The organism is Neisseria sp. HMSC067G12, assembly GCF_001812725.1.
Classification (GTDB): domain Bacteria; phylum Pseudomonadota; class Gammaproteobacteria; order Burkholderiales; family Neisseriaceae; genus Neisseria; species Neisseria perflava.
The window spans coordinates 1-57,479 of the sequence record NZ_KV810187.1 but is presented as its reverse complement, the minus strand read 5'-3'; the positions used below and the strand labels follow the sequence as shown (position 1 = coordinate 57,479).

General features: G+C 48.8%; 51 protein-coding genes and 2 tRNA genes (1 of these 53 running past the window's edge). 38 read left to right on the top strand and 15 right to left on the bottom strand.

What is annotated here, in order from left to right:
- From HMPREF2871_RS02810 to HMPREF2871_RS02790, 5 genes are all read left to right on the top strand, one after another.
- Positions 1–507: the 3' portion of a class I SAM-dependent methyltransferase gene (locus HMPREF2871_RS02810; RefSeq protein ID WP_049343987.1), read on the top strand. Its footprint begins 153 nt before the window's first position; only the last 507 of its 660 coding nucleotides appear in the window; its start codon lies off the left edge, out of view; its stop codon occupies positions 505–507.
- 44 nt (positions 508–551) lie between these two features.
- A complete protein-coding gene (mutM, locus tag HMPREF2871_RS02805) occupies positions 552–1,379 on the top strand; it encodes a bifunctional DNA-formamidopyrimidine glycosylase/DNA-(apurinic or apyrimidinic site) lyase (RefSeq protein ID WP_049344029.1) in 828 nt (275 codons plus the stop codon).
- Positions 1,380–1,443: 64 nt separating this feature from the next.
- Complete coding sequence (locus HMPREF2871_RS02800; RefSeq protein WP_070647845.1) at positions 1,444–2,229, top strand: 1-acylglycerol-3-phosphate O-acyltransferase; 786 nt, start codon at positions 1,444–1,446, stop codon at positions 2,227–2,229.
- 189 nt (positions 2,230–2,418) lie between these two features.
- Complete coding sequence (locus HMPREF2871_RS02795) at positions 2,419–3,156, top strand: redoxin family protein (RefSeq protein ID WP_003747251.1); 738 nt, start codon at positions 2,419–2,421, stop codon at positions 3,154–3,156.
- A 252-nt stretch (positions 3,157–3,408) separates the two neighbouring features.
- On the top strand, positions 3,409–4,815 hold the full coding sequence (locus HMPREF2871_RS02790) for a dihydrolipoyl dehydrogenase (RefSeq protein ID WP_049343984.1): 1,407 nt from the start codon (positions 3,409–3,411) through the stop codon (positions 4,813–4,815).
- A gap of 74 nt (positions 4,816–4,889) precedes the next feature.
- On the opposite strand, the gene HMPREF2871_RS02785 is transcribed toward HMPREF2871_RS02790, so the two are convergent.
- Positions 4,890–6,020, bottom strand: a complete 1,131-nt coding sequence (locus tag HMPREF2871_RS02785) for a PilT/PilU family type 4a pilus ATPase (protein WP_049343983.1) — start codon at positions 6,018–6,020, stop codon at positions 4,890–4,892.
- A 203-nt stretch (positions 6,021–6,223) separates the two neighbouring features.
- On the opposite strand from HMPREF2871_RS02785, the gene HMPREF2871_RS02780 reads away from it, so the two are divergent.
- From HMPREF2871_RS02780 to lepB, 3 genes are all read left to right on the top strand, one after another.
- Entirely contained in the window at positions 6,224–6,925 is a 702-nt protein-coding gene (locus tag HMPREF2871_RS02780; protein WP_070629661.1) for a 5'-methylthioadenosine/adenosylhomocysteine nucleosidase, read from the top strand.
- 132 nt (positions 6,926–7,057) lie between these two features.
- Positions 7,058–8,851, top strand: coding sequence for a translation elongation factor 4 (gene lepA / locus HMPREF2871_RS02775; RefSeq protein WP_049336500.1), 1,794 nt, complete (start codon positions 7,058–7,060; stop codon positions 8,849–8,851).
- Positions 8,851–9,870: a signal peptidase I gene (gene lepB, locus HMPREF2871_RS02770; RefSeq protein WP_049336502.1), complete on the top strand. Its 1,020-nt coding sequence runs from the start codon at positions 8,851–8,853 to the stop codon at positions 9,868–9,870. The genes lepA and lepB overlap by 1 nt, the downstream gene beginning before the upstream one ends.
- 53 nt (positions 9,871–9,923) lie before the next feature.
- Here the strand turns inward: lepB and HMPREF2871_RS02765 are convergent, their stop codons facing one another.
- The gene (locus HMPREF2871_RS02765; RefSeq protein ID WP_049336504.1) at positions 9,924–10,802 is read right to left on the bottom strand and encodes a DMT family transporter; all 879 of its coding nucleotides are present in this window, start codon (positions 10,800–10,802) and stop codon (positions 9,924–9,926) included.
- A 238-nt stretch (positions 10,803–11,040) separates the two neighbouring features.
- Between HMPREF2871_RS02765 and HMPREF2871_RS02760 the strand changes: the two genes are divergently transcribed.
- The 12 genes from HMPREF2871_RS02760 to greB all read left to right on the top strand — a co-directional run bounded on the left by HMPREF2871_RS02760 (position 11,041) and on the right by greB (position 20,274).
- Positions 11,041–11,580, top strand: coding sequence for a gamma carbonic anhydrase family protein (locus HMPREF2871_RS02760; RefSeq protein ID WP_049336505.1), 540 nt, complete (start codon positions 11,041–11,043; stop codon positions 11,578–11,580).
- Positions 11,581–11,594: 14 nt separating this feature from the next.
- Positions 11,595–12,194, top strand: coding sequence for a Maf family protein (locus HMPREF2871_RS02755; protein WP_049336507.1), 600 nt, complete (start codon positions 11,595–11,597; stop codon positions 12,192–12,194).
- 88 nt (positions 12,195–12,282) lie between these two features.
- A complete protein-coding gene (gene rsmA / locus HMPREF2871_RS02750; protein WP_004520146.1) occupies positions 12,283–13,062 on the top strand; it encodes a 16S rRNA (adenine(1518)-N(6)/adenine(1519)-N(6))-dimethyltransferase RsmA in 780 nt (259 codons plus the stop codon).
- A gap of 7 nt (positions 13,063–13,069) precedes the next feature.
- A complete protein-coding gene (locus HMPREF2871_RS02745) occupies positions 13,070–13,393 on the top strand; it encodes a hypothetical protein (protein ID WP_004520147.1) in 324 nt (107 codons plus the stop codon).
- Positions 13,393–14,121 carry an amino acid ABC transporter ATP-binding protein gene (locus tag HMPREF2871_RS02740; protein ID WP_003747231.1) on the top strand — a complete coding sequence of 243 codons (729 nt, stop codon included), beginning with the start codon at positions 13,393–13,395 and terminating at the stop codon, positions 14,119–14,121. Before HMPREF2871_RS02745 ends, HMPREF2871_RS02740 begins: the two co-directional genes overlap by 1 nt.
- A 63-nt stretch (positions 14,122–14,184) precedes the next feature.
- Positions 14,185–14,544 (top strand): hypothetical protein, encoded by a 360-nt coding sequence (locus tag HMPREF2871_RS02735; RefSeq protein WP_003747228.1) that lies wholly within the window; start codon positions 14,185–14,187, stop codon positions 14,542–14,544.
- Positions 14,545–14,548: 4 nt separating this feature from the next.
- Positions 14,549–15,001: a protein YgfX gene (locus HMPREF2871_RS02730; protein WP_039862251.1), complete on the top strand. Its 453-nt coding sequence runs from the start codon at positions 14,549–14,551 to the stop codon at positions 14,999–15,001.
- Between the two features lie 38 nt (positions 15,002–15,039).
- Entirely contained in the window at positions 15,040–16,323 is a 1,284-nt protein-coding gene (gene folC / locus HMPREF2871_RS02725) for a bifunctional tetrahydrofolate synthase/dihydrofolate synthase (protein WP_049336511.1), read from the top strand.
- Positions 16,324–16,336: 13 nt separating this feature from the next.
- Positions 16,337–17,482 (top strand): cell division protein FtsN, encoded by a 1,146-nt coding sequence (ftsN, locus tag HMPREF2871_RS02720; protein WP_049343978.1) that lies wholly within the window; start codon positions 16,337–16,339, stop codon positions 17,480–17,482.
- Positions 17,475–18,008 carry a CvpA family protein gene (locus tag HMPREF2871_RS02715; protein WP_049336514.1) on the top strand — a complete coding sequence of 178 codons (534 nt, stop codon included), beginning with the start codon at positions 17,475–17,477 and terminating at the stop codon, positions 18,006–18,008. Before ftsN ends, HMPREF2871_RS02715 begins: the two co-directional genes overlap by 8 nt.
- Positions 18,009–18,160: 152 nt before the next feature.
- Positions 18,161–19,708, top strand: coding sequence for an amidophosphoribosyltransferase (gene purF, locus HMPREF2871_RS02710; protein ID WP_049336516.1), 1,548 nt, complete (start codon positions 18,161–18,163; stop codon positions 19,706–19,708).
- A 74-nt stretch (positions 19,709–19,782) separates the two neighbouring features.
- Positions 19,783–20,274 carry a transcription elongation factor GreB gene (greB, locus tag HMPREF2871_RS02705; protein ID WP_049336518.1) on the top strand — a complete coding sequence of 164 codons (492 nt, stop codon included), beginning with the start codon at positions 19,783–19,785 and terminating at the stop codon, positions 20,272–20,274.
- 65 nt (positions 20,275–20,339) lie between these two features.
- On the opposite strand, the gene plsY is transcribed toward greB, so the two are convergent.
- Complete coding sequence (gene plsY, locus HMPREF2871_RS02700; RefSeq protein ID WP_004520155.1) at positions 20,340–20,951, bottom strand: glycerol-3-phosphate 1-O-acyltransferase PlsY; 612 nt, start codon at positions 20,949–20,951, stop codon at positions 20,340–20,342.
- Positions 20,952–21,008: 57 nt separating this feature from the next.
- Between plsY and folB the strand changes: the two genes are divergently transcribed.
- Together folB and HMPREF2871_RS02690 are read left to right on the top strand one after the other, a co-directional pair.
- The gene (gene folB, locus HMPREF2871_RS02695; protein WP_004520156.1) at positions 21,009–21,359 is read left to right on the top strand and encodes a dihydroneopterin aldolase; all 351 of its coding nucleotides are present in this window, start codon (positions 21,009–21,011) and stop codon (positions 21,357–21,359) included.
- Positions 21,360–21,433: 74 nt separating this feature from the next.
- Complete coding sequence (locus HMPREF2871_RS02690; RefSeq protein ID WP_004520157.1) at positions 21,434–21,970, top strand: NUDIX hydrolase; 537 nt, start codon at positions 21,434–21,436, stop codon at positions 21,968–21,970.
- Between the two features lie 129 nt (positions 21,971–22,099).
- Here HMPREF2871_RS02690 and HMPREF2871_RS02685 read toward each other — a convergent pair whose 3' ends face one another.
- Together HMPREF2871_RS02685 and HMPREF2871_RS02680 are read right to left on the bottom strand one after the other, a co-directional pair.
- Complete coding sequence (locus tag HMPREF2871_RS02685; protein WP_049336520.1) at positions 22,100–22,738, bottom strand: alpha/beta hydrolase; 639 nt, start codon at positions 22,736–22,738, stop codon at positions 22,100–22,102.
- 41 nt (positions 22,739–22,779) lie between these two features.
- A complete protein-coding gene (locus tag HMPREF2871_RS02680) occupies positions 22,780–23,574 on the bottom strand; it encodes a polyamine aminopropyltransferase (protein WP_049343975.1) in 795 nt (264 codons plus the stop codon).
- Positions 23,575–23,789: 215 nt separating this feature from the next.
- Here HMPREF2871_RS02680 and HMPREF2871_RS02675 point away from each other — a divergent pair.
- From HMPREF2871_RS02675 to HMPREF2871_RS02645, 7 genes are all read left to right on the top strand, one after another.
- Positions 23,790–23,865 (top strand) — tRNA-Thr (locus HMPREF2871_RS02675).
- A 36-nt stretch (positions 23,866–23,901) separates the two neighbouring features.
- Positions 23,902–23,977, top strand: a tRNA-Thr gene (locus tag HMPREF2871_RS02670).
- Positions 23,978–24,103: 126 nt separating this feature from the next.
- Positions 24,104–24,895: a 3-methyl-2-oxobutanoate hydroxymethyltransferase gene (gene panB, locus HMPREF2871_RS02665; RefSeq protein WP_004521070.1), complete on the top strand. Its 792-nt coding sequence runs from the start codon at positions 24,104–24,106 to the stop codon at positions 24,893–24,895.
- Positions 24,896–25,014: 119 nt separating this feature from the next.
- On the top strand, positions 25,015–25,851 hold the full coding sequence (panC, locus tag HMPREF2871_RS02660) for a pantoate--beta-alanine ligase (protein WP_049336306.1): 837 nt from the start codon (positions 25,015–25,017) through the stop codon (positions 25,849–25,851).
- A gap of 68 nt (positions 25,852–25,919) precedes the next feature.
- Positions 25,920–26,861: a DUF4424 family protein gene (locus tag HMPREF2871_RS02655; protein ID WP_049336308.1), complete on the top strand. Its 942-nt coding sequence runs from the start codon at positions 25,920–25,922 to the stop codon at positions 26,859–26,861.
- Positions 26,862–26,958: 97 nt separating this feature from the next.
- On the top strand, positions 26,959–29,559 hold the full coding sequence (mutS, locus tag HMPREF2871_RS02650) for a DNA mismatch repair protein MutS (protein WP_049343974.1): 2,601 nt from the start codon (positions 26,959–26,961) through the stop codon (positions 29,557–29,559).
- A gap of 37 nt (positions 29,560–29,596) precedes the next feature.
- Positions 29,597–30,448 (top strand): DUF5672 family protein, encoded by an 852-nt coding sequence (locus tag HMPREF2871_RS02645; protein WP_049343972.1) that lies wholly within the window; start codon positions 29,597–29,599, stop codon positions 30,446–30,448.
- Positions 30,449–30,491: 43 nt separating this feature from the next.
- On the opposite strand, the gene HMPREF2871_RS02640 is transcribed toward HMPREF2871_RS02645, so the two are convergent.
- A complete protein-coding gene (locus HMPREF2871_RS02640) occupies positions 30,492–31,325 on the bottom strand; it encodes a DUF4198 domain-containing protein (RefSeq protein ID WP_049343971.1) in 834 nt (277 codons plus the stop codon).
- Positions 31,326–31,577: 252 nt separating this feature from the next.
- On the opposite strand from HMPREF2871_RS02640, the gene HMPREF2871_RS02635 reads away from it, so the two are divergent.
- From HMPREF2871_RS02635 to HMPREF2871_RS02625, 3 genes are all read left to right on the top strand, one after another.
- Positions 31,578–32,621 carry a sulfate ABC transporter substrate-binding protein gene (locus HMPREF2871_RS02635; protein ID WP_191620581.1) on the top strand — a complete coding sequence of 348 codons (1,044 nt, stop codon included), beginning with the start codon at positions 31,578–31,580 and terminating at the stop codon, positions 32,619–32,621.
- A gap of 77 nt (positions 32,622–32,698) precedes the next feature.
- On the top strand, positions 32,699–33,757 hold the full coding sequence (gene dinB / locus HMPREF2871_RS02630) for a DNA polymerase IV (protein ID WP_004521080.1): 1,059 nt from the start codon (positions 32,699–32,701) through the stop codon (positions 33,755–33,757).
- 115 nt (positions 33,758–33,872) lie between these two features.
- Positions 33,873–34,604 (top strand): phosphoadenylyl-sulfate reductase, encoded by a 732-nt coding sequence (locus HMPREF2871_RS02625; RefSeq protein WP_004521081.1) that lies wholly within the window; start codon positions 33,873–33,875, stop codon positions 34,602–34,604.
- A 59-nt stretch (positions 34,605–34,663) separates the two neighbouring features.
- Here HMPREF2871_RS02625 and recB read toward each other — a convergent pair whose 3' ends face one another.
- The 4 genes from recB to HMPREF2871_RS02605 all read right to left on the bottom strand — a co-directional run bounded on the left by recB (position 34,664) and on the right by HMPREF2871_RS02605 (position 45,266).
- Positions 34,664–38,320, bottom strand: a complete 3,657-nt coding sequence (gene recB, locus HMPREF2871_RS02620) for an exodeoxyribonuclease V subunit beta (RefSeq protein WP_049343968.1) — start codon at positions 38,318–38,320, stop codon at positions 34,664–34,666.
- Positions 38,321–38,464: 144 nt separating this feature from the next.
- A complete protein-coding gene (locus HMPREF2871_RS02615) occupies positions 38,465–42,223 on the bottom strand; it encodes a hemagglutinin repeat-containing protein (RefSeq protein ID WP_049343967.1) in 3,759 nt (1,252 codons plus the stop codon).
- A gap of 255 nt (positions 42,224–42,478) precedes the next feature.
- Complete coding sequence (locus tag HMPREF2871_RS02610; RefSeq protein WP_049343965.1) at positions 42,479–44,146, bottom strand: ShlB/FhaC/HecB family hemolysin secretion/activation protein; 1,668 nt, start codon at positions 44,144–44,146, stop codon at positions 42,479–42,481.
- A gap of 211 nt (positions 44,147–44,357) precedes the next feature.
- A complete protein-coding gene (locus HMPREF2871_RS02605; protein WP_049343964.1) occupies positions 44,358–45,266 on the bottom strand; it encodes a Dyp-type peroxidase in 909 nt (302 codons plus the stop codon).
- A gap of 105 nt (positions 45,267–45,371) precedes the next feature.
- Between HMPREF2871_RS02605 and HMPREF2871_RS02600 the strand changes: the two genes are divergently transcribed.
- Positions 45,372–46,460: a metallophosphoesterase gene (locus tag HMPREF2871_RS02600; RefSeq protein ID WP_049343963.1), complete on the top strand. Its 1,089-nt coding sequence runs from the start codon at positions 45,372–45,374 to the stop codon at positions 46,458–46,460.
- 142 nt (positions 46,461–46,602) lie between these two features.
- A complete protein-coding gene (locus HMPREF2871_RS02595; RefSeq protein ID WP_039862166.1) occupies positions 46,603–47,193 on the top strand; it encodes a LemA family protein in 591 nt (196 codons plus the stop codon).
- A 108-nt stretch (positions 47,194–47,301) separates the two neighbouring features.
- Here the strand turns inward: HMPREF2871_RS02595 and HMPREF2871_RS02590 are convergent, their stop codons facing one another.
- From HMPREF2871_RS02590 to HMPREF2871_RS02575, 4 genes are read right to left on the bottom strand one after another with little or no spacing between them, the layout of a single operon-like run.
- Positions 47,302–48,414 carry an SGNH/GDSL hydrolase family protein gene (locus tag HMPREF2871_RS02590; RefSeq protein ID WP_004519876.1) on the bottom strand — a complete coding sequence of 371 codons (1,113 nt, stop codon included), beginning with the start codon at positions 48,412–48,414 and terminating at the stop codon, positions 47,302–47,304.
- Positions 48,411–49,439 carry a peptidoglycan O-acetyltransferase PatB gene (gene patB / locus HMPREF2871_RS02585; protein WP_004519875.1) on the bottom strand — a complete coding sequence of 343 codons (1,029 nt, stop codon included), beginning with the start codon at positions 49,437–49,439 and terminating at the stop codon, positions 48,411–48,413. Before patB ends, HMPREF2871_RS02590 begins: the two co-directional genes overlap by 4 nt.
- A gap of 10 nt (positions 49,440–49,449) precedes the next feature.
- Complete coding sequence (locus tag HMPREF2871_RS02580; protein WP_049336334.1) at positions 49,450–50,886, bottom strand: MBOAT family O-acyltransferase; 1,437 nt, start codon at positions 50,884–50,886, stop codon at positions 49,450–49,452.
- Positions 50,887–50,932: 46 nt separating this feature from the next.
- A complete protein-coding gene (locus HMPREF2871_RS02575) occupies positions 50,933–51,571 on the bottom strand; it encodes a DedA family protein (RefSeq protein ID WP_004519872.1) in 639 nt (212 codons plus the stop codon).
- 230 nt (positions 51,572–51,801) lie between these two features.
- On the opposite strand from HMPREF2871_RS02575, the gene hda reads away from it, so the two are divergent.
- From hda to HMPREF2871_RS02555, 4 genes are all read left to right on the top strand, one after another.
- Positions 51,802–52,470 (top strand): DnaA regulatory inactivator Hda, encoded by a 669-nt coding sequence (gene hda, locus HMPREF2871_RS02570; protein WP_004519871.1) that lies wholly within the window; start codon positions 51,802–51,804, stop codon positions 52,468–52,470.
- Positions 52,467–53,135 carry a histidinol-phosphatase gene (locus HMPREF2871_RS02565; RefSeq protein ID WP_004519869.1) on the top strand — a complete coding sequence of 223 codons (669 nt, stop codon included), beginning with the start codon at positions 52,467–52,469 and terminating at the stop codon, positions 53,133–53,135. The genes hda and HMPREF2871_RS02565 overlap by 4 nt, the downstream gene beginning before the upstream one ends.
- A 59-nt stretch (positions 53,136–53,194) precedes the next feature.
- Positions 53,195–53,509: a TonB family protein gene (locus HMPREF2871_RS02560; RefSeq protein ID WP_004519868.1), complete on the top strand. Its 315-nt coding sequence runs from the start codon at positions 53,195–53,197 to the stop codon at positions 53,507–53,509.
- A 157-nt stretch (positions 53,510–53,666) separates the two neighbouring features.
- Complete coding sequence (locus tag HMPREF2871_RS02555) at positions 53,667–54,452, top strand: endonuclease/exonuclease/phosphatase family protein (RefSeq protein ID WP_039862165.1); 786 nt, start codon at positions 53,667–53,669, stop codon at positions 54,450–54,452.
- Between the two features lie 1,309 nt (positions 54,453–55,761).
- On the opposite strand, the gene HMPREF2871_RS02545 is transcribed toward HMPREF2871_RS02555, so the two are convergent.
- Positions 55,762–57,479, bottom strand: a 1,718-nt coding sequence (locus tag HMPREF2871_RS02545) for a DUF927 domain-containing protein (RefSeq protein ID WP_283116862.1), incomplete at its 5' end; no start/stop codon positions are given.

The following is a 57,479-nucleotide window of genomic DNA, read 5'->3' as shown; positions in this document are numbered from 1 at the left end:
CCTCGCGATGTGCGGATGGATGCTGAAATGTTGGCATTTGAAACGCATTCCGTGGATGTGGTATTGATGCCTCATCTTTTGGAAGTTTCATCCGCAGATTTGGTGTTGCAAGAAGCGTTTAGGATATTAAAACCTGAAGGCAGGTTGATTTTGACGGGGTTCAACCCTAAATCTTTGTGGGGATTGAGCTCTTGGTTTGATGGGGAAAAGCTGCCTTTGAAATCTCAATGTTTGGCTCTAGCTGAGTTGAAACGAAAAATTGCGGATATTGGTTTTGAAATAGAATATGGGCAGTTTATGGATTATCTGCCTGCTGTGAATTCGCCTTCTGCTTTGAAGTTTTGGCGGTTTATGGAAAAGGCGGGGGATAGGTGGTGGCCGCAGTGTGCAGCGGTTTATGGGATGGTGTTAACGAAACATTTGATTGGTGTCCATCCTTTGCCTGAATTGGAATCTGCATTCGATGGCAATACGGTTGCTTTAAGTACGGCACGTTTGGCCGAATAGTTTTCAGACGGCCTGTATATTAATGATGAATTTGGAGAATAATGATGCCTGAATTACCTGAGGTGGAAACGACTTTACGCGGGATAGAGCCGCATATTGATGGCAAAAAGATAGAAAAAGTCACTATCCGCCAGTTTAAATTGAGATGGCCTATTCATCCAAACTTGGCGCAAATTTTGGCCGGCCGCAAAGTTTTGGCATGCAACCGGCGTGCGAAGTATTTGATTATTACTTTTGAAACGGGTATTTTACTTATTCATTTGGGCATGTCCGGTAGTTTGCGGATTTTTACTGCCGATGATGAACGTATTGCCACGCCGGATAAACACGATCATTTGGATTTTGTATTTGATGACGGTACCGTATTGCGTTATCACGACCCGCGTAAATTTGGTGCGGTATTGTGGTATGAAGGTATTGCCGAGCATCATCCGCTGTTGGAAAAGCTGGGGCCGGAGCCGCTCTCGGAGGTGTTTGATGCAAATTATCTGTATCAGAAATTGAAAACGCAGAAGCGTGCGGTCAAATTGGCACTGATGGATAATGCGGTGGTGGTTGGCGTTGGCAATATTTATGCGAATGAAAGTCTGTTTAAGGCGGGTATTTCGCCATTGCGTCCGGCGAATAAGCTGACCAAGAAAGAATGCGCATCATTGGTGGAAACCATTAAAGCGATTTTGCTGAGGGCGATTGAAACGGGCGGCAGTACGCTGCGGGACTTTGTCAATAGCGATGGTAAAAGCGGCTATTTCCAGCAGGAATATACGGTCTATGGCCGCCACAATGAGCCTTGTGTCCAATGTGGCGGGTTGATTTTTAAAGAAACTTTGGGGCAGCGTGGAACATTTTATTGTCCAAATTGCCAGAAATAGTTTCAGACGGCATTAAATGTCAGAGGCCGTCTGAAAATAATGAATACCATACAGAAGAAATTTTATGTCTAAACAAAAAGCTCCTTTTTTTAAACGACTGGGCAGACTTTGCCGTTTGGCGGCTTGGTTGTTCCGAACCGGCCGGAATTTGCGTGCCATCGATGGTAATAATGCAGAGGAACGCAATCATGCTGTGGTTGTTTTGGGAAAAGGCGCATTGGATGCTTTGGATATTGAATTGGAAATCGGCGTACCGCCTCAAGGAAATGTGAGCGGTACATTGGTGGTGGCCAACCATGTGTCTTGGTTGGATATTTTTGCCATGAGCGCCGTTTATCCGAGCAGTTTTATTGCCAAACAGGAAATCAGCGGTTGGCCGGTTTTGGGGAAAATGGGTAAAAATGCCGGCACGGTGTTTATCAACCGCAATCCCCGCCGAGATATCGAGCCGATTAACCAGGCGATTTGCGCGGCATTGAAAGCAGGACAGAATGTCAGCTTCTTCCCTGAGGCGCGCACTTCTTCCGGCTTGGGTATTTTGCCGTTTAAAGCAGCCCTGTTTCAATCGGCAATTGATGCGAAAGCACCGATTCAGGCAGTAACTTTGCGCTATTATGATGGCGAAGGACAACGGACGGACTTGCCGTCTTATGCGGAAGTAAACCTGTTTCAGTCTTTGTGGCGTATTGTTTCTATGAAGAAAATCCGTATCCGTTTGGATTTCTCGCCTCAGTACAAACCGACAGATATGCCGGATAAAGACCGCTATGCTTTGAAAGATATTGCGGAAAAATCCATCGGCGAGATTGTGGCTTCGGATTCTCCCGTTCAACCTTTACCTAAAAAATAATTTCGGTCAGGTACTTGTTTTCTTTCAGATAGCCTTTATTTAGTGATTTAGCTGTTTTCGGTTGGATTAAATTGATAGTTTAATATAATTAATATTATTTGAACTATAAATTATACAAATCGATAGGCCTGCATTACAATACAAGCATTGATTCATTTCTCTAACCCGAATTTTTAAAGGAGCTTAAAAATGGCTTTGCAAGATCGTACCGGTCAAAAAGTACCTTCCGTAGTATTCCGCACTCGTGTCGGCGACACTTGGAAAGATGTTTCTACTGATGATTTGTTCAAAGGCAAAAAAGTAGTCGTGTTCTCTCTGCCTGGCGCATTTACTCCGACTTGCTCTTCTTCCCACCTGCCACGCTACAACGAATTGTTCGGCGCGTTCAAAGAAAACGGTGTTGACGCTATCTACTGCGTATCTGTAAACGACACTTTCGTTATGAATGCTTGGGCTGCTGAAGAAGAAGCCGACAACATCTACATGATCCCTGATGGCAACGGTGAATTCACTGAAGGCATGGGCATGTTGGTTGGCAAAGAAGACTTGGGCTTTGGCAAACGCTCTTGGCGTTACTCCATGCTGGTTAACGACGGCGTGGTTGAAAAAATGTTTATCGAACCTGAAGAACCAGGCGATCCTTTCAAAGTGTCTGACGCTGACACTATGTTGAAATACATTGCTCCTGACTGGAAAGCTCAAGAGTCTGTTGCCATCTTCACCAAACCTGGCTGCCAATTCTGCGCTAAAGCTAAAAAAGCGCTGCAAGACAAAGGCTTGTCTTACGAAGAAATCGTATTGGGCAAAGATGCAACTGTTACTTCCGTTCGTGCTATTACCGGCAAGATGACTGCTCCTCAAGTATTCATCGGCGGCAAATACATCGGCGGCAGCGAAGACTTGGAAGCTTACTTGGCTAAAAACTAATTGCCTGTATGCTTGAGACGGTTTGAAAAGGCCGTCTGAAAGATAAAATATAGAGTTATTCAGACGGCGTTTACAATTCGGCGTTCTGAATAACTCTATATTCGCAAGTAGAATTTGAGATTATTGTTTTAAATCGATATTTAGTTATTGACTATTAATTTTAATTTTTCGATAGTTAATAATAATTTTGCCGTCTAAAACTGAATAAGCTGATGGCAATATCGGTTTAGATAGAGACAGTAAGGATAAAATATGAAAAAGATTCAAGCAGATGTGGTAGTACTGGGCGGCGGTACAGCCGGTATGGGCGCATTTCGCAATGCTCGCCTTCATACAGACAATGTTTACCTGATTGAAAACAATGTATTCGGAACAACTTGTGCGCGTGTCGGCTGTATGCCGTCCAAATTGCTGATTGCGGCTGCGGAAGCGCGCCATCATGCTCTGCATACCGATCCGTTTGGCGTACATTTGGATAAAGACAGCGTAACGGTAAACGGTGAAGAAGTCATGCACCGCGTGAAGTCCGAACGCGACCGTTTTGTCGGTTTTGTAGTCAGCGATGTAGAAGAGTGGCCTGCCGACAAGCGTATTATGGGTACGGCAAAATTTGTTGACGAACACACCGTCCAAATCGATGACCACACTCAAATCACTGCAAAAAGTTTTGTGATTGCCACCGGTTCGCGTCCTGTGATTTTCCCTCAGTGGGAAGCTTTGGGCGATCGCTTGGTTGTAAACGATGATGTTTTCTCTTGGGATACTTTGCCTAAAAGCGTGGCCGTGTTCGGCCCCGGCGTTATCGGCTTAGAGTTGGGTCAGGCTTTGCACCGTTTGGGCGTGAAAGTTGAGATTTTCGGCGTGGGCGGAGCCATCGGCGGCATTTCCGACCCTGTTGTCGCTGAAGAAGCCAAAGCTGTTTTTGGCGAAGAGTTGGCTTTACATCTGGATGCTAAAACCGAAGTCAAACTGGATGCGGAAGGCAATGTTGAAGTTCATTGGGAACAAGACGGCGAAAAAGGTGTGTTCGTTGCCGAATATATGCTGGCAGCCGTAGGCCGCCGTCCGAACGTGGACAATATCGGTTTGGAAAATCTGACTATCGAAAAAGATGCGCGTGGTGTGCCTATTGCCGATCCGCTGACCATGCAAACCAGCATTCCGCATATCTTTATCGCAGGCGATGCGTCCAATCAATTGCCTCTGCTGCATGAAGCTGCCGACCAAGGCAAAATTGCCGGCGACAATGCGGGCCGCTATCCGAATATCGGCGGTGGTTTGCGCCGCAGTGTAATTGGCGTGGTGTTCACCAATCCGCAAATTGCCTCTGTCGGCTTGAAATACGCGCAAGTTGCGGCGAAATATCAACCTGACGAGTTTGTAATCGGCGAAGTTTCCTTCCGAAACCAAGGCCGCAGCCGTGTTATGTTGGTAAACAAAGGCCATATGCGTTTGTATGCTGAGAAAGCGACCGGCCGTTTCATTGGTGCGGAAGTTGTCGGCCCTGCTGCCGAACATTTGGCACACTTGATGGCTTGGGCGCATCAAATGAAGATGACGATTCCGCAAATGCTGGATATGCCGTTCTACCATCCGGTTATCGAGGAAGGTCTGCGCACTGCATTGCGTGATGCCGATGCAAAATTGAAACAGGCTTGATTATTTGATGGGATAAAGGCCGTCTGAAACTCGTAGTGAGGTTTCAGACGGCCTTTTTTTATGCTTTGAAGCTGTTAAATCAATTCTAAATCCGGACCGGCATTTTGCGCACGACGGCTTCGTAATTGAATGTCTAAGCGCAAGTCATGAGCGGAGTCGGCATTTTTAATGGCATCTTGATAGCTGATATCGCCGTTTTCATACAAGTCATACAAGGCTTGGTCAAAAGTGATCATGCCCATGCCGGTTGATTTTTTCATCATTTCTTTGATGTTGTGGACTTCGCCTTTTTGAATCAAGTCGGCAATAATCGGCGAATTGAGCAAAACTTCGACCGCCGCCACACGACCCCGGCCGCTTTCACGGGGAATCAGACGTTGTGAAATAAAGGCTTGCAGGTTGAGCGACAAGTCGGTCAGCAACTGGGTACGGCGCTCTTCGGGGAAGAAGTTGATGATGCGGTCGAGCGCTTGGTTGGTACTGTTGGCGTGCAGTGTCGCCATACACAAATGGCCGGTTTCCGCGAAGGAAATGGCGTAGTCCATGGTCTCGCGGTCGCGGATTTCACCAATCAGAATAACATCTGGCGCTTGGCGTAGAGTATTTTTCAATGCAATCGGCCAATTTTCGGTATCTACACCGATTTCGCGTTGGGTAATGATGCAGTTTTTGTGTTGGTGGATAAACTCAATCGGGTCTTCGATGGTAATAATGTGGTCGAAGCTGTTTTCGTTTCGATAGTCGATAAGGGAGGCGAGGGAAGTGGACTTGCCCGAACCTGTACCGCCGACAAAAATAACCAAACCGCGTTTTCTGAGGGCGATGTCTTTCAGAATAGGAGGCAGATTGAGCGTTTCAAATTTAGGGATATTACTGGTAATGGAACGGAATACCAAAGCAGTTGCACCGCGTTGAACCATTGCATTGACACGGAAGCGGCTGGTATCGGGCAGGCTGATGGCGAAGTTGCATTCGTTGGTGGAAGAAAATTCTTCGATCTGTTTGGAAGACATAATCGAAAAAGCGATTTCCATACATTTTTCAGCACTCAGCGGCTCATCGCTCAGTCGCGTAATTTTACCGTCCACTTTCATGGCCGGCGGGAAATTGGTGGTAATGAAAAGGTCGGAGCCTTTGTATTTGTTCATATGGCGTAGCCAAGCGAACAATTCTTCTTTTGCGCCCGGAGTATTTTCGTTAAACATAAGAATTTAGGTATTTAAAATAGAGTTATTTTATCTATAGTAATTATAACAGAGGCAATCATTATTTGCTGATTGCTAGCTAGAGCATCAATCTGTTTTAAATTGGGTGTCGTTCTGGGAATATAGCAGATTTTTCAGTATCCCTGTGATTTTAAATTCTGCTGTTATAATGTTGCCCGATTAGTGAATGGAAAGGTAACGAGATGTCAGTACAAACAATTGCCGTGGTCGGCGCAATGGAACAGGAAATCGAGCTTTTGCGTGAAAGCATGACCAATGTCAAGCATGTGTCCTTCGGTAAATTCTCGGCGTATGAAGGTGAATTGGCCGGAAAACGTATGGTATTGGTTTTGAGCGGTATCGGTAAAGTCAATGCGGCGGTTTCGACTTCTTGGGTCATTCATCAGTTTGCACCGGATTGCGTCATCAATACCGGCAGTGCAGGCGGTTTGGGTAAAGGTCTGAAGGTTGGCGATGTGGTTATCGGCGAAACTGTGGCGCATCATGATGTTGACGTAACGGCTTTTGGTTATGTTTGGGGACAAGTACCGCAACTTCCTGCTGTGTTTGTATCGGATTCAAACCTGATTCGTCAAGCAGAAAAGGCAGCGCAAGTGTTTGAAGGTGCGGCCGTAACGCAAGGCCTGATTGTCAGTGGCGACCGTTTTGTACACAGCAGCGAAGGTGTTGCGGAAATTCGCAGTCATTTTCCTGACGTAAAAGCAGTTGAAATGGAAGCTGCGGCGATTGCGCAAACCTGTCACCAGTTGGAAGTGCCGTTTGTGATTATTCGTGCCGTATCCGATTCGGCAGATGAGAAAGCGGACATTAGCTTTGAAGAGTTTTTGAAAACGGCTGCCGTCAGCTCGGCGAAGATGGTGACCGAGATTGTCAAATCGCTATAAAATCATGCAAAAGCGTTGAATTTCCGTTAGAATACGGAACGATTCAACCTTATTCTAAGGCCGTCTGAAAACCGAATCCCTGTTTTTTCAGACGGCCTTTCAGCCTTTAATTGCATTTATCTTAATAACAATATGAAAAACATACGGAATTTCTCCATTATTGCCCACATCGACCACGGCAAATCTACGCTTGCTGACCGTTTTATCCAATACTGTGGCGGTTTGGATTTGCGCGAAATGAGTACGCAGGTGCTCGATTCCATGGACATCGAAAAAGAGCGCGGCATTACCATTAAAGCGCAAACCGCCGCGCTCAACTATAAAGCACGCGATGGGCAGGTGTATCAGCTCAACCTGATTGATACTCCGGGACACGTCGACTTCTCTTACGAAGTATCCCGTTCGCTGTCGGCTTGCGAAGGTGCGCTTTTGGTGGTCGATGCGTCTCAAGGTGTAGAAGCGCAAACCGTGGCGAACTGCTATACCGCGATTGATTTGGGCGTGGAAGTTGTGCCTGTTTTGAACAAAATCGACTTACCTGCAGCAGAACCCGATCGCGTGGAGCAGGAAATTGAAGACATCATCGGCATTGATGCCGTTGGTGCGGTGCAATGTTCTGCAAAAAGCGGCATTGGTGTGGAAGATGTTTTGGAAGAGATCGTTGCCAAAATCCCTGCGCCGACTGGTGATGAAAATGCGCCGTTGCAAGCGGTTATTGTCGATTCGTGGTTTGACAACTATGTCGGCGTAGTCATGCTGATTCGTGTGAAAAACGGTACCATCAAGCTGAAAGACAAAGTGCGCTTTATGAGTACTAAGGCGGAAACACAGGTTGAGCAGCTGGGCGTATTCACACCAAAATCAGTTCAAAAACAAGAACTCAAAGCCGGTGAAGTAGGCTTTTTAATTACCGGCGTGAAAGAATTGGGTCAGGCGAAAGTCGGCGATACGGTTACGTTGGTTGCCAACCCCGCTTCTGAGCCGCTGCCCGGCTTCCAAGAAGTACAAAGCCAAGTATTCGCAGGCCTTTATCCGGTGGAAAGCCATGACTACGAAGCCTTGCGTGACGCTTTGGAAAAATTGCAGCTGAACGATGCTTCGTTGAAATTTGAGCCTGAGGTTTCCCAAGCATTGGGCTTCGGCTTCCGTTGCGGCTTCTTGGGTCTGTTGCATTTGGAAATCGTGCAGGAACGTTTGGAGCGCGAGTTCGACATGGACTTGATTACCACTGCGCCAACGGTGGTTTATGAAGTCGTGTTGAAAAACGGCGAGAAAATCGAAGTTGAAAACCCGTCCAAACTGCCTGAAATCAGCACCATCGAAACTATTCTTGAGCCGATTATCACTGCGACCATTCTTGTGCCGCAGGAGTATGTCGGCAACGTCATGACTTTGTGTAACCAAAAGCGTGGTGTTCAGGTCAATATGCAATACATGGGCCGTCAAGTCATGCTGACTTATGATTTGCCGATGAACGAAGTCGTAATGGATTTCTTTGACAAGCTTAAATCGACTTCGCGCGGTTATGCTTCGTTGGACTACCATTTCAAAGAGTTCCAACCGTCTGATTTGATTAAGCTCGACATTATGGTCAACGGCGAAAAAGTCGATGCCTTGAGCCTGATTGTGCACCGTCAAAGCGCCGTTCACCGCGGTCGAGAGCTGGCATCAAAAATGCGCGAACTGATTCCGCGCCAAATGTTCGACATCGCCGTCCAAGCCGCCATCGGCAGCCAGATTATCGCCCGCGAAAACGTCAAAGCCCTGCGTAAAAACGTTTTGGCGAAATGTTACGGCGGCGATATTACGCGTAAGAAAAAACTTCTTGAAAAACAAAAAGCAGGTAAGCGCCGCATGAAACAAGTGGGCAATGTGGAAATCCCGCAAAGCGCATTCTTGGCGATTCTGCAAGTGAGTGATAAATAATGAGTATAAATCTGACTTTAGGCGCAATCGTTGTACTGCTGGCCGGCTTGGTCCTCAACTTCAAAAGCAGCAAAGAGCGTCAGGAAAACGGCGAATGGAGCTCCGGCTTGCAATGGAGTTATCTCTTGTGCATGGTCGGCGTATTCGGAATTTTGTCCGAATTTATGAGCTTTACCGCCGTATTGCTGGTGTTTGTCGTGTTCACCGGTATTGTTTGGGCAATCCATAAAGGCCGTCTGAAAAAAAGCGAAACCGGCGAAGACAATGCACATTTTACCGACTACATGGGCGGCTTTTTTCCTATCATCTTGGTTATCTTTGTATTGCGTAGCTTTATTGCTGAGCCGTTCCAAATTCCGTCCAGTTCCATGCGTCCGGGCTTGGTCAAAGGCGATTTTATCTTGGTAAACAAATTTTCTTACGGTATCCGCCTGCCGATTTTGAATAAGGTCATTATCCCTGTCGGCAATATTGCCCGAGGCGATGTCGTGGTGTTCAATTACCCACTTCAGCCTGAGATGAATTACATCAAACGTATCGTCGGTATTCCGGGTGATGTTGTGGAATATCGTGATAAGGTTTTGACTGTTAACGGTGAAATTATTCCCGAAAAACCAAACGGCAATTATCAATACGCAGATGATACCGATCCGTCTATGATTCATACGCTTGAGCGTTTTCAGACGGCCTTGAACGGCAAAAACTTTGATGTGGTCAAAGAAGCCGGTCAGCCTTCCGTATCCATTGCCGTATTGAACAAATACACCTCCGAAGTAATGCCTGAAAGCAATTACTCGCTTGAAACGAGCGGTTTGGAAAATTGTGAGTACGCAGAAGACGGCAATGGCTTTATTTGTAAAGTTCCCGAAGGCCGTTATTTCGCGATGGGCGACAACCGCGACAACAGCGCCGATTCTCGTTACTGGGGATTTGTCGATGACAAGTTGATTGTCGGTAAAGCCTTCTTTGTTTGGATGAACTTTGGCGAACTCAGCCGTATCGGTACCAGTATTAAATAAGCAATAACAGATGAAAAGGCCGTCTGAAATTTTTCAGACGGCCTTTTTGGTATCTATTTTTTGTCTTTTAACGAACCTAAATAAATCGCCAATAAAGTCAAAGTAGCGCCGCTCCATTGGACGGCGTTAATCGGTTTATCTAGCCAGAAATAATCGATCAACATGGCGGCAACTGGTTCGGAGAGCAGTAGTAGGCCGGTCAGTGACAAGGATAAAAGCGGGATGGCGTAAGCAATCAATGCCCAAGCAAAGCATTGCATAACGATGCCGTAGATGGAGACTAGAATCACATCGTTTAAAGTTTTGGGGTAAAGATGGGCGGCATCGAATAGCAGAGATGGGATGACCAGCGCCATTGCGCCGCCAAAGCTTAAAATCATCATCAGTGGAAACAAACCGACTTTTTCCTGTTCATGGGTTTTGCGTACGAAAACCATAGACAGGGCCAGCATAGCACCGGACACTACGCCGCTGACAAATCCCCATGCGGCATTGTTGTTATGACCGAATTCTGGGCTGCCGATTAAGGCTACGCCTATGGTAGCCAATATCAAACTTAAAATTTGCAGGGCGCTTAGACGTTCCGAATAAAAGAAGAAGCCGATGGCGGCTAAAAAGAAAATCTGCAGGCTGTTGAGCAAGGTGGAAATGCCGGGGCCTACGGCGTGAATGCTTTCATGCCACAGAGCGAGGTCGAATGCGAGGAAAACGCCGGATAAGACTGCGTAGCCAACTGTTTTTCTTTTCGTGGGCATTTTTTGTCTGAAAAAACGCCCGAGCAGGAAGAATATAGGGGCGGCGATCAGCAAGCGCCAGAATGCGATGGCGTAAGAGCCGACATCGACAAATTTGACGATCAAACTGCCCAAGCCGAAGACGACGCAGCCGACGACTAGCAGGGGCGCTGCATAATTTCCTGAACGTGTGTTCATCGGCTTCTCCAAGAATTAAATGAAGACGATTATTCCATAAAAGACAGATGAGGCGTTAATGATAAATAGTGGTAAGCCAAGATAAAGGGTTTATGATGAAAGGCCGTCTGAAAACTGTTTCAGACGGCCTTTTGATGATTTTCTGGCTTGATTTCGTATTGTTGTAGTATAAAATCGTTTTACGCCGTGTTTTCAGACGGCCTGATCAGTTTTGGTTTTGAGAAAAGGATTATTGGAAATGGCAAACCCTATTCGTGCGTTTTTGGATTATGTGCCGTCGGTTGATGAGTCTTGTTTTGTAGATGAGACTTCGGTAGTGATTGGCGAAGTGTCGCTGGCGGAAGATGTATCGATTTGGCCTTATGCTGTATTGCGCGGCGATGTGAACAGTATCTCTATCGGTAAGCGCAGCAATGTGCAGGATGGCAGCGTTTTGCATGTGTCGCATAAGAATGCGGCGAAGCCTGACGGTTCGCCCCTGATTATCGGCGATGATGTGACGATTGGGCATAAGGTCATGCTGCATGGCTGCCGAATTGGAAATCGTGTTTTGGTGGGCATGGGTTCAATTATTTTGGACGATACGGTTGTCGAAGATGATGTGATGATAGGCGCGGGCAGTTTGGTGCCGCCGCGCAAGCGATTGGAAAGCGGTTTTTTATACGTCGGCTCGCCTGTGAGACAAGTGCGTCCGCTGACGGATGAGGAAAAGGCATTTTTGACGTATTCGGCTGCGCATTATGTCCGCCTGTTCGGACAGCATAAAATTTCAAAATAAGGAAGTTCAATACAATGAACGCAATTTATCTGGCCTCGGGCAGTCCGCGCCGTCGTGAGATTTTGGAGAATTTAGGTTTCACGGTACGCCGCCTTCCTGCGGATATTGATGAAACCCCCAAAGAAGGCGAAGCCGCAGTAGAGTATGTGCGCCGTATGGCCTGCGAGAAAAATCAGGTAGCGGTAGCGCAATGGTTTACTGCTCATGATCAAGAGCCTGAGTTTGCTGTATTAACGGCGGATACGACGGTGGCGGATGGTGCGGCTATTTTGGGTAAACCGGAATCCGAGGCGGATGCGGTCGATATGCTGGAACGCTTGTCCGGACGGACGCATCAAGTGCTGACGGCTGTATGCGTTTACTGGCGAGGCGTGCGCCATGATGTGGTGCAGACGAGCGAAGTGCGCTTTAAAACGTTGACGGCTGAGGAGATTGCAGCCTATGTTGCCAGCGGCGAGCCGATGGACAAAGCCGGTGCGTATGGGATTCAGGGCTTGGGCGGCGTATTTGTCGAGCATTTGCAGGGCAGTTTTACCGGCGTGATGGGTTTGCCGGTTTATGAGACCGCGCAACTACTGAAATCTTTGGGTTTGGAAGCGCCGCCGTTTGCTTAAAATTAGGCAAATGCCGTCTGAAAGCGTGCCGACAAAAACGCCTGTTTCAGTTACAATACTGCCTTAAACAGCTTGCTTGAAGAAAGATATGAAAGAACATAAGGCCCGGAAACGCTTCGGGCAGAATTTTTTGCAGGATACGCGGATTATTAGCGATATTGTCAATGCGGTCAGACCGCAGCCCGATGATATCGTGATTGAAATCGGCCCGGGCTTGGCAGCCATTACCGAGCCTTTGGCGAAAAAACTCAACCGCCTGCATGTTTGCGAAATCGACCGCGACATCGTACGCCGTCTGAAAACCTTGCCGTTTGCAGACAAATTGGTGATACACGAAGGCGATGTATTACAGTTTGATTTTAACAGCATTGAAGGCAAGAAAAAAATTGTCGGCAACCTGCCGTACAATATTTCCACGCCGCTTTTGTTCCGATTGAGCGAAGTGGCAGACGATGTGATCGATATGCACTTTATGCTGCAAAAAGAAGTGGTCGAACGCATGGTGGCGCAGCCGAAAACCAACGACTATGGCCGTCTGGGCGTAATGCTGCAATATTTCTTCGATATGGAAATGTTGATTGAAGTACCGCCTGAATCCTTTGATCCTGCGCCGAAAGTAGATTCGGCCGTCGTGCGCATGATTCCGGTGAAACACCGCATTGGTAAAGCGGAAGATTTTGAACATTTTGCCAAACTGGTGAAACTGGCTTTCCATCAACGCCGCAAAACCATACGCAATAATTTGAAGGAACTTGCCGGCGATGATGATTTGCAGGCAGTCGGCATCAATCCGCAGGACAGGGCAGAACACATTGCCGCTGAAAAATATGTGGCATTGAGCAATTATCTGGTTCAAAAGGCCGTCTGAAACAGTGATGGCAATTTTTAAGCAACCTCCTATTCAATGGGGGTTTCTAGGTAATTCATATTTGTGGCGCAAGTTGGCGCAGTATTTTTCCGGTAAGGATATGCCGCCTGAGCGGCACCGTTTTGAAGCGGCAATTATCGGCGCAGTTTGGGTATTGACCGGGCATCGTCTCGATAGGGAAGAGCAATTTAAAGTCAATCGGTACAATCAAGGTGGAACCTCCGACGGCATAGTCAGCTGCCGTTTTTGGCTTGAAACGGCCATTCCTTTGCTTTGGCAGCGGCAAGCGAAACTTAAGCCCCGAAAATTTTGGCAGTTTGGAAAGAAATAATGATTAAATTCAAAAATGTACACAAACATTTTAAAGATTTGCACGTTATCAACGGCGTGAATCTGGAAGTCAAACAAGGCGAAGTGGTCGTTGTATGCGGTCCTTCGGGCAGTGGCAAATCGACGCTGATTCGTACGGTAAACCAACTCGAGCGCATTGAAAGCGGCGAGATTTGGGTGGACGGCATCAATGTTGCCGATCCGAAAACCGATTTGAACAAAGTGCGCGAAGAAGTGGGCTTTGTGTTCCAAGGGTTCAATCTGTATCCGCATTTGACTGTCTTGGAAAATATTATTCTTTCTCCGATGAAAGTGAAAAACCAAAGCCGTGAAGAGGCGGAAAAGAAAGCGATGGAGCTTTTGGAACGTGTCGGCTTGGCGCATAAAAAAGACGCGCTGCCCGGCCAGCTTTCCGGCGGTCAGCAACAGCGTGTGGCGATTGCACGCGGTTTGGCGATGGAGCCGCGCGTGATGTTGTTTGACGAGCCGACTTCCGCACTTGATCCTGAAATGGTCGGCGAAGTATTGAAAGTGATGAAAGACTTGGCGGAAAGCGGCATGACCATGATGTGTGTGACCCATGAGATGGGTTTTGCGCGCGAAGTCGCCGACCGTGTGATTTTTGTCGATAAAGGCCAGATTCTGGAAGATGAAACGCCGGAAGAATTTTTTACCAATCCGAAACACGAGCGTGCCAAACAATTCCTGCAACAGGTGATGACACATTAAACTCGGGCCGTCTGAAATTTCAGACGGCATGATCGGTTTGAATGATTTTGAAAGTTGAAAATAATGTATTTTGTTGACCGTACTGCTGTTGTGCTGAAGCCGACCGCCCGTTTTTTGGAATGGCTGAAATCCGCCGATGAAAATATGCCCGACCTGACCGTCGAGCAACTGCGCACCAACTGCTCAGTATTCCTTGTGCCGCAATTTGACGAACCCGAATCCGTCATTTCCTATTTTGACGAACGCTACCAGCAGATTTTTGAAGCCGAATTGGCAGGCTGGGACATTGATAAAAGCAAATGGCCGCAAGACATGAGCTTGAAGGCTTTTTGGGAATTTTTCGATACCGAAATCCACGATATGGTTTTGGATATGGAAGAGGCGGAATTGAACATTACGCCTGTTTTCGACAATATGATGTAAAGCCGTGAGAAGTTTTCAGACGGCCTTAAAGCCCTCGCGTTCTTTGAAAATTCTGATTGTTTCCTTACACCTTTCGGCGTTGGCCTTATGCCTTGTCGAGTTTTACGGCTGGATGATGTGGCTGGGTTTGGCGGCATTGGCCGGCAGTTTTGCCTATGCTTGGCGCAGCGTTAATTTTCAGACTCAAAATGCGGTCAGAAAAATCATCATCGACCGCCAATACCGTGCGACGGTTTATTTGAATAACGAGGCAGAGGGAAGAAGTGCGGTTTTGCAAGACAGCAGTATGTTGACGGTTTATGCTTTGTTTTTGCAATGGAATGTTGACGGGAAAATAGTCAAACACTGCATCTTGCCCGATATGGCCGACCGCGATGCCTACCGCCGTCTGAAAGTGTGGGCGCGCTGGTGCCGTGAAAAAGAAGACAAAGCAGAACTTGCGGCAGATATAGATTAAACGGCCGTTTCAGACGGCCTTTTGAAGCGATAAATACAATGAAAACATTACAAGACTGGCTTTCTCATTTGGAGACTGCCCATAGTTCCGGCCTTATCGATATGGGTTTGGAACGCGTGGGAGAAGTGAAAAAACGCATGAATTTGGTGCCGCAATGTCCTGTCGTCGTGGTGGCGGGTACAAATGGCAAAGGCTCTGTATGCGCCTATTTGTCGCATATTTATAAAGAAGCCGGTTTTAAAGTCGGTACGCTGACCAGTCCGCACCTTCTGCTTTACAACGAACGAATCGCCATCAATACTCAGCCGGTTTCAGATGAATTGATTATTTCCTCATTTGAGCGTATCGAAGCGGCACGCGGCGAAATTTCGCTGACGTATTTTGAGTTTAATGCTTTGGCTGCCGTCGATATTTTCATGCGTGAAAATGTGGACGTAATGATTTTGGAAGTCGGTTTGGGCGGACGATTGGATGCTGTGAATGTATTTGACGGCGACTGCTCGGTCGTTACCAGCGTGGATTTGGACCATCAGGCATTTTTGGGCGATACCGTTGAGCAGGTCGGTTTTGAAAAAGCCGGAGTGTTCCGTGGTGGCAAACCAGCTGTGTGCGGTCAGAATCCTGCGCCTGAATCATTGGTCAAACACGCAGAAGAAATTGGCGCAAAACTGTTGATGGTTCAGCGAGATTTTGATTTTGCATCAATGGAAAGCGTACAGTGGAACTACCGCTTCCATCCGCAATCTTCAGACGGCCAAAGCCGTAACCGCAATTCCTTGCCGTTTCCTGCTTTGCGCGGTGCCTATCAGTTGTCCAATGCCGCGTGTGCATTGACGGTGTTGGAGTGTTTGAACGAACAATTGCCGGTTGATATCGGCGCGATTAAACGCGGTTTGCTGTTGGTTGAGAATCCTGGACGTTTCCAAGTTTTGCCCGGCCGTCCGCTGGTGGTTTTGGATGTCGGCCACAATCCGCACGCAGCCCGTGCTTTGCGCCGCAGTCTGATTAACCTTGCCTTTGCCCAAAAACGTACTGCTGTATTCAGTATGTTGTCCGACAAAGATATTGATGGCGTGCTGGAAATCGTTAAAGATCAGTTTGACGAGTGGAACATCGCGCCTTTAGATGTACCGCGCGGCATGACGATAGAGGCTTTGCAGGCCAAACTGGCTGAACACGGCATCGACAATGTAAATGTTTTTGAAACTGTCGCTGCTGCCTACCGCGCTGCTTTGGCTAAAGCAACCGAAAATGATAGAATCGTTGTTTTCGGCTCATTCCATACTGTTGCCGATGTAATGGCTGTTTTGAAAGAACACTAACGAGGAAATTATCATGTCCGACAATAAACAAAAAGAAACTCCAAACGGATACGATTTAGACGGTTACGAACAACTCAAACGTCGCAACCGCCGTCGCTTGGTCTTAGCCTCCGGCTTGGTGGTGGCATCGGGTATGCTGTTCGGTCTGGCACTGACTTCCGGCGACGATAAAAATTCACCGTTTAAAGAAGCACCTGTCGGTCAGAGCCAAGTCAAAACGGCTGATGAGCCGAGCAAGGCCGTTGTTTTAGAGCCGAGTAAAGAGGATGTTGCGATGGCTGAAGAAGCAGCCCGCCATGCGGATGCCGAAGCGCAAAGCAAACCTCAAAATGCCGGCGACGAAGAAGACAATGCGCCGGTTGAAGTATTGAAGCCAAACCGTGAGTCTGCTCCCGAAGATGTCGGCGAGCCGTTGGTTTTGATTAATGATACTTTGGATGACGGCAATATTAAAGGTTTGGAAGAGTCTGAGCGTATTCAACGAGCTGAGGCCGCCAAACGCGAAGCTGCGGAGCGCCGAGCCGAAGAACGCCGCCAACGCCAGGCAGAACAACGTGCTGCGGCACGCAAGGCACAAGCCCAACAGGAAGCGGATGAAAAAGAAAACGCATTGGCTGCTAAAAAACGTGCACTTCAAGCGCGTGCTGAAAAAGCAGAGCGTGAAGCTGCTGCTGAACGCAATAAATTAGCACAATTGGAAAAAGCAGAGAAAGCCATTGCCGAGCGTAAATCTGCCAAAAACAGCAAAGACAGCGTAAAAGACAAGGCCGAACCTACTAAGAAAGCAGAAGCCAAAGTTGAAAAACCAAAAAATGAGAAGGCTAAACCAGAAACGGCCAAAGCAGAAAAAGCCGATAAGGTAAAAACTGCCGAGAAGCCGTCTGAAAAAGCCAAACCTAAAGCTGAAAAAGAAAAAGCAGAAGCCAAGCCTGCTAAAAAAGCCGCTATTCAGGCTGGTTATGCTGAAAAAGAACGCGCGCAGAGCCTGCAACGTAAAATGAAAGCCGCAGGTATCGATTCGACCATTACTGAAGTGATGACCGATAAAGGTAAGGTGTATCGCGTGAAATCAGCCAGTTATAAAAATGCACGCGATGCAGAGCGCGATTTGAACAAATTGCGTGTACATGGCATTGCCGGTCAGGTGACCAGTGAGTAATTTGCCTGTTGCCGATTTATTGGCGGCCGCCGTCATCGTCATCTGCATCATTATTTCGTTGACACGGGGTATTATTGCCGAAGCAGGAGCGATGGTGGCCTGGGTGGTATCGTTTATTGCAGCCAGAACGCTCGCCGTGCCGTTTGCCGATGTGGTCTTTAAATCGGTTGAGCCGCATTCCTTGGCGGTTGCCATGGGTTTTGCCGCTGTGTTTTTTCTGGCATGGCTGTTGCAGAAACTGGCACGATCGCTGTTGAGCAGTTTGATGTCTGCCGTTGGTTTAGGAAGCATCAACCGTTTGCTTGGCGGCGTATTCGGTGCTGTGAAAGGTGTGATTTTGGTGACACTGGCAGTGATGGTTTTTTCACACACTGATTTGCCGAAAACGGAAGAGTGGCAAAGTTCGCACACAATTCCGTATTTTGAATCACTTGCAGATGCTGCGATGCCTTATCTGCCTGGAAAAGATGCCGCAATGCCGCATCTTTCGGGTAAAGCAGCTGAAGTTGAAGAATTGGATGATTGAGTTTGACGGATTCAGACGGTCTATGGGCCGTCTGAATCCGTTTTTATTTGCGTAAATTTAGCATCATATTGTTAACAATTTGAGCAAACTCATCTAAATTATTTTATAATGACAGCTTACCCATTTAATCTTCAAACTCGGAGAAGCACGATATGTGTGGTGTATTAGGTTTGGTTAGTCATGAGCCGGTCAATCAGATGTTGTATGATGGTTTGCAGATGTTGCAACACCGTGGTCAGGACGCAGCAGGTATTGTTACTGCCGAAGGCAATATATTTCATATGCACAAGGGCAAAGGCATGGTGCGCGAAGTGTTCCGCACCCGCAATATGCGCGACTTGGTCGGTAATGCAGGCATTGCACATGTCCGCTATCCGACTGCAGGCAATGCGGGCAGCAGCGCAGAAGCCCAGCCGTTTTATGTCAGCTCCCCATTCGGCATTGTTTTGGCACACAATGGTAATCTGACCAATACCGAAGAGCTCTATGAAAACGTATGCAACAAACACCTGCGCCACGTTAATACCAGCTCCGATTCTGAAGTCCTACTCAATGTATTCGCGCACGAATTACGCCGCGAAGTCTCTAAAAATACAGCCCCTTATCAACTTACCATCGACAATATTTTCAACGCCGTTTCCGAAGTACACCGTTTGGTGCGTGGCGCATACGGTGTCGTAGCCATGATTGCCGGATATGGCATGCTGGCTTTCCGGGATCCTTTCGGTATCCGTCCGTTGGTTTTGGGTTCGCAAATTGACGAATCCGGCAAAAAATCTTATGCCATTGCCTCCGAATCCGTTGCCTTTAATGCACTTGCCTATGATTTGGAACGCGATATCCAGCCGGGAGAAGCCGTATTTATTGGTTTTGATGGCACGATTATTTCCCGTCAATGCAGCGATAAAGCCAAATTAAGCCCTTGTCTTTTTGAATATGTTTATTTTGCCCGCCCGGACTCCGTCATCGATGGCGTTTCCGTTTATCAGTCCCGTATGGATATGGGCGTATCTTTGGCAGAAAAAATCAAACGCGAGTTGCCTGTCGATGATATCGATGTCGTGATGCCGATTCCTGATACCAGCCGACCCAGCGCGATGGAACTTGCCGTCCATCTCGAAAAACCATATCGCGAAGGTCTGATTAAAAACCGCTATATCGGCCGCACTTTCATCATGCCCGGACAAGCAACGCGTAAAAAATCAGTACGCCAAAAACTCAGTCCGATGGAAACCGAGTTTAACGGCAAAAGCGTTTTGTTGGTGGATGATTCCATTGTGCGCGGTACGACCAGCCGTGAAATCGTTGAAATGGTACGCGCGGCAGGTGCACGCAAAGTCTACATTGCTTCCGCTGCTCCCGAAGTGCGTTATCCGAATGTGTACGGTATCGATATGCCGACCCGTGAAGAACTGATTGCAAACGGCCGCAGCGCGGCAGAAATCGCAGCCGAGATTGGCGCGGATGGCATCGTCTTCCAAAACTTAGAAGACTTGGAAGCAGTAGTCAAAGCACTCAATCCAAAAATCGAATCCTTTGATTCTTCATGCTTTAATGGTGTTTATCAAACCGGCGATATCGACGAAGCGTATCTAAACCGTCTCTCTACCGAAAAATCAGGTTGTGGCGGTTTGAAAATTCATCCAAGCAAAATGGAACACAGCATCAGTATCAGCGATAGTGATGATGATGAAGAATAAAGTAAATTGACTTACAATAAAGGCCGTCTGAAAATTAATGTTCAGACGGCCTTTAATTATGTTATAGACACATTATGAGTACCGAAACCAAAAATTACATCACACCTACCGGTTGGCAGGCATTGAAAGACGAACTTTATCATCTGGTCAACAAAGAACGCCCAGAAATCGTCCAAATCGTTAACTGGGCGGCAAGCAATGGCGACCGCAGCGAAAATGGCGACTATCTTTACGGCAAACGCCGTATGCGCGAAATCGACCGCCGTATCCGCTTCCTAACCAAACGCTTGGAAGCCGCCGTTGTCGTTGATCCAGAAGCGCGCGAAGCCACGGACCAGATTTTTTTCAGCGCCACCGTTGGTTTATTGCGCGGAGACGGTCGTGAACAAACCGTCAAAATCGTCGGCGTAGATGAAATCGATACTGCTAAAAACAAAATCTCATGGATTTCCCCTTTGGCGCGCAGCCTGATTAAAGCACGCGAAGGCGATGAAGTTGTCTTGAATACACCGGAAGGGCGTGAGGTTATAGAGATTCTGTCGGTGGAATATATTAAGATTGACTGATTATGCGTGAATAAAAACTATAAAGGCCGTCTGAAAAATATATTTTCAGACGGCCATCTACACTTTTAAGATTTTCCGGCTTTATCCCCGATTTTGCTTTCTTTGCCTTGAATCAGGTTTTGAATATTGCTTTTATGGCGGTACAACACCAATGCTGCAATGAATACGGTTGCCCATGCCCAAGAGGCGTGTGGCATCATGAAGAAGGCGAAGATTGGGGCACAGACGGTGGCGACCAGTGCAGCGAGGGAGGATACTTTGAAACCGAATGCCATGACCAGCCAAATTAAGGCACAGAGCAGGGCGGTTGCAGGGGAGAGGGCGAGCAAGACACCCAATGCGGTGGCTACGCCTTTGCCGCCTTTAAAATTGAAAAATATTGGCCACATATGACCGACCAATGCGGCAATGGCGACCAGGGCTATCGTTGCATCCGATAAATCTAAAGCATCTTGCAGACAGCGTGCCAAGATGACGGCAACCAAGCCTTTTACTGCATCGCCGAGCAAGGTCAGTGCGGCCGCTTTTTTCTTACCGCTGCGCAAGACGTTGGTGGCACCGGGGTTGCCGGAGCCGTAAGTGCGCGGATCGTCCATGCCGTAATATTTTGATACGATGACGGCAAAAGACAGGGAGCCGATAAGATAGGCGGCAATAATGGCGAGTACATTGAACATTTTGGGTGCTTTACTTAAAATGGGAACGGTTATTCTATCAAAAAAACGGACAGGCAAATGGATAAAATCTTTTTGTACGGCATGAAGGCCGATACTTTAATCGGCGTATATGATTGGGAACGCGAGCGTAAACAGACTTTGATTTTGGATTTGGAAATCAGTGTTCCCGAGCGTACCGGCACGAGCGACGATATCGGCGATACCATCCATTATGGCGAAGTATGCGAAGTCGTACGCCGCAGCCTTGCCGAACAGGATTTTTTACTGCTGGAAGCTTTGGCGGAATATATCGCCCAATTGATTTTAAATGATTTTGGTGCGGCCAAAGTGCGCGTCCGTATTGTGAAACCGGGTATCTTGCCCGATGTGGCGCAGGTCGGTATTGAAATTGAACGCGCTCGGGAATAAGGCTTATCTATGCCGTCTGAAAAAGGATTTCAGACGGCCTTTAATATTTTAATAATTTGGAAATGAGGTAAAAAATGGATTTGAAAGAAACTAAATTAAGCAGTGAGCCAATCTACGAAGGTTCTTTTGTTACCATCAGCCGCGATCGGGTGCGCCTGCCCAACGGCAACGAAAGCCAACGGGTTGTGATCCGCCATCCGGGTGCTGCGTGTGTATTGGCGGAAACGGAAGACGGCAAAGTTGTTTTGGTGCGCCAATGGCGTTATGCAGCCGATCAGGCGACGTTGGAATTGCCTGCGGGTAAATTGGATATTGCAGGCGAAGATCCTGCCGAATGCGCTTTGCGTGAGTTGGCGGAAGAAACGCCATATGTCGCCGACAGTGTCAAACTGTTGTACTCCTTTTATACCGCAGTCGGTTTTTGTGATGAAAAAATGTATCTTTACCAAGCGCAAGGCGTGCGTTTGGGCAGCGAGTTGAGCAACGATGAGGATGAAATTACAGAAACTGTCCTGATGAGCAAGGACGAGGTGCGTAATGCATTGGTAAACGATGAAATCAAAGATGGTAAGACTTTGATTGGTTTGCAGTATTGGTTGACTCAGAATTGAGATGTTAAGTAGAAAATCCTTGATGGATTTCTGAATACTTGAGCCTGATATTTGATAATAAGGTTTTCATACAAACAAGGCCGTCTGAAAAAGCTTTCAGACGGCCTTGTTTTATTTTGTAGCTGTATTTTAGCCTAATAAAGCCGGTGCAAACCGTGTGATCGTATCGCGTAAAACGATGAGTTTGCCGTGGAAGAAATGGGACGAGCCGGCAATGGTTACAACCGGCAGGCCTTGTGGTTCTGCCCATGTCAGGGCTTTGTTGATTTCAACGACTTCGTCTTCCGCGCCATGAATCATCAATGTTTTGGCGACGTTGGGAACGTCTGATGGTTCCGGGCGGTCGGTGTAGTGATGGACGGCGGCGCCCATCAGCAACAGCAAATCAGGCGTGCGTTCTTGGGCGGCAAAGGTGGAAACGTAGCCGCCGAATGAGAAGCCGGCCAGGGCGAATTGCGGTGCGTCTGGATGTTGCGCGCGGGCGTAGTCGATAACGGCAATACAGTCTTGCGTTTCGCCGCGGCCGTAATCGTGTTCGCCTTCGCTATTGCCTACGCCGCGCAAATTGGGCAGATAGCAATGGAAGCCGAGTTGGCTGAGGGCTTTGGCGGCGGTTTGGATGACTTTGTTGGTGTTGGTGCCGCCTTGCAGGGGATTGGGGTGGTTGATGACGGCAACGCCGCGGGCGGATTCTTGTGTGCTTGGCAGGTAGATGGTTTCCAGCAAACCGGCCGGGCCGGGGATTTGAATGATGTCGGGTTTGAGCATGAGTGTGTCCTTGTTTGTTTTTTCAGACGGCCTGAAACGGTTTACAGATAAAAATTCTTGCCGTTGTTTTGATTGTTGGCTTTCAAATCAGCAAGCATCCGTTTGAAGTCCAAGCCGTATTTTTCGCTCAATTTTTCGGCGCGTTTTTTCAGGTTGTCGAGATTTTGTTCTTTGGGGCTGCTTTGGAAGGCCATAACCGCTACGTTGCCGTGGCTTTCGGCCGGCAGCTCGAGTACGCGGCCGTCAAAGACGTTGAGCAGGCGTTCGACAAAACGTTGATAACGCTGGTCGCCGCTCCACCAGTTGGTCACAAATACGCCGTCGGGAGAGAGGGCGTTGCGGCAGTCTTGGAAGAAGGGTTCTTCCACCAAAGCATCGATAATCTGTTCGCCGTCAAAACCATCTACCAAAATTACATCGGTATTGTGGCGGAACACTTTAATATATTCCGCGCCATCTGCCTCTATAATTTCAAAATGTTCGCCTTCGTGCGGCAATTCAAACAGGCTGCGCGCCACGGCGATGACTTGCGGATTGATGTCAATGGCGGTTTGCTTGGTATCGGGCAGGTAGCTGTCTATCCAACGGGCAAACGAGCCGCCGCCCAAGCCGATTTGGGTGATGTGTTTGGGCGGGGTTTCTGCAAACAGCAGCCAACCCATCATGGCGCGGCTGTACGACAACACCAGCTCGGACGGATGATCGACATTCATAGAGCTTTGGATGGTGTCGCTGCCCAAGTGCAGGGAACGGATATCGCCTTCTTCGGAAATGCCGACTTCGGGCAGATGGGATTTGGCTGGGCGCAGGCGGCGGTAAGGATGGCGGGGTGGCATGGGTGCAGACGAAAGATATAAAAGGCGTTATTTTAACAGAAACCATGATGTTTTGCGCTGGGGCGGTTTTCAGACGGCCTTTGTGTGTGTCGGATGGAAAGATAAGGTGTGTATTTAATTTTCTTTAAAATCATTGGTTTTTATAATTTCGTGAGTAACTTTGTTTTAAAATGCTTGCCAAGATGGGAATTTATCGGCATAATGCCGACTTCCTTGCCGGTATAGCTCAGTTGGTAGAGCACCTGACTTGTAATCAGGGGGTCCCGAGTTCGACTCTTGGTGCCGGCACCAGTTAAAGACTGACGGTGCCGCAAGGCATTTCAGTAAGCCGGTATAGCTCAGTTGGTAGAGCACCTGACTTGTAATCAGGGGGTCCCGAGTTCGACTCTTGGTGCCGGCACCAATTAAAAGCCCGATTGTGAAAGCAGTCGGGCTTTTTGCTTATGCTTTGATATTTTAAAAGCAGACCTTATAATACCGCGTTTCCATTACAACAAAGGGCTGCCCGTCGGGCAGAACACACAACACCATGATTACCGTAAACACTTTGCAAAAAATGAAAGCAGAGGGCGAGAAAATCGCCATGCTGACCGCTTATGAATCCAGCTTTGCCGCGCTGATGGACAATGCCGGCGTAGATGTACTGCTGGTCGGCGATTCTTTGGGTATGGCGGTGCAAGGTCGTCAGTCCACTTTGCCGGTAAGCTTGCAGGATATGTGCTACCACACTGAATGCGTGGCTCGCGGCACTCAAAATGCCATGATTGTCAGCGACTTGCCGTTTGGTGCGTATCAGCAGAGCAAAGAGCAGGCATTTGCGGCGGCGGCCGAATTGATGGCGGCCGGCGCGCATATGGTCAAGCTCGAAGGCGGTGTCTGGATGGCGGAGACCACTGAATTTCTGCAAATGCGCGGTATCCCTGTTTGCGCCCACATCGGCCTGACCCCGCAATCCGTGTTTGCATTCGGCGGCTATAAAGTCCAAGGCCGCGGCGACAAGGCGGAAGCGTTGCTCAACGACGCCAAAGCGCATGATGCTGCAGGTGCGGCAATCGTATTGATGGAGTGCGTTCCTGCGGAATTGGCGAAAAAAGTGACCGAGACCGTTTCTTGCCCGACCATCGGTATTGGCGCAGGCGTGGATTGCGACGGTCAGGTTTTGGTGATGCATGATATGCTCGGCATTTTCCCCGGCAAAACCGCCAAATTCGTGAAGAACTTTATGCAGGGTAAAGACAGCGTTCAAGCTGCGGTCAAAGCCTATGTGGACGAAGTCAAAGCAAAAACGTTCCCATCTGTCGAACATACGTTTGCCGGATAAAATAAACTCCAGGCCGTCTGAAACTTATTTCAGACGGCCTTTTTAATGAATAAAAGCGTATAATCGGCGCGTGATTTCCGTTGATGAAACGGCGGAAAAGATAAAGGATTTTTCAAACCATGCAAATCATTCATACGATAAAAGAATTGCGCGAGTGGCGCAAAACTGCCGGAAAAGTGGCATTTGTGCCGACCATGGGCAATCTACACGAAGGCCATCTTGCACTGGTGCGCGAAGCGAAAAAACGTGCCGATAACGTTGTGGTCAGCATTTTTGTCAATCGCCTGCAATTCGGACAAGGCGAAGATTTCGACAAATATCCGCGCACTTTGCAACAAGATGCCGACAAATTGGCAGGCGAGGGCGTTGCCGTCGTGTTTGCGCCTGATGAAAAAGAGCTGTATCCGAATGTGGAACAGCGTTTCAATGTCGAGCCTCCGCATTTGCAAAACGAATTGTGCGGCAAATTCCGTCTGGGCCATTTCCGCGGCGTGGCGACCGTTGTGACTAAGTTGTTCAACATTGTTCAACCCGATACCGCCTGTTTCGGCAAAAAAGACTATCAGCAGCTGGTGATTATCAAAGGCTTTGTCGAAGACTTGAATTTCAATATCGAAATCGTCCCGGTCGACACCGGCCGCACTTCAGACGGCCTGGCACTTTCCAGCCGCAACCAATATTTGAGTGAAGCAGAACGCGCAGAAGCGCCCCGCCTCTATCAAGAGTTGCAAAACATTGCCGCCGCCTTGAAGAACGGCAATCTGGATTACGCCCAACTTGAAGCCGAATGTATCCGTCGTTTGACCGATGCCGGATGGGTGGTCGATTACGTTGAAATCCGCCATGCACACAGCTTGGCAGTGGCTCATGTCGGCGATAAAGAATTGGTGGTGCTTGCCGCTGCACGTTTGGGTACCACGCGCCTGATTGATAATTTGGAAGTGGCTTTGGCTTAAAACCAAGCTGCTGTTAAAGGCCGTCTGAAACCTGTTTTTCAGACGGCATGTTTCAAAGGGGTTAAATCATGAAACAAAAAGCTTTAATCTTGCTCCTTCTGCTGGCCGGGGCCGCTCATGCCAACGACAGTATGGGTACAGTCAGCACAAGCGGCATCAAATATCTGAAAAATCCGCATATCGATATGCAGAGCGAAGATTTGTACATCAGCGAAAAGCAAATCCGCGTGCATTACAAGTTTAAAAACACCTCCTCGCAAGACATTACTGAAACTGTTCTTTTTCCTTTGCCCATCGTTCCTGCGGCTACAGTTTCCGACTTTGCCGACACCAAGGGCTTGGTTGACAGCTTCCGCATTTACGCCGACGGCAAACCTGTCCGCCCGCAAGCCTACGTCCGTGCCTATTTTGAACGTAGTAACGGAACGTTGGTGGATGTAACCGCCGACTTGAAAAAATGCGGTTTGAGCGATCAGGAACTGATGCACCCATGGACGAAAAAGCAAGACGGTGAAAAAATCGGCAGCAAAATCGGAGCCTGCCGCTCCGCCAAAGTCCAATCCATGCTGCCCAAACAGACGGATGAACTGCCCGATTGGTCGTCGCAGATTATTTACAGCTGGAAGCAAACCTTTAAAGCCAACTCTGTAACCGAAATCAAACACCAATACACCCCGCTGGTCGGCGGCAGCTTCCTGCCTTCGCTTAAAGCCAAAGACAGCAAAGCATTCATAGATGAGTACTGCATGGATGAAAACTTCCTTAAAAACTTTAAAAATGTGAAAGGAGGTTCAAAGGTCTATCACCATTTGGGCTATGTCCTGACCACAGGTGCCAACTGGGCAAAACCTATCGGTAAATTCACTTTGACCATAGACCGCGAGCCCAATACTGTGTTGTCACTCTGCTGGGACAAATCCTTGCGCAAAGTAGGGCAGAACCGCTTCCAAGCAGTCAAAGAAAATTTCCTGCCGAAGAAAGACTTGGACATTATTTTCGTTTATGATTAATCTTATTTGGCATACATAAAAGGCCGTCTGAAAGCTTATTTAGGTTTTCAGACGGCCTTTTGTTACAATAACACTTTTGCGTTTTTAAGGCTTTCCCATGTCCAAACCCACCGTCTCTCCGATGATGCAGCAGTATCTCGCCATCAAATCGCAACACGCCGACAAGCTGGTGTTTTACCGCATGGGCGATTTTTACGAGTTGTTTTTGGATGACGCAGTGGAGGCGGCAAAGCTGTTGGACATTACCCTGACCACGCGCGGGCAGATGGACGGCGTGCCGATTAAGATGGCGGGTGTGCCGTTTCATGCGGCGGAGCAGTATCTGGCGCGACTGGTTAAAATGGGCAAAAGCGTGGCGGTGTGCGAGCAGGTGGGTGAAGTCGGCGCGGGTAAAGGGCCGGTGGAGCGCAAAGTCGTGCGCATTGTGACGCCCGGCACGCTGACCGACGCGGCGTTTTTGGAAGACAAGGAAACCAACCGCATCGCGGCGGTGAACGCGGATAAAAAACACGTCGCCATTGCGTGGGCATCTTTACAAAGCGGTGAATTCAAAACCAAGCTGACGACGGCGGACAAACTAGCCGACGAGCTGGCACGTTTGCAGGCGGCGGAAATCCTGTTGCCCGAAGGCAAAAGCCTGCCTGACGGTTTTCAGGTAGCCTCCGCCAACATTACGCGCCTGAACTCATGGCAGTTTGCCGCTGACGCCGGCGCGAAATTGTTGACCGAATACTTCGGCTGCCAAGACCTGCACGGCTTCGGTTTGGACGGCAAAGAACACGAAGCTGCCGTCGGCGCGGCGGGCGCGTTGTTGAACTACATCCGCCTGACGCAAAACCTGATGCCACAACACCTCGACGGCATTTCGCTCGAAACCGATAGCCAATATATCGGCATGGACGCCGCCACACGCCGCAATCTCGAAATCACGCAAACCCTCTCCGGCAAAAAATCGCCGACCCTGTTTTCCATACTCGACGGCTGCGCCACCCACATGGGCAGCCGCCTCTTAGCACTTTGGCTGCACCACCCCTTACGTAGCCGCGCCCACATCCGCGCCCGCCAAGAAGCCGTTGCCGCGTTGGGTTCGCAATACGAAACTTTGCAAGGCCGTCTGAAAAACATTGCGGACATCGAACGCATCGCCGCCCGCATCGCCGTCGGCAACGCCCGTCCGCGCGACCTCGCTGCCCTGCGCGACAGCCTGTTTGCCCTGTCCGAAATCGAATTGTCCTCCGAGGGCAGCAGTCTCTTAGAAACCCTCAAAGCCGTTTTCCCCGAAACCCTGCCCGTCGCCGAAATCCTCAAAGCCGCCGTGATGCCCGAACCCGCCGTCTGGCTCAAAGACGGCGGCGTCATCAACCAAGGCTATTCGGCAGAACTCGACGAGTTGCGCCACATCCAAAACCACGGCGACGAATTCCTGCTCGACCTCGAAGCGCGCGAACGCGAACGCACCGGCCTCTCCACCCTCAAAGTCGAGTTCAACCGCGTCCACGGCTTCTACATCGAGCTATCCAAAGTTCAAGCCGAACAAGCCCCCGCCGACTACCAACGCCGCCAGACCCTGAAAAACGCCGAACGCTTCATCACTCCTGAACTCAAAACCTTCGAAGACAAAGTCCTGACCGCGCAAGAGCAGGCATTGGCACTGGAAAAACGCCTGTTTGAAGCCCTGCTGAAAGAAGTTCAGACGGCCTTGTCGCAGCTTCAAAAAGCAGCCAAAGCCGCGGCCGCCCTTGACGTACTTTCTACGTTTGCCGCGATTGCGGCCGAACGCGGCTTCGTTTGTCCTGAGTTCGCAGACTACCCCGTCATCCATATCGAAAACGGCCGCCATCCTGTCGTCGAGCAACAAGTGCGCCACTTCACCGCCAACCACACCCGCCTCGACCACAAACACCGCCTCATGCTCCTGACCGGCCCCAACATGGGCGGTAAATCCACCTACATGCGCCAAGTCGCCCACATCGTCCTCATGGCGCACACCGGCAGCTTCGTGCCTGCCGATGCCGCCCAAATCGGCCCCATCGATCAAATCTTCACCCGCATCGGTGCCTCCGACGACCTCGCCTCCAACCGCTCCACCTTCATGGTAGAAATGAGCGAAACCGCCTACATCCTTCACCACGCCACCGACCAATCCCTCGTCCTCATGGACGAAGTCGGACGCGGCACCTCCACCTTCGACGGCCTCGCCCTCGCACACGCCATCGCCGAACACCTGCTGCAAAAAAACAAATCCTTCAGCCTCTTCGCCACCCACTATTTCGAGCTGACCAAACTGCCTGAAGCCCATGCAACCGCAGTCAATATGCACCTCTCCGCGCTTGAGCAAGGACAGGATATCGTCTTCCTCCACCACATCGAACCCGGCCCCGCCAGCAAAAGCTACGGTATCGCCGTTGCCAAACTCGCCGGCCTGCCCAACCGCGCTTTGAAAGCGGCTCAAAAGCATTTAAACGATTTGGAAAACCAAGCTGCCACCAACCGTCCACAGTTGGATATTTTCAGCGCGATGCCGTCTGAAAATGGGGTAGATGAGGAAGGGAAAGAACAAGAAGTTGAGCCTGTTGATAATTTGCAGACCAATGAATTGGCTGAAGCTTTGGCGCAAATTCAGCCCGACAACCTCACGCCGCGCGAAGCCTTGGATGCCTTGTACCGTTTGAAAGAAATCTGCAACAAGGTGTCGTAAACAAAGCAAAGGCCGTCTGAAACAGGAGAAACATATAATGAGTTTTGCTGACATTACCGTGGTTGGTATTACCGGCGCAGATTCTTATACCGAGGGCACGATGTATGCCATTATCCGCAGCTGTGCCGAATTGCCCGGAAGCTGTGGATTGCTGATCAGCCCGAGTTGTCCGCAAGGTTTGCCGAAAAATATCCGACATCAGCTTTGCCGGCCATTCGGTTATCTGGAATACAATCTGTTTGTTTTGTACCAACTGATGTATTACATCGATACTGATTATTGTTTGATTGTTCAAAATGACGGCTGGGTGTTAAACGGTCAAAACTGGCAGGATGCCTATCGGGAATATGATTATATCGGCGCACCTTTGCCGATTTTGTTGGAAACCGAAGCAGACGGGCAGTTTTTCCTGAAGGGAACCGACCAATATTTGGCTAAACAACATCTGATTCAGACTTCTCCGAATTTGGACGAGCCGCAGAACGGCGGTTTCAGCCTGCGCAGCAAGCGGCTTTTAGCCATGCCACGACAGCTGGGCTTAAATGTAGAAATCCGACCGCCTTTGCCGCCGAAAGACGAAAAAATTGCCAATATGGAATGGCTGGTGCGGCTGCACCACGAAGATATGTTTTTGACGGCGCAACACCGTTATAGATTGCAGGACTTAGGTTTGAAATTCGCGCCTCCGAATATTGCTACGCAATTTTCTTCAGAAGTACCGTTTATCAATCGAATGAGGAATGTCCCTTTAGAGCGCGTCTTTGGGGCGCACTGGATGGGAAGTGTGGTCTTGACCGGCTGCAACCGTATCCGTTTTACCCAATTAAATGGTGATGAGTTGGAAACATTCTCCCGTTTTTTTAGAAATTTGGGTTATGAATTAGAATAAATGAAGGCCGTCTGAAAGTTCAGACGGCCTTTTTTAATGGTTGTTAATGATGATGGTGGGCATGGCGTGCGGCTGCGCGTTTGGTGCCGACAGGCACAATCAGCGTTGCGTAAGTATTATCTTTCTGACATACGCTTTTATCGCCGTAATCGGTCTCGTTCACGACTTTGATTTTCCACAAACCGTCAATCAGCGTAATCACATTGACCACGCCGTTTTTATCGGTTTTGCCGGAGAAGCCTTGAGGCTCGCGGTGGTCATGGGTTGATTCCAAGTCCATTTCCGCCAAAGTGTCCGAGCTGGCGGTAACGGTGGCTTTAACCAAAGGCTCGCCTTTGTACAGGACTTTGACCGGCAAAATACCGCCGGCTTTGACTTCGTTCGGATTTTTCAGCGGAACCAGTTCCAGCTCTTGGCCGATAGGGCGGGTCAATACAGCTTCATCAACTGCGCCGTTGCCCACTTGGACAAAGCTCTTGCCGAACATTTGCGATTGTTCGCAATAGGTGGCACCGGCCAGCTGTTTCAAGGTTTGCTGTTTCCAGCCGTCTTGGTTTTTCGACCAGAAAGTCGGTTGGTAGGTCGCGCTGACCCAGTAGGAGCCTGCGGGCAGGGCGGCTTTGGAAACGTATTGATAGTTTTCGCCCTTATTCACCAAATCAACGGTTTTCTTTGAGCTGTCGGTCAATTGCAGCGGTTTGAAAATATGCACGCGGTCGTCGGCGATTTTTTCGACATTGGGGAAGTCATGGCTGTAACCCAAATCCGCATGCAGGATTTGGCCGGCAGGCTGATGTGTCGGTGCGGCCACCCAAACATCGTGTGCCTGTGCCACTGCGCCCAATCCCAGCAATCCTAAAAGCATCCATTGTTTCATAGTTTCTACACTCCATCTTTCGGTTATTGAATAAAACGCCTAATGATTCGGCGAATACGAACGGTACTCTTTTTTATTAACTTTGTAAATAATATGGTTTAGATTTTATAGTTATAAATAATTATTTTTTGATTTCAGACGGCCTCGGTTTATATAACCAAAACTGATAAACCCAAAAGCAAACATTATTTCCCGTTTGCCTCCGATCCCGATAAAGTATCGCCATACTTTTAATAGGAGCCGACCATGAATATCCGTACCCTTTCTTTTGCCGCATTGACCGCCGCGCTGGCGTTGAGTGCCTGCTCTCCCAAAAACGAACAATCTGCCGACAATGCCGCTTCCGCAGGCAAGGGCGGTAATGTGAAGCTGTTGAACGTCTCTTATGATGTCGCACGAGATTTTTATAAAGAATACAATCCTTTGTTTGTTAAAGAATATGCTGCGAAAAACGGCGGTGCAACGGTTGAAGTCCAACAGTCGCACGGCGGCTCCAGCAAGCAGGCTTTGGCTGTCGCCAATGGTTTGGCTGCCGATGTGGTGACCATGAACCAGACTTCCGATATCGAGCTTTTGGTGAAAAAAGGTTTGGTCAAAGCCGATTGGAACACCCGTCTGCCGGACAATGCCGTGCCTTATACCAGTAACGTCGTTTTCTTGGTACGCAAAGGCAATCCAAAACACATCCAAGACTGGGGCGATTTGGCCAAAGACGGCGTGCAAATCGTTTTGGCGAACCCGAAAACCACCGGCAACGGCCGCTACGCCTTTTTGGGTGCGTACGGTTATGGTTTGAAAGTGAATAACGGCGATGAAGGCAAAACCAAAGATTTTGTGGCCGCATTGCTGAAAAACACGCCTGTATTTGAAAACGGCGGTCGCGCGGCAACGACGACCTTCAGTCAACGCAATATCGGCGATGTCTTGGTTACCTTTGAAAATGAGGCCAACTACGTCAGCAAAAAGCTGACCCAAGACCAGTTTGAAATCGTTTATCCGAGCTACACCATTCTTTCCGAAGCACCGGTTGCCGTCGTGGACAGCGTAGTCGACAAAAAAGGCACACGCTCCGCTGCCGAAGCCTATCTGCAAAACCTCTGGAGCGAACCGGCTCAAGAGTTGGCCGCCAATCTTTATCTGCGTCCGCGCAATGCCGAAGTATTGGCGAAACACAAAGCCGATTTCCCTGAGATTGAGACGTTTAATCCGAATGAGAAATTTGGCCCGTGGGAAGAAATCATGAAAAAATTCTTTGCCGACGGCGGATTGTTTGACCAGCTTTCCAGTAAAAAATAAGGCTTAAACATAGAGGCCGTCTGAAACTTCAGACGGCCTTTTGTTACAATAAGCCTTTTTCTTATCCACCTTTTCCCATGTCCCAACGCAAAATCATCCATATCGATATGGACGCATTCTACGCTTCGGTAGAACTACACGAGCAGCCGCACCTGAAAGGGCTGCCTGTCGTTGTGGCGTGGGACGGTACGCGGTCGGTCATTTGTGCCGCTTCTTATGAGGCGCGCAAATTCGGTTTGCACTCAGCCATGTCGGTGGCAACGGCGAAAAGGCTGTGTCCGCAGGCGGTGTTTGTGCAGCCTCATTTCGATTTGTACCGTCAAGTGTCGGCGCAGATTCATGCCGTGTTTCGGCGTTATACCGATTTGATCGAGCCTTTGTCTTTGGACGAAGCCTATTTGGATGTTACCCAAAATTTTGAAAATATCCCGTACGCCAGCGAAGTGGCCAAACGTATTCGTGCTGAAATTTTTGAAGAAACCGGTTTGACAGCCTCCGCGGGTATCGCGCCCAATAAGTTTTTGGCCAAAATCGCTTCTGACTGGCGCAAACCGAACGGGCAGTTTGTGCTGCCGCCGCAAAAAATCATGGCGTTTTTGGAGAGCCTGCCGTTGGGTAAGATTCCCGGTGTCGGCAAAGTTACACTGAAAAAGATGAATGCCCTCGGTATGCAAACCGCCGGCGATTTGCGCCGTTTTGAGCGCGGCGAACTTTTAAACCATTTCGGCCGCTACGGCTACCGCCTTTACGATTTGGCACGCGGTATCGACGAGCGGCCGGTCAAAGCCGAACGCGAACGCCTGCAAATCTCAACCGAAATCACCTTACCCGAAGATTTGTCTTTGGCGCAGGCTTCAAGCCATTTGCCGCACCTCGCCGAAGACCTCTGGCGGCAAATCGAACGCAAAAACGTCGAAGCCAAAGGCGTTACCCTCAAACTCAAAACCCACGATTTCCGCATTATCACGCGTTCGCTGACGTATTCTTCCGTCCTTCCCGATAGCGCCTCGCTGCTTCAGGCAGCGCATACTTTGCTGCAACGCATACCTCCGCAACGTGAAGACGCCTTCCGCCTGATCGGTATCGGCGTGAGCCATTTGCTGCCGAAAAACCAGCAGCAGACGCTTTGGTTATAAAGAAATAGAAAAGCATTCTTTCCGTTTGAAGATAGGGCGCTGGACAATATTGTTCCATAACCATATCGGCAGCCGTTTCAACAGGCCGTCTGAAAATTATTAGGAACAACCAGCCATGTCTTTATTCCGCCCACAACTCTGGAAAATCCCCGAAATCAGCGATGCCGAACGCCGCCAACTGCCTGAGTTGGCAGCCGCTTTGGAGCACCGTTTGCAAGACATTGCCGCACGCTATCCGCAAGCCGTCTTCGCATCCAGCCTTGCGGTTGAGGATATGGTCATTACCGATGCCGTGTGCCGTCTGAAACTGCCCATCCGCATCATCACGCTAAATACGGGCAAACTCAATCCCGAAACCGCCTCGCTGATTGCCGAAACCAATGCGCGTTATCAAACCGAATTGGAAGTGTTTTATCCCAATCGACAAACCGCCGCCGAATTTGAAGCGGAGTTTGGTACGACCGCGATGTACGACAGTGTCGAGTTGCGCCGCCGTTGCTGCCATATCCGCAAAATTGAACCGCTCAACCGCGCTTTGCACAACGCGCCTGCATGGCTGACCGGACAACGCCGCAGCCAGTCCGAAACGCGCAGCGAATTGAATTTTGAAGAGCTGGATACAGGCCGCAACATCGCCAAATTCAATCCTATTTTCGATTGGGAAGAGCAGGATGTTTGGGCATATGCGCACGAGCACCAAGTTCCGCTTAATGCGCTGTATCATCAAGGCTATCCCAGCATTGGGTGCGAACCCTGCACGCGTCCAGTCAAGCTGGGCGAAAATATCCGCGCCGGGCGATGGTGGTGGGAAAGCAAAGACAGTAAGGAATGCGGTTTGCACAAATAATCAAAGGCCGTCTGAAAACGTTTCAGACGGCCTTTTTGACGGTTTAACAAGATGATTTATCAAGTATTTGCTTTTCGTTCAACAAAAGTGGAAAGCAGGGCGGTATCGATGTCCCATTTCCAGATGCCTTGATCCGAGCCGTCCATGCCGCGCAGGAAGAGGTAGCGGATGGCGATTTGGGGCAAGGGCTTGCCGCGCAGGGCATAGTAGCGCGCGATGGCAACGGCGTAGATCAGGGCTTGCAGGTAGTAGTGATGATGCGCCACAGCTTCGTTCATCGCCTGTTGCGTGTAGGCGCTTGCATCGTTGCCCAAATGGTTGGATTTGTAGTCGATTAAAACGACATTGCTGTCTGAATCTTGGCAAACCATATCAATAAAGCCGTTTAAATAGCCTTGCAAATCATGGAAATCAAGCAGTTGCGCGGCTTGGACGCATTCTGGCGGCAGGTTTGCTTCGCTTGAGGCAAACCAACGGCGCAAGTCGTCCAGTTTGAAATCGTCCATGTACAGGGTGAACCCCATTTCGGGCAGGCGTCGGGTCGTCGGAATCTGTGACAGGCTCTCGTTGATTAAAGGCGTAAGGCGGCAGGTATCGAGCATGGTGATTACCGTCGGCAGCCATTTGTCTTCAAAGCTATGGCGTTGCAAAACTTCGGCAATCATTTCGGATTGGCTCTCGGCAGAGGCGGCGAAATCGAGTTTTTCCAGCATTTCATGCAAACATACGCCGGCATTGGTGCCGCGGGGGAAATGGTGGATATCGAGGCCGTCTGAAAGTGGGGGCGGCAGGTTTTCAGACGGCATGGCACGGTCTGCGCTTTCTGCCGGATCGATGGCAGGTTGCAAAGGCTCGTGTTGTTCGTCGGTTGACTTGGTGTGCCGGCTCAAACCGGTAAAGCTGGTGTGGCGGATAAAGTCAAAATCGCGGCGTTTATTGCTATGTGCGCTAAAAGCTTGGTCTTGCTGGCGGCTGTATTGATAGACGGTTTCCGGCGGGGCTTCTTCCGTGAAGGCAAACTCCGTATTTTCAGGCGCGTTTTTGATAAAGCGTTGCCAGTTGGTTTTAAGCATTTCTACAACGTCTGTCGCGCTTTTATAGCTTTGGCTGACGCTCTCGCGGCCGGCATCCGACAAACCTTCGAGCAGATAGGCAAAAGGATTGTTTGGCGTACAGTTTTTGTTGGCGGCGGCGTAGATATTGAGCTGTTCTTCGGCGCGGGTAAGGGCGACATAAAGTAGGCGTAAATCTTCTGCCGTCTTTTCGTCGGCAAGATGGCTTAGTTCTGCTTCCGAGGTTTGCGATTTTGCCAGTAGCTCGGTTTCGTGGCTTTCAGTATGCAGGATTTTCCAGTTTTCTTTGGAATTGTCTTTGGTATCCCACGCGAAGGGGCAGTACACCAAAGGATATTGCAAACCTTTCGACGCGTGCATGGTAACGATTTTGACCAGTTTTTCGTCGCTTTCAAGACGGATGGTTTGCGCGTCTGATGGGAAATGGCCGCTGCGTGCACGGCTGATTTGTTCGTTCAGCCATTTATGCAGGGCGGCAGGGTTGCGGCTTTGACTGTCTTCTTCGGCCAAAAGCTCCAGAATTTGGTAGTAGTTGGTCAGGCTGCGCTCGTTGCCGCCTTTGAGCAGGCGTGTTTCGATGTCATGTAGGGCGGCAAACTGCTGCACGGCGGCAAAAATGCCGCCTTTCCGCCATTTTTCCATGGCTTGGGCAGATGACTCTAGCCATTTCAGCAGCTGGTGTTCGTTATGGTTGAGTTCGTAAATCTCTTTGGCGGTATAGCCGAATAAAACGCCGGTCAAGACAAAGCGCAGCCAGTCGGTTTGCCTTGGGTTGAGCCAAAAGCCGATCAGCGCGGACAGCGAATCTGCCTCGGCGGAATCGAAAACGGACTGGCGCGACAGCAACACGCTTTGGATACGGCGCTGTTTCAGTTTACCGGCAATCATCGCCGCTTCGTTGTTGGTGCGCACCAAAACCGCAATATCGCCGGACTCCAGCGCGCGGCCTTTGAAGTTCAGACGGCCTTCGGCTGCTTCATTGAGCGCAAAGGCAATTTCATCGGCGCAATATTCGGCGGCACGGCCACGCAAAATCTCTTTGTTGGTCTGATCGTCCGTGTTGAGCCAGCGTACTTGGATGGCGGGACGGTGTGGCGACAGCCGGCTTTCGGCGCGGCTGGCGGAGACATCGCTGTAATCGATATTTTCCAAGACGAAGGGGTGTTTTTTTTGTTTGAACAAGGCGCTGATGCCGTTAATCAGCTTGGCATGGCTGCGGTAGTTGACGGCGAGGGTGTAATGCCTGTCCGCATCTTGCGCAGCTTGCAGATAGGCGTAAATGTCCGCACCGCGAAAGCTGTAAATCGCCTGCTTGGGGTCGCCAACGAGAAACAGCGGGCAGCCTTGTTCGATAAAAATTTGGCGGAAAATTTCGTATTGCAGCGGGTCGGTATCTTGGAATTCGTCAATCAGCGCGATTTCCCAGTTTGCCGCCGCCGCTTTTGCCAACGCGTTGCCGTGTTCATTGGTGGTCAATGCCTGATGGACGTCCAGCAGCAAATCGTCAAACACGCGCTCGCGGCGTGATTTTTTTTGTTCGGCAATGGACTGATTGATGTGGGAAAGGAGGTCGAGTTGCAGGCGGATGAAGACCGCTTCTTCCGCGCTTTCCATTGCCTGCAAATCACGACCGAGATTGGCCAAGGCTTGCAGCTGAATAATTTCCGGCATATCGGCATCGGTTTTATATTCTTTTTTCAGTTTGCTGTTGAGCGTGTCGATACTGAAGAGGCTTAATTTTTCTAGCGTTTGTTTGCTCAGGCGGGGCAGACGGTTGGATTCGGCGTTTGTTTTTAAATCGGTAAAAACATTTTCAAAGGTTTTTCTTTTGTAGGTTTGGCCGTTAAGTTTGGGAAAAATTGCCCAAAATGCTTTTTCCAAGTCTTCCAACTGAGCGCAAACTTTTTGCCATGTTTCTTGAAGGTTGGCTTGGGCTTCTTTCAAATCGCCTTCAGACCGTCTGAATTTCAGATAGGGGCGGCCGGTATAGCTTTTGATTTCGGCAAGCATTTCTTCGGGCGTGCATTTCCGGTCAAAAACCAATTGTGCCAATGTGGCATCGGTTGCCACTTTCTGCCGCCAAAAGTCTTGTGCAGGAATCAGCAGCCTCTCGCGCGAGTCGTCCGACAGCTCGACATCCAAAGGTGCGCCGCACAAAAACGCGTAATCGCGCAAGACGCGCTGACAGAAGCCGTGGATGGTGTAAATAGAGGAGTTGTCAAACTGGCTCAGCGCGGCTTTGAGGCGGAGAATCAGGCGATGGCAGCTTTCTTGTCCGTCTTGCTCGCCTAAAGCCAAAGGAATCAAGCGATTGAGAAAGTCATCGGGGGATTTTTTCTCTTTTTCGTAATATTTGTTCAGGCCGTCTGAAATATGTTCCGGCTCGCCGCCCAAAGTTTGGATTTCGTTCAAAACCTGCAACACTTCGTCCAAACGTGCGCGCAAACGGGTTTTCAGTTCTGCCGTCGCCGCTTTGGTAAAGGTAACGACCAGAATTTTCTCGATGTCTTTTTTTTCTAAAACAATCAGTCGGGTAAAGAGCGCGGCAATGCCGTAGGTTTTACCCGTACCGGCAGAAGCTTCGATAAGGTTGGTGCCGTCGATGGAAAGTGTGAGCGCGTCAAAAGGAAGGGCGGAAGACATGGTAGGAACGGAATAATATTAGCGAGGCATTATCATAACAGAGATAGTGTGTTGTTTTGCATTGATGATAAAAATGCCGTCTGAAAACTTTCTGTTTTCAGACGGCATGTCTTAATGGCTATTAAATGACTTCAATAGCGCATCTTAGTAGCGCAAACGGCGTTTGGCGTAGCTTGGTTGGCGAGGACGATAGGTATAACGGTTCGCCGCAGGAGCTTTACTGTCGTCATAGTAGTACGCAACATTATTACCGTTGATGGTCGTATTGTTGACGCTCAAACCGGTTGGAGAGCCGGTAGTAATAACAACATTGTCGCTTTGGATGGTGTTTGCCGTATTGGTTACGTTGGCTTCGTTTTTACCTTTGGCGTTGATGCCGCCGTTTGATTTGCCTGAAGCGTAGCTGCCGTTGACATTGATGGTCAGATTTTTTTCGTTAACGCTGCTGATCGCGCCGGAAGTATTGACTTTGTTGCCTTCTACTTCAACGGAGTTGTTGGATACCAAGTTGGTACCGTGCAGGTTGACGTCGCCGTTGTTGGCATTGATTTTAATCTCATTGCCGGCCGCTACATTCGCGCCTGCGGCGGTAGAAGAAGCGTTATCGGTTTTGTTGACGCCGACAGAGCCGTTGACGTGAGGAACGGCAACACCGGTTTCAACATTGATTGTCGCGCCAGCGCCGATACCGACATTAACAGCTGTACCTTGGTTGGAGGCAGTATTGGCTGACTCGGTGAAGGTTACGCCGTTGCCTGCGGTAATGTTGACGTTGTTGTTGGCGGTAATGTTGGATGCGATTTCAGCAGAGTCTTTGGCGTTGATGACAACATTGGTCGCATTCATATCGCCTTTGACGGCGGTAGATTCTTTTTTGTTTTCATCAGCGTAGTTGACGTTCAGGTTGGCATTCACATCAACGTTTGAACCATCTTTGGTGTATGCGCCGACAGTCAAAGAAGCGCCGCCTTGTTTACTGCTGCTGTTGCTGGTGTTGTGGGCGGCAGTGTTGTGGTATGAACCTGCACCAATGTTAATCGCACCGGTCACATCGTATTTTGTACCTTCATCAGACACTTTGTCATTTGCCAAAACGATGGCATTGCCTGCGTTGATGGTGGTTACGGTTGCAGTGGATTCATTGTGGGTCGAGGAGTTGCCTTGACCTTGTGCAGTGATTTCACCGCCGATGCCTTTGTTGGTACTGATGCCGGCAGAAACGACCAAACCGCCGCCGTTTTGTTTCACATCGGATTTTGCACCGCTGTGTGCCGCTGCATGGGTAACGTTTTTGGCAGCTTCAACCACATTGCCGGTCGCATTAATCACTGTACCTTCTTGATTAATATTGCCGTTTGCAGTGATGGTGGCGTTGCCGCCGGTGTTGATGTTGGATACATGAGATGTATTCGTTACGGTAGTTGCATCTGTTTTGGTGCTGGTAATGCCGACAGATACGCCGACGCCTGCAACGTTATTTTTTTCGTATGCAGTAGCAGATACGCCCAAATCAGTTACGCGTCCGGATTCGGTCACAGTGTTGCTGCCTTTGGATGCAACAACATTGACGTCATTGGCTGCGGAAATGTTGACAGATTCTTCGCCGTTGACTTGGCTACCGCTGACGGTAACGTTTGAGTTGGAAGACAACTGGGTGTTTTTACCGGTCAAAATGCTGCCGTTCAGGCCGACAGAGTGGGTGTCGGTGTGGGTATCGGTGAATTTAATACCGGCTTTGGCAGTCACGCTGCCGTTTTCTTTATTGGTTTCGGTGCCAGAGTAGCCTTTGATGGAATACTCGTTGACCTGTTTGTTTTCTACCGCTTTGGCAGCATCAATGGTCAAATCGCCTGCGGAAGAAAGTTGCAGTTTTTGTGCCGCAAACAATGCAGAACCGATCACATTGATGTCTTTGTTGGAAACAACGGTCAGGTCGGCATTGGAAACCAAGGTAGAACCGGTTACTTTTTCAATGCTGCTGTTGCTGCTGGTTTTAGAGGTAGTGATATTGAAAATCGTACCTTTACGCGCGCTTTGTGCGGAAGTATCGGTGCTGGTGGCGTTTTTAATATCGACATTGCCTGCTTTGGAGCTGACGAATGTACCGGCTTGGCCTTCAACGGTACTGCCGTAAACGTTGACGCCGTTTTTTGCACCCAAAACTATGTTTGAGTTGGCAGTAATGCTGCTGCCGTGCAGGTTTTCGGTACGGTTGTTTTGAACTTGGCTTTCACCGCCGAACAGGCCGCCCCAGTATTTTTTCTGGTCGTCGAGGCTGTTGGTGTTGATGGTGGTTTGAGTACCCAAGTTGATGTTGTTGACATCGGTAACGACATTGCCGTTTGCCGCAATGCTTGCGCCGTAAGTGCTCAAATCGCCTTCGGAAATCAAACCGATATCACCGGCTGCGGAGATTTTGGTTTGATGGGCGGTAGAGTTTTTGGAAGATTTTGTAGCGATACCGGTTTTCAGGGCAGCAGTTTCATTTTTGAAGCTGACATAAGTCGAGCTGCTGTCGGTTTCGCTGTTGCTGCTTAATACGATTCCTTGTTGGGCGGCAATGCGTGCATCAGCAGCCGAGTTCAGTTCGGTCGCATCCAATTGAACTTTGCCGGTGGTGGCAATATTGACAGAACCGGCATTGATTTTGGTTTGATGCAGGCTTTCGTCAGCAGAGGAGCTCAGGTTGTTGTTGTACCAAAGGCCTTTGCTTTGAGTGTGGTCGGATTCTGTACGGTTGGTGGTTTTTACCGCGTTAGAATTGATATTGCCTGTGGCAGAAGCAGTCAGCGCGCCGGCATTGATGTTGGCTGCGCTCAGGTTGAGGCTGCCGCTATTGTTCAAAGTCAATGACTCGGATGCATTGATATTGCTGGCGGTAAAGGTTTCCGTTTTGTTGCGGTCCGAACGGAAGTGCTGAACATTTTGCGCCTCTTTGCCGCTGGAAGATTTGTTGGCAGAATGGCTGGTAACCGTGCCTTTGATGTCGGTATCGCGGGCAAACAATTCCATTTGTGCGCCGGTCAGATTGGCGGACTGGATGCTCAGGTTGCCTTTGCTGTCGATATTCAGGTAGCGGGTACCGGTAATGGCGGCATTTTGAATGTTTTGTTTGGCGCGTTTGTCGGTCGCGTGGATGCGGATGGTACCGGCGCGCATACTGCCGAAAATATGACCGTCAAGCACCGGCGCATTTGAAGCAGCGTCCAATGCTTCGATTTGTGCGGTTTTGTAGTCGAAGTTGCTTTTGCCTGAAGAAACATTGATGGCGTCGGCGGCATTAACGTTGGCTGATTTGCCGACAACCACTTGCGGCGCGAGCAGGTCAACCACGCGGTTGCCGCTCAAATTGCCGTTTACTTGCAGTTGTTTGCCATTGTCGCTGATATTGAAAGATTTCAACGCGCCGTCTGAAACGGTTGGCGTACCGACAACCAAGGATGCGCGGTTGGCATTCAGGATACTGCCGCCGTTGTGGGTAATGCCGTTAGGGTTTGCCAAAACATAGTCTGCGGCAATACCGAAGATCTCTTGCTGACCCAAGATCAGGGAAGGGTTTTTGCTGACCACTTCATTCAAGATCACAGATGCGGCCTGACCTTGGAAGTTTTTGTTGGCAGACAGGTTTCCGGCCAGTTGGGATTTACCGGCAGACAGGGCGTTATTCAAAACGGCACCGTGTTGGGAAACGTTGTACTTGTTATATTGGTTGTGAGAAAGACCTTGAGCCGTCGGTGCGGCAATGTTGACGATGTCAACATTGTGTTGCTGCTGTACCGAAGTTTGGCCGATGGCTTCGATATTGGCGGCTACCGCTGCATTTCCCAGGAATGCAAAGCACACGGCGACAGTTACTTTGCCGGAAGCTGAGAGCTTAGGCTGATATAAAGTGTCGATTTTCATGGATTTTAATCCTTATTTATCGTGATGGAGATTGAATCAGAAATCCCATATCGGGTATTGGATTTCTGTTGAGGAAATTTTTGAATGTATTAACATTGTTATGAATTTTTTTACAATCATACCACCAGTATGGCCTTGTGTGCACTATTTCAAATGCAAATAAAAACCGCCCATCTCATTGATATTAATGGAAAATTAATAACGGTAAGATGGGCGGTTTATATATTGGATAAAAGGATATATATTTACATAACTTTAAAATGGAATGCGTAAAGAAACAGTCACATGATCCTGTTTTTCGCTGTTTGATTGGTTGGGCATGCGCGCAAAACCTTTGCCGTAGTCGGCAGAAAGCTGCCATTTGTCCGCCTTGCCCAAATTCAAACCTGCCACTAAGCCCATGGCACGTTGCGAACCTTCGTTATTGTTTTTGGCAACGCCGATGTCTGCGCCCAGATAAGGCTCGATATAGATGCCGTGGGGCGTATTGCGGCGGAAATAAACGGTATTGCTCAACAAGACTGCGCTGTTTGCGCTCAAAGAAGTTGAACGGAAACCGCGTACATTTTGATAACCGACGATGTCCATTTCTTTGGCGGCAAACAAATCATGCGGGCTATATTGGGCGTCTATTTGGTGATGGTTGCGCACGATCCATTTACCCAATGGACGGTTTTGAATCAAATTGCTCTGCAAGGATACAGAGGTATAACGCTTGTCGAATGGCGTGTGTTCGGTATTTTTCGCAAATCCTTGTTCCACGCCGATATTGTTGAGCCAAATGCCGTTTGGCAGGATGGCTGTATGCGATAGGCCGACTTGTGTCGAATAGACTTCCGGGCTTTGCAATTCCAGTTTGCTGTCGGCAAATTTTGCAGTCTGTTTCACATAATCGATGCCGATATAGGCGGAGGTAATATGTTTTTGACTGCGTGAGAATACGCGGTCTGCTTTGATTCCTGCCGCTTTGGATTGGGAGCGGTAGGCATAACGTGTTACGCTGGGCGTTAAGATGCTTTGCGATTGCGACGCGGCGGCGTAAGTGCTGAATGTCCATGCACCATAAGGAACTTGATAGAACATACTGCCGCCGCGACTGTAATGGCTGTCGTGGTTGTTTAGATTGGTATAGCCGTTTAGATAAAGGGAGTCGCTCAATCCCAACGGGCTGCCGACATTCAGGCTGCCGCGCAGTGTCGTGGTATTGGGTTTGTTGCCTTTATTGTCAATGGTGACGCTGCCGCCCCAATGTTTTTCGGCATCGTTGTTGAGTTGGATTGAGGCGGTGCCGTCATCATGCGGATAAACATCGATGCTGACGTTGTTGCCAGCAACATGGTTTGCCTGTTCGATACCTTGGTCGAGGTATTGAATGTTCAGCGGTTTGCCTTGATGATTGGGGAAGAGGGTGTCGACGTTGACTGTACGGGAGCCGCCGGTAATCTCACGGATTTTGCCTTCGATGACTGCTAATTTCAAAACACGCTCAGGCGTGGTTTCAAATTTGATTTGCGTGTGCGGATAGCCTTGAGCGATATATTCGGCAACGATATCCCGGTTCAGTTGGTTGATGTTGTTTTGATTGATGCATTTGGGGAGCTTGGCTTCAATCTTTTTGGAATCGATGAGCGTAATGCCGGAAAGTTCGATACCGGTGTAATCCAAACATTCGGTATTGTTTTCAGACGGCACCTCTTGTGCAACCGTGTCGTTATCTTGTTTTTTCTGTAAATCCCATGCCGACTGCTCGCGTTTTTGGATTTCGACCGAATGAATCTGATCGAGATTGTCGCGGAAGTCTTTGTCGAATTGGTTGGGTACGTTTTTATCGATTTGATTAAGCGGATTCGGTGTATTGGCCGCATAGGCGTTTAGCGCGGAGAGAATCAATACGGGCAGGGGAAGAAGGCGGGATTTGTACATGGTGTCGTAATTTTATAGGGATAATAATTGGGTTTATTTTATCGAAAATAGCTGCTTGGGGCGTATCGGTTTTTATCCTTGTCTGCAATCAGGGTTTATTAAGCAACAATGGGATAAATTTTTATGATAATACCATAAAAATATTAAGGGAATTTAAATAACAAAAACCTGCCTTTGAAAAAGCAGGTTTTTTCAGACGGCCTGTGAGCCGTTAAAGATTTTGCAAACGCTCGACAGAAGGCGCGTAGTAGTAAGCACCTGATACGGCTTTAGACAAATATTTCAGCAGTAAGTCGGTTTTGCCGTCTGCATCGCCGAACATATTGAGCAGCTGAACTTCAATATTGTGCAGCGTGTTGCAATAGGAAGTGAACATCAAACCATGTTCGCCGCTGATTTTGCCGAAGGGCAGGCTGCGGCGGACAATTTTCAAGTCAACGCCGTTTTCTTTGACATTGACGCGGCCGAGATGGGAGTCGGGCAGGCGCACGTCTTCGTTGAATTCATCATTGGTTTCTTTGCTGCGGCCTACGCTGGCTTCTTGTTCGGCAGTAGGGACGGCATCCCATTTTTTTAAATCGTGCAGGTATTTTTGCAGCAAAACATAGCTGCCGCCGGTATCGGGCTTGCCTTCGGGAATAATGGCGACATTGCGCACATTGTCATCGCCCTGCGGATTTTCCGTACCATCGACAAAACCGTCCAAGCCGCGGTCTTCATACAGGCGCAGGCCGTGTTCTTCAGTGGATACGCGGATGCTGTCGCCGAATGCGCCTAAAACAGATTGAGCTAAGGCATAGGCGGCTTTTTGCTCGGTGGCTTGAATGTGGATATAGAGATCGTGTTGGGTGGAGGGGGCGAGGCCGTTGCCCAATTCAGGAAAAGGTTTGATTTCGCTGCCTTCGTCAGTATGGCCGAACGATTGCCATGCGCGGCTGCCAAAGGCAATGGTCAAACCCAAAATATCATTTGGAAAACGGGTTTTCAGTTTGGCCAAGGATTCCAAAGAAAGGCGGCAGGCAGATTTGATGTCTTCGTTGCGGCCGTCTGAAATGTCTGCTTCGATAAAAATACCGGCTTGTGCGTGATCAGGAATAATAGCTGATTGAGGGTGGCTCATGATGATTCCTTTCAAAATATTATGGGTTTTTACGCGGGAGATTATACACTGAAAGTTTCAGACGGCCTAAAATCTGCCTTTTGATTTTTTTAGGGCCGGAAAGTCATGTTTGGTAAGATGTTTTTTGTGAGCGTCATTCTGTTGCAAGTGTTTACATTCGGGCTTGGGCGTTCACTGCAATGGCTGTTTGCGCCTTGGATTGGCAAAGTTGGCAGACGTTGGCTAATGGGTATTTCCTATTTCATTACAAACGGCTTGTTGATCGGCTTGCTGCTGGAGTTGGGGCATATGATGTTCCGCGTGGTGGCGTTTTGGATGGTAATCTTGCTGTTTGTGATGTATGCCGCGTTGGTGACATTTATCCTGTATCTTTTGCTGCGCCGTTTTGTGGCACGCCAACCGCTTTCTCGAAGCCTGCGGCTGTTTGCGCCTTTGTTTGTGGCCGGTTTGCTCGGTTTGGGGATGTATAACGCCTATACGCCCGTGGTCCGCCATCAGACTGTATTCATCAATAAGAAAATGGATAAGCCGCTGCATATCGGCGTGGCCAGCGATTTGCACTTGGGGATTTTGTTTGGCGCGCGTCAATTGGACAAGTTGACGGACATCATGAAGCGGGAAAAAGTCGACATAGTGTTGCTGCCGGGCGATTTGATGGACGATACCGTCGATGCCTACCTTAAAGAAAACATGAAACCACATTTGCAGAAGCTGACTGCGCCGATGGGCGTTTATGCCACTTTGGGCAATCATGACTGGTTCCGCGATCAGAAGCGTATCAAACATGAATTGGAAGCTGCAGGCTTGACGGTTTTGGCCAATCAGGTTTTGGAAGTGAATGGTGTGTTGCTGGTAGGGCGGAGCGATGATTTGGATCGCAAGCGTCCTAGTGCGGAGCAGCTTTTAGAAGGTCAAAATACCCGATTACCGGTTTTATTGATGGACCACCGTCCTACTTCAATCGAAACCCATGCCCGGCTGCCGATTGATGTGCAGGTCTCCGGCCATGTCCACAACGGCCAAGTTGCACCTGCCAACCTTATCGTCCGTACGCTTTATCGTCTTGCTTACGGTTATGAGGCGATCGGCAACGGCCATTTCTTCACCACTTCGGGCTACGGCTTCTGGGGCATTCCCTTGCGTTTGGGTTCGCAATCAGAAGTGTGGGTTATTGACATCAAGTCAAAGCATTGAAATAGAAATATAAACTTCAGGCCGTCTGAATTTCAGACGGCCTTTTTTATGAAAATTGGGAAAAAATATTGAAATTGGATTATAATCGATGTTAATAAAATCAGCCACCGATATGAGTGGCATCATAACTAGGGAACTCACTATGGGCATTATTAGTCTTGCACTTATCTTCGTATCAATCGCCGCCGTCTTATTGTATTTCAAACAACAGTTGAAAGACCGCAAAAAAGACTGTCGCGAATCCTTTGTCTCTTTGCGCATTGCGCTCGACTGCCGACATCAGGCCGTCCGTCATGTATTGGATGCATACAGCAAACATCTGCAAGAGCAGGGCATTGCATCGGATCGAAACGTTCAGCAGATGTGTGCCGAAGTCGAAACTGCATTGGCGCAAACTGCCAAAACATTTTCCGAGTCCAAAATCAAACATCTGTGTGAAGCCGAAACAGCATTGAATCATGCGTTGAAAAAATTGCAAACTGCCGTCAACGGTCTTTTGAAACAGTATCCTGATGAGCAATTGGCGGGTTTGATGGAAATGCTGGATGCAGCAGAAGCGGAAGTTGCATCAGCACGCCGTACTTACAACCGCAGAGCCGGAAGTTACAACCATCATTTAAACAAGCTGCCCAACCGCCTTGTCGCCAAGCCATTAGGCTTTGACAAGCAGGCAGGATTGGTTCGTTTCACGGAAAATCAAACGCAACGCATGAGCAGCAATATGTTAGCTTAAAAATTAAGCAGTTTGCTGAATAAGTGATACACAAAAGGCCGTCTGAAATATTAATTTCAGACGGCCTTTTGTTTACTGTTAATGAAAAATACTTAGGCTTTGGCCAATTTATTGGGCAAAGCGGATCAGGCTGTCGGCAAGCTTATCGGCTGCAGTTTCGTAACCTTGTGCAGAGAAGTGAACGCCGTCTTTGGCTGCCAAGCCTTGAGCCATCCAGCTTTTCATGCTGCATGCGCCCCCCATTGCATCTTGCCAAGACCAGAACATGATTTTTTCGTCACGGGCAACGCGTTGCTGCATTTGTTGTACTTCGCTGAGCAAGACCGGACGGTTGCCGCAGCTGCCGTAGGCGGTTTTCAAAGATTCCGGAGCGCCGAGGATCAGGATACCTGCGTTGGGCAGGGTGTTTTTGATTTGACGGATGTAATTGCGCCATGTCCGTTCGGTAGAGGAAATATCGAGATTGCCGGAAAAGGCTTCATTGGTACCGTAGGCAAGGATGATTAAATCGGCTTTGGTTTGTGCCAAATCTTCCCACATACCCGGCCGCCATTTTGACCATTGGGATAACTGCGCGCCGTTGATGCCCATGGCGGAAACGGTTACGCCGCGTCCGGGGCGTTCGATATTAATGAAACCGATTTGCCAAGGCATGCTGCTGCTGAGGGTCATCGGCAGGGAAGCGTTGGTATGCAACAGTTGCCAGCCGTTTTGTGTGGCAGGGATTTCGCGGCCGTTGACGGTCAGGGTTTGCTCTGACCAAACCGGTTTGCCGAAAATGGAGATTTGTTGCATATCCATGCTGCCGTCGGCTGCGCTTAAGGTAACGCTGCCGCCATCGGCGCGTGCTTCAATACCGCCGAAAGAAAAATCGCTGTATGATTTGCGGCTGCTGATGGTGTTCCAACCGCTGCCGTTGTAACGGACGGTTGCCATGCGCTGGCCTTTGACGGTGTTGGGATAAACCCAACCGATGCCGCCGTTGCCCCATTGTTGTTGTAAACGGCGGCGCAGGCGGTCGGTGAAATAGTCGCCGGCGGTGTGGGAGTCGCCGACTTGGATAATGCGGAATTTGCCGTCTGAAGTATGGTTGAGCTGTTGCAGTTTGTTCAGCCAGGCAGGGTGGTTGGAGCCGTAGTTGCTTAACAGGCCGTCATTGGTTGCGCAGGCGGTAATAGGGAGTGCGAGAAGCGTGAGGAGTAAGGTTTTATTAAATTTCATGGTTGTGTATCGTGTGTAAAATTAATTTTTTCCATAATTTTTCCGGCCAATAGTTTTTGGCCTTCTGCGGAAAAGTGAATGCCGTCCTTGCTGCGGTAACGGATGATTTTTCCATCTACTTTGACAGAGTCGGCATATTCTTCTGCGCCATTGCTCAACAGTTTGTCGGTAGGCAACCAAATGGCTTGAGGCGACACCGTACCCGACAGGATTTTGTCGAGGTAGCGCATCTGTTCATTGAGCTTGGCTTTTTTCATGTAAGGAATGCCCAGCCAAATGACTTGGACATCATGTGCGGAGGCTGCATCAAGAATACGGCGGACGCGGTTGAGGTATTCTGCCTCCCATTCGGGGGAGGCGAATTTCAGGTATTTTTTACCCATCGGGAAATCCCAAGGGTCGTTTGGGCCTAAGAATACAACCAAAACGCGGATATCGGGTTCTTTTTGCAAAGTTTGTTCGATGGTTTTCGGCCAGTCGAAGAAATTGGGGTAGGACAAACCGGTACTTTGTTTACTGAGGTTGACCGATTGTACGCCATATTCTTGCTTGAGGTGTTTTTGTACGAAAGGTGCAACGCCCTGCATCAGCGAGTCGCCGGCAAAGAAAACTTTGTTGCCTTTTTTCAATACAACCTGCGTTGCCGACTGATCAGCCTGATTGCTTGGCTCGCTGGCTGTGGTATCTGTATTGTTAGTCGCATCGGAAGCAGCAGAGTCTTTTTGATTGTCGGATACTTCAATGTTTTCCGTATTTTCAGACGGCCTTGTTGCTTCAATGCCAGAGTCTTCCGAAGCCAAAGCGTCTTCCGTTTCCAGTGAAGCTTTCAGGCCGTCTGAAAATTCGTAGGCTTTTTGTTGCCAATCCGCACCGATACGCCACCAAGCGTATTCGGATAAAGGCTCAAGCGGACTGTTCTCATGATAGGTCTGCTGCCAATAGGCATTGATGGAGTTTTGGGCAAACCACGTCAGCGCAACCGCACTGAGCAGAATAGAAACAAACAGGGAGATAAAGCGTTTCATGTTCTGCTCCTTAGAAGTTGGCGTAAATAAAGCCGGGAATGCCGGACGGGGCGAAGATGATAATTAGGGCGAGGATAAGCGTGATGGGAATAAACCACAGCCATGCAGGCAGTTTGTCCAAGCCTTTTACCGATGCTTCAAATAAGCGAAGCAAATACGGGTACAGCGAAAGCATCATCGCAAATGTACCCAGCAACATGAGGTCGGTCGGCAGAGGCGCGTTCCAACCTTTGTCATTGGCAAATAATGCGCTGAACAGCATTTCCGTATCGGCAAGCGTTGCGCTGTTGAACACGACAAAAGCGAAACAAACGAAATGGAAGGTAAACAGCCAGGCGAGCGGTTTGCCGATTTTCAGACGGCCTAAGGCATTGCGGCCGACGATTTTGTCGCCGCAGTTAAGGAATACCAAAGCCGCACCGTGCAGCGCGCCCCAAATCAAAAAGCTCCAGCCGTAGCCATGCCAAATGCCGGAAAGCAACATGGCAATCATCAGATTGAGTTGGGTACGTCCGAAGCCTTTTTTGCTGCCGCCCAAAGGAATATAGATATAGTCGCGAATCCAAGTGGACAGGCTGATGTGCCATCTGTCCCAGAAGTCGCGGATGTTGATGGCGCGAAGCGGCGCGGCAAAGTTTTTCGGCAGCTGGAAGCCGAGCAGCATGGCCAAGCCGATGACTAAATCCGAGTAGCCGGAAAAGTCGAAAAAGAGTTGGAAGGTGTAGCCATAAATCGCAGACAACACGCCCCAGCCGTCGAACTGGGCCGGATTTTCAAAAACAGGCGATACCCAGCCTTCTGCCAATACGCCGGCAAGCCACCACTTTTTGGCAATGCCCAATACAATCAGGCCGACCGCCAAAGCCGGATAAATCAGCTGGCGTGCTTGTTTGGTGCGGATTTGCGCCAATGCGCCCGCTTGTTCGCCGTCTATGCTTTTAAAAGCGGCCGCACGGATAATCGGGCCGGATGTGATGGTGGGGAAGAAGCTCAGATGCAGTAGGAGCTCGTGCCATTCAAAACGGTCTCCTTTAGGCTTGCGGTAGCAATACACTAAGTAAGCCAGCGATTGGAAAGTGTAATAAGACAAGCCCAAGGGCAAAAGGATATCGATGACGGCGCTTTGCCCCGTATATTGCTGAATAATCGGGCGGAAAAAGTCGAAATATTTGAAGAAACACAAAACAGTCAATGCCGCCGAAATACCGCAACCCAGCCAAAATTTGCGGATATTCTCGTTTTCAGAAAACATCAGTACGCTGACCAGGTAAACCACAGACGAGTAAACCAAAATCAGCGCGGCAAAAATAGGGTCGATACGGTAAAGCCAGCCTAGCCCGGCAACCAAAAGTAAAACGTTTTGAACTTGCGGCAAACGCGCAAATGCCCAGTACAAGGGCAAAAATACGATAAAGAATACCGCAAACTCAATAGACAGCAACGGCATGACAATTCCTTGATGTGTTTAAACTTTCAAACTTTTCGATTGATTGTTATTTTTTGGCGTTAAGTTTGGCACGGATGACTTCGACTACCGCAGGTAAAATCGAAATCACGATGATTGCCGCCATGACTAAGCCCAGATTGTTTTTGACGACGGGGATATTGGCGAAGAAGTAGCCTGCATAGGAAAACGACAATACCCACAACACCGCGCCGATAATGTTGTAACGGATAAACGTCGCGTAGTGCATATCGCCCATACCGGCGACAAATGGCGCAAACGTCCGCACAATTGGCACAAAGCGGGCAATGATGATGGTTTTGCCGCCGTGTTTTTCATAGAACGCATGGGTTTTTTCCAAATACGAACGGCGGAAAATTTTGGAATCAGGATTGGCAAACAGTTTTTGTCCAAAATATTTGCCAATCATAAAGTTGGCCGCATCGCCTAGAATGGCGGCCGCTAAGAGCAGCAATACCATGACGTGGATGTTCATGCCGCCGATGGCCGCAATACCGCCGGCAGCAAACAGCAGCGAGTCGCCGGGCAAAAATGGCGTTACGACCAAACCGGTTTCGCAGAAAATCACAACAAACAAAATCGCGTAAATCCACGGGCCGTATTGGGAGGAAAGGTGGACAAGGTGTTGGTCGATATGGAGGATGAAATCAATAAGGGTAGAAATCACTAGGGTTCCCCAAATAAAAAGGCCGTCTGAAAAAGAACAGACAAATGTTTCGGCGAGAAGTTCGACATTGTAAAACCAAAGCGGAATAAAACCAATGCCGTAAGCGCGTCAAGATATGTTTAGAAGTGCAGATATGTTGCAGGTATAGGCTTCAGACGGCCTTTATCCTTGATGGTGGACGGCAAAACAACGTAAAATAAAGCCGATTTCAACCTAACCGGTGCGCCTTTGTGAACCAGCTCATCTTCGATTTTGCCAGCCATGATTATCCCGGCTTCGACAAATTTTTGGGAACAGAAAATGCCGAGCTGGTGTATGTGTTGCAGCACAAACATGGGCAATGTATCTATGTTTGGGGCGAAGAGGGCGCAGGTAAAAGCCATCTCTTGCAGGCATGGGTCGCACAGGCGCTCGATGCCGGACGAAATGCCCTCTATATTGATGCCGCCGCCACGCCGCTGACAGAAGCCGCATTGGATGCGGAATATCTTGCCATTGACCAAATCGAAAAGCTTAATAATGAAGAACAGGCTTTACTGTTTGCCATATTCAACCGCTTCCGCAACAGCGGCAAAGGCTTTTTGCTTTTGAGTTCCGAATATACGCCGCAGCAACTCGTTATCCGCGAAGACCTGCGCACACGCATGGCGTATTGCTTGGTTTACGAAGTCAAACCGCTGACCGACCGGGAAAAAATCGATGCGCTCGTCAGCATGGCTGCCGCCCGTCAGGTAACCATCGATCCGGAAATCTTCGAATACCTGCTGAACCATTGGCGGCGCGATATGGACAGCCTGATGCAAATGCTCGATACCCTCGACAACTACGCCGTTATGATGGGCAAGCGCATTACTTTGCCGCTTTTGCGCCAGCTTTTAAAACAACAGGAAACCCAATGAAAAACCTTGCCATTTTCGACCTCGACAATACCTTGATCAATACCGATTCGGATCACTCCTGGCCGCAATACCTGATTAAAAAAGGTATAGTCGATGCGGCTGAAACCGAGGCGCAAAATGAAAAGTTTTACCAAGACTATCAAAACGGTTGTCTTGATATCGATGCCTTCCTCAAATTCCATCTCGCGCCTTTAGCCCGTTTCAGCAAGGAGGAATTGGCTGAGTTTCATCGCGAGTTTATGGCCGAATATATTGTCCCGTATATTTCTCCGATGCAGCGTATGTTGGTGCAAAGCCATCAAATGGCGGGTGACGAAATGTTGGTTATTTCTTCGACCAACGAATTTATCATTACTCCAATCTGTCATCTTTTCGGCATTCACAACATTATCGGTACACAGCTTGAAATCGGCGAAGACGGCCGATATACCGGCAACTATGTCGGTACGCCCAGCCTGAAAGAAGGCAAAATTACCCGATTGAACCAATGGCTTGCCGAGCGTGGCGAGACATTTGAAAGCTACGGTAAAGTTTATTTTTACAGCGACTCCAAAAACGACTTGCCTTTGTTGCGTATTGTGGACGAACCTGTCGCCGTCAATCCGGATGCCGAGCTGGAAAAAGAAGCCAAAGCAAAAGGTTGGCCGATTTTGAATTTCAAATAACGACGAATCAGGCCGTCTGAAATATTTAACCTAATCACAACCCTAATAAGGACTAAAACATGAAAACGACTAAACTCCTCGCCTCAGCCCTGTTGTTTGCCGCTGTATTCGGTACTGCTCAAGCAGCCGATACCGAAACTCTGGAAGCCATGAAAGCGCAAAACGGCAGCGTTAAAACCGTTTTGATGGATGTCTTCACAACACCTGCCGGCGATGTTGACCGCGTAAATATCATTCAATCCAGCGGCAATCCTGAAATGGACGAACGCGCAGTGAAAAGCGTTTCCAAATATCCTTATCCGAAACGCAAAACCGCATCTAAATACCAACACACTGTTACTTTTGAAACCAATGTTGAAGTAATCAACAACTGATTCGGACGCAAGGCCGTCTGAAAAACAGAAGGCGTTTTGATTGGGAAATTCTCTGTCAAAACGCCGTTTTATTTTTTAAACAAGTATAACCAAAATTGCCGTAAAACCACACGCTCCGGTGCTATACTAAAACAAATAAACCGCTTCATCACACATCATGTCTCCCCGTCCAGTTACCATTACTTCCTACAATATGCACAAAGGCATGTCTGCGCTCAACCGCAAAGTGCAAGTCAACCGCATGGCTGACGCGCTGGGTGCATTGGGTTCGGATGTTTTGTTTTTACAAGAAGTCCAAGGACAACATCTCAACAGAAGCCGCCGTACCGACTTTCCCGATGCACCGCATTACGACATCATCGGCGACAGCCTCGATTATCATCGCAGCTACGGCAAAAATGCCGTCTATCCCAAACGACACCACGGCAACGCCATTCTCAGCCGCCTGCCGCTGAAAACGGAAAACAACCTCAACATCAGCGTTAATAAACTCGAACAACGCGGCCTGTTGCATTGTGAGGTCGTACCCGAAGGTTGGGAAGATCCGCTGGTGTGTCTGTGCGTCCACCTCAATCTGCGCGAGCCAGACCGCCTCAAACAATACCGAGCCATCAGCGACTACGTTGGCCGGTACATTCGTCCGGAAAGCCCTTTGATTATTGCCGGCGATTTTAATGACTGGCGGCAGAAATCAGCGCGTGAGCTGGGCAGTGCATTAGATTTGAACGAAGTATTTGTCGATAATACAGGCAAACGCCCCAAAACCTTCCCTTCGCGCCTGCCCATCCTCAGCCTCGACCGCATTTATACGCGCAATCTTGATGTCATCGATTCTGAAATTCACAACAGTAAAGACTGGCAACATTTGTCAGATCATCTGCCATTGAGTGTAACGGTTAGGCCGCATCGTAAAATGAATATGAAATCAGATAGAAAAATGTAAGGCTGAAATTTTTTAAAGCAAAGTACTATTGGCAATGTATCGAAAGAAAAAGTTTTTTCACTCAGATATTTGAGACAAAAACAGGCCGTCTTAAAAGTTTCAGACGGCCTGTTTAAGTTTATAAAAAAGCGCAAACCTTTTTAAATCAAAAATTTGCGCTTCAAATCTGGTGGAGGCGGGGTCAATCGTACTTTGAACTTAACTTATTGATTTAAATATAATCATGTTCTTGTTTGCGGTAAAAGTTACCCCAAAAGTTACCCCAAAACTTTAAGGTAGGGGCATTTTTTTGGCACTATTTACCCCTTGCTAGATTGTCAGTTTAAGCTGTTTGGGTGGCAGGGGCAAAAATATTTTGTGGCATTTCTGCCAAGCTGTGAAATATGGTCTGATTGTAACACCGGTAATCACGCGCCGTCTTGTGGGCTGGTGCTTGCTTTATTTTCCAGCCGTCCGATATTGCCTTTCGGTCTGCTTTTGTCTGTATCAGTTCTGCCGTTCATTTGCCCGCAAAAGAAAGCGTATATATACAAAAAAACGCAAAAATCGTTTGTTACCTTGTTACCAATGGCTGAAACCCTTGTCATTCGTGGCTTTCGTGGTAACAAAATACATATCTTAACCTTGTTACCATTTGTTACCGCTCCTGTTTTTTTAATGTAACCATATGAATATAAAAGGGTAACAAGTGGTAACAAATCGGTAACAAGTAAATTTATGTTCATTTGTTACCGTTTTTTCTGTGTTTTTATATTTATATTCATATAGTTATAAATGTTAAGTTTTGTGGTAACAAAGGTAACAAGTGATTTTGTCTCGCGCATATGGTTTTATCTTTTCGCGTGTCTTGGTCTCCTTTCCTTTTTATGGGCTCCAAAAATTCAAGGGCTACATTATTACGCGCGTATTAGTATAAAAAAACGTCAGGAAACATAGCTGTAGGCTTATGCTTCATTATTACGCGGGCGCGCATTTGGTCTTTGCTGGAAGCGGGGGGGTATTCATAAGAACACATCTACCTCACTATTACGCGCGCGCGCGTATTGGTGTCGAAATTATTTATCCCTCGTCTGTCTTTGTTGGTCATAGCGGAAACAGGGCGTAATTGCGCTGTAAGCGCGTTTTGTTGATTTGGTAGGGGTAGGTATAGGGAAAGGGTCAAACAGTCCTAATTTTTGAAATTTAGGGGCTTCCTGTCGATTTTATGCTTTCTTGGTTGGTCTGCCTGAATGTTTAGACGTAAAAAAGCCCGCCTGTGTTGGTCATGGCGGGCTTGGTTAGGATTTTGGAATTAACCCCATGTAAATGATTAGTCGTCCAGTTCTATATTTGTAGCTAAAACATGAAACCAGCCGTTACCTTTCCGCTGGTGTTGGTAGCCTCTGTTTTTGTGGTTATATTTCAACAATCCATTATCTACTAATACGCGGCAAACTTTCGCTTCATCGAAACTTTGGGCGATTTCATCGGCAAAGACACGGCGGATTACCCATAATTCCAATTTTTCCCCCTCCTGTTTCCTATATCCTGCATGGTCTTTATTGGTGCTTTTATCGCTCCATTCCATAAACCGCGTGCCTAACGCGTGCTGGGCGATAAAATCTTCTGCCTGCTCAATGATTCGGCGGTCTTCGTGTTTTCCTGCTCCGTTGGCTTCCAGCCATTCATCAAAGCATTTTTTCACGCCTGCCATGCCTACACCTACGGGCAAGCCGGTAACAGGGGCGGCAAGTTCCAAAGCAGCGGCGGCGATAGCAAAGCGTTTCGCTACTCTTCGCGCCTGTCCTGATAATTCGGGAATGGTTGCCATAAATGCGGCCATGCGCTCCGTTGCCTGCTGTTTGGCTTGTTCTAGGTCGTCTAAAAGCTGTTGGATAAATAGTCTTCCTGCCGTTCCGTGATATTTTTCGGCTGATTGGGCGATATGCTCACTCAACAATGCGCCATCTTCAAATCCGTGCAAAGTGTCATAAATGCCGTATTGCGCGGCGGCTCTGATACTAGGCAGGCGGGCGGCTTGTCCTGCGTTCCAATCGCCCTTATTGTGCTTCAAGATGGAATCAGGGGTCTTTTCGCCAGTGGAAAACATCATCACTTTCCAGCGGCTTAAAGCGCGGTTTCCGCCTTGTTTTGCGCCTTGCACTTTGTTGATACCGTTCATAACGCTATAAACAGTATCGCCGATAACGTGCGGGCTTGCCTGTCCTATTTCGTCCAACACCAGCAAGCCATCATTGCGGGCGGCGGCTGTGTTGGAAAAGCCTATTTTCGTGCCGCTCCAAGACAACAGGCTTCCTGATGGTTTGCCCCATACGCTCAAGGCTACTTTTGCGGCTGTGGTTTTGCCGTCTGAAGAATCGCCCATCAAGTGGAAGCCCCCCGATTCTTCGTTTAACAGGGAAAGCAACGGGGCGGCAAATGAAGCTCCCAAAGCAAGGCACAAACGGCTATTTCCTACTGCATATCGGGCTATGTTTTGTTGCCAGTCGGTAAGCTCTCCGTTTGGCTGATATGCCTTTGCTTGGCTGGTGTCGCCGTTGTAGATAATGGCGGGGTCTTTGTCGGTCGCTGTGATGGTTTCCCCGCTGGGCATAATGTAGCTGTCTTCGTGCCAGCCTGCGCGGTCGGTAATGGTAAAGGCTGTCTGGCTTCCCTCTTTCTGCAAATAGTCTGCCAGTTTTCGCCTTTTTGTTGGGTTGCTCTCAATGGATAAGCCGTAAAACCCCAAACGCCCCCAGCATTTCCCATCGGCAATTTCTGCTTGTGGCAGGGCGGCGGTCTTTTGTTGGCGTGTGATTTTGTCTTTAAACTTGATAATCCGATAATACGCGCCGTCATTGTCTTGCCCTGTGCCTATGATGTCGATAGAGTCGGAAAGGAATTGCGGCTCTGATTCGATAATATCGCCGTCTTTGTCGGTTCTAACGTTTACCCACCATACGCCCCGATTGTCGATTTCAAAGTGAGGGCGCGGGCGGAATGGCTCGATATTCTCAAGGTTGTAATCGTTGGTGCTTTCCTGCTTCG

Excerpts from the sequence above, each read along its gene's own strand:
- mutM (WP_049344029.1), top strand. The coding sequence starts at position 552 with ATGCCTGAATTACCTGAGGTGGAAACGACTTTACGCGGGATAGAGCCG.
- HMPREF2871_RS02800 (WP_070647845.1), top strand. The coding sequence starts at position 1,444 with ATGTCTAAACAAAAAGCTCCTTTTTTTAAACGACTGGGCAGACTTTGC.
- HMPREF2871_RS02795 (WP_003747251.1), top strand. The coding sequence starts at position 2,419 with ATGGCTTTGCAAGATCGTACCGGTCAAAAAGTACCTTCCGTAGTATTC.
- HMPREF2871_RS02790 (WP_049343984.1), top strand. The coding sequence starts at position 3,409 with ATGAAAAAGATTCAAGCAGATGTGGTAGTACTGGGCGGCGGTACAGCC.
- HMPREF2871_RS02785 (WP_049343983.1), bottom strand. The coding sequence starts at position 6,020 with ATGTTTAACGAAAATACTCCGGGCGCAAAAGAAGAATTGTTCGCTTGG.
- HMPREF2871_RS02780 (WP_070629661.1), top strand. The coding sequence starts at position 6,224 with ATGTCAGTACAAACAATTGCCGTGGTCGGCGCAATGGAACAGGAAATC.
- lepA (WP_049336500.1), top strand. The coding sequence starts at position 7,058 with ATGAAAAACATACGGAATTTCTCCATTATTGCCCACATCGACCACGGC.
- lepB (WP_049336502.1), top strand. The coding sequence starts at position 8,851 with ATGAGTATAAATCTGACTTTAGGCGCAATCGTTGTACTGCTGGCCGGC.
- HMPREF2871_RS02765 (WP_049336504.1), bottom strand. The coding sequence starts at position 10,802 with ATGAACACACGTTCAGGAAATTATGCAGCGCCCCTGCTAGTCGTCGGC.
- HMPREF2871_RS02760 (WP_049336505.1), top strand. The coding sequence starts at position 11,041 with ATGGCAAACCCTATTCGTGCGTTTTTGGATTATGTGCCGTCGGTTGAT.
- HMPREF2871_RS02755 (WP_049336507.1), top strand. The coding sequence starts at position 11,595 with ATGAACGCAATTTATCTGGCCTCGGGCAGTCCGCGCCGTCGTGAGATT.
- rsmA (WP_004520146.1), top strand. The coding sequence starts at position 12,283 with ATGAAAGAACATAAGGCCCGGAAACGCTTCGGGCAGAATTTTTTGCAG.
- HMPREF2871_RS02745 (WP_004520147.1), top strand. The coding sequence starts at position 13,070 with ATGGCAATTTTTAAGCAACCTCCTATTCAATGGGGGTTTCTAGGTAAT.
- HMPREF2871_RS02740 (WP_003747231.1), top strand. The coding sequence starts at position 13,393 with ATGATTAAATTCAAAAATGTACACAAACATTTTAAAGATTTGCACGTT.
- HMPREF2871_RS02735 (WP_003747228.1), top strand. The coding sequence starts at position 14,185 with ATGTATTTTGTTGACCGTACTGCTGTTGTGCTGAAGCCGACCGCCCGT.
- folC (WP_049336511.1), top strand. The coding sequence starts at position 15,040 with ATGAAAACATTACAAGACTGGCTTTCTCATTTGGAGACTGCCCATAGT.
- ftsN (WP_049343978.1), top strand. The coding sequence starts at position 16,337 with ATGTCCGACAATAAACAAAAAGAAACTCCAAACGGATACGATTTAGAC.
- purF (WP_049336516.1), top strand. The coding sequence starts at position 18,161 with ATGTGTGGTGTATTAGGTTTGGTTAGTCATGAGCCGGTCAATCAGATG.
- greB (WP_049336518.1), top strand. The coding sequence starts at position 19,783 with ATGAGTACCGAAACCAAAAATTACATCACACCTACCGGTTGGCAGGCA.
- plsY (WP_004520155.1), bottom strand. The coding sequence starts at position 20,951 with ATGTTCAATGTACTCGCCATTATTGCCGCCTATCTTATCGGCTCCCTG.
- folB (WP_004520156.1), top strand. The coding sequence starts at position 21,009 with ATGGATAAAATCTTTTTGTACGGCATGAAGGCCGATACTTTAATCGGC.
- HMPREF2871_RS02690 (WP_004520157.1), top strand. The coding sequence starts at position 21,434 with ATGGATTTGAAAGAAACTAAATTAAGCAGTGAGCCAATCTACGAAGGT.
- HMPREF2871_RS02685 (WP_049336520.1), bottom strand. The coding sequence starts at position 22,738 with ATGCTCAAACCCGACATCATTCAAATCCCCGGCCCGGCCGGTTTGCTG.
- HMPREF2871_RS02680 (WP_049343975.1), bottom strand. The coding sequence starts at position 23,574 with ATGCCACCCCGCCATCCTTACCGCCGCCTGCGCCCAGCCAAATCCCAT.
- panB (WP_004521070.1), top strand. The coding sequence starts at position 24,104 with ATGATTACCGTAAACACTTTGCAAAAAATGAAAGCAGAGGGCGAGAAA.
- panC (WP_049336306.1), top strand. The coding sequence starts at position 25,015 with ATGCAAATCATTCATACGATAAAAGAATTGCGCGAGTGGCGCAAAACT.
- HMPREF2871_RS02655 (WP_049336308.1), top strand. The coding sequence starts at position 25,920 with ATGAAACAAAAAGCTTTAATCTTGCTCCTTCTGCTGGCCGGGGCCGCT.
- mutS (WP_049343974.1), top strand. The coding sequence starts at position 26,959 with ATGTCCAAACCCACCGTCTCTCCGATGATGCAGCAGTATCTCGCCATC.
- HMPREF2871_RS02645 (WP_049343972.1), top strand. The coding sequence starts at position 29,597 with ATGAGTTTTGCTGACATTACCGTGGTTGGTATTACCGGCGCAGATTCT.
- HMPREF2871_RS02640 (WP_049343971.1), bottom strand. The coding sequence starts at position 31,325 with ATGAAACAATGGATGCTTTTAGGATTGCTGGGATTGGGCGCAGTGGCA.
- dinB (WP_004521080.1), top strand. The coding sequence starts at position 32,699 with ATGTCCCAACGCAAAATCATCCATATCGATATGGACGCATTCTACGCT.
- HMPREF2871_RS02625 (WP_004521081.1), top strand. The coding sequence starts at position 33,873 with ATGTCTTTATTCCGCCCACAACTCTGGAAAATCCCCGAAATCAGCGAT.
- recB (WP_049343968.1), bottom strand. The coding sequence starts at position 38,320 with ATGTCTTCCGCCCTTCCTTTTGACGCGCTCACACTTTCCATCGACGGC.
- HMPREF2871_RS02615 (WP_049343967.1), bottom strand. The coding sequence starts at position 42,223 with ATGAAAATCGACACTTTATATCAGCCTAAGCTCTCAGCTTCCGGCAAA.
- HMPREF2871_RS02610 (WP_049343965.1), bottom strand. The coding sequence starts at position 44,146 with ATGTACAAATCCCGCCTTCTTCCCCTGCCCGTATTGATTCTCTCCGCG.
- HMPREF2871_RS02605 (WP_049343964.1), bottom strand. The coding sequence starts at position 45,266 with ATGAGCCACCCTCAATCAGCTATTATTCCTGATCACGCACAAGCCGGT.
- HMPREF2871_RS02600 (WP_049343963.1), top strand. The coding sequence starts at position 45,372 with ATGTTTGGTAAGATGTTTTTTGTGAGCGTCATTCTGTTGCAAGTGTTT.
- HMPREF2871_RS02595 (WP_039862166.1), top strand. The coding sequence starts at position 46,603 with ATGGGCATTATTAGTCTTGCACTTATCTTCGTATCAATCGCCGCCGTC.
- HMPREF2871_RS02590 (WP_004519876.1), bottom strand. The coding sequence starts at position 48,414 with ATGAAATTTAATAAAACCTTACTCCTCACGCTTCTCGCACTCCCTATT.
- patB (WP_004519875.1), bottom strand. The coding sequence starts at position 49,439 with ATGAAACGCTTTATCTCCCTGTTTGTTTCTATTCTGCTCAGTGCGGTT.
- HMPREF2871_RS02580 (WP_049336334.1), bottom strand. The coding sequence starts at position 50,886 with ATGCCGTTGCTGTCTATTGAGTTTGCGGTATTCTTTATCGTATTTTTG.
- HMPREF2871_RS02565 (WP_004519869.1), top strand. The coding sequence starts at position 52,467 with ATGAAAAACCTTGCCATTTTCGACCTCGACAATACCTTGATCAATACC.
- HMPREF2871_RS02560 (WP_004519868.1), top strand. The coding sequence starts at position 53,195 with ATGAAAACGACTAAACTCCTCGCCTCAGCCCTGTTGTTTGCCGCTGTA.
- HMPREF2871_RS02555 (WP_039862165.1), top strand. The coding sequence starts at position 53,667 with ATGTCTCCCCGTCCAGTTACCATTACTTCCTACAATATGCACAAAGGC.